Below are 42,877 nucleotides of genomic sequence, written 5' to 3'. Positions count from 1 at the left end.
GTAGAACAGGTTTATGCATGCAATCACATCTCTATCTCCTGTGAATCCGCATCTAGTGCACTTTAACACTCTACCACCGCTGTCCTTTAACCTGCTCCCGCATCTCGGACATGTTGATGATGTCTTTGCTGGGTTGACGTATCTAGTTTCCAGTCCTCTTTCTAAAGCCTCATAGCTTATAGTGAACTGTATCTTTCTGTAGAACCACAGGGATAGCTTCTTGTTGAAATTGCTACCTCTATTCACGTTACTCCTGAGTTTATTCAAGTTCTCTAAGACTATGATAGAGCTATATCTACTGGCTAGTTCAGCTATGGAGTCTCCAACTCTGTGAGCGTAGTCCCAGGCTATGTTCCTTATTCTCTCACCGTGCTTCCTGATAGCTTCTCTTACTCCCCCGATGAATCTCCAGGATTTAGCGTATCTTCCTTGAATTCTTTCAATCCATATCCTATGTGTTAATATCTTCCTGAGGGGTGTTTCAAGACGTTTGAGTCTGATTATTCTTCCACTAGGTGTGAATACAGCTAGTGTAATGTTGTCGAAGTTCACGTCTACTGTCATAACGGTTCTGGTTCTCCTCGGTTCAACCGTTCTCCTGAAGTATACCGCTACGTAGACCTTGTCTCCAACTACCTTCACAGCTATTTCATAGTTGCTCCAAGCTCTGAACTTCTCTATCCTGTCAATAGATGTTAGTAGTCTTAGCTTAACCTCTCTACCGCTATGTATCTTTAGAACAAGCATTCTGTTCTCTAGGTCTAGCTTGTAGTCGTATTTATCTATTCTAGCCGATAGTTTTCTTAGAACTGGTTTCTTCCCACCGTTCTGTTTTGTAGCTTTAACTACCGCTTTAGCGTAGACGTAGATCTGCTTTACGTGGTGCGCTCTAAAACCAAGTTCCCTAAGTTTTGAGTAGAACATTCCGTGTAGAGTTTTGATTGAAGGTACTTCATCTAAACTCCACAACCTGTTTACTACTAGTTGAAGAGCATCACGATAGAGCTTCAGAAACTCAACTAATGCACCGTGGTCATCACTACCCTCGGGGAGAGCCCTCATCTTAAGTGTTTCAACAAGCTCTCCCTCCCTCATCGAGTAGTTCACCCTATATAGAACTATAGAGTAGAGCTTATATTATTTTCTCTCCATATCTTTATAGGTGGATATACATGGCTAGAGTCGAGATAGTTAGATGTAGTGTTATAAAGTATAGGAGAGGAGACTATGTTCTCTATCCATTGGGAAGAGATAAGGAAAAGATCAAGCATCTACACGGAAAAGAAGTCTATGTGCTGATCATAGCAGAAGAATAACATCACCCAATACAAACCTATATAAAACCCGAAACAGTTGCGGTAGGCATATCTCAGAACAGCAGCCATATCACCTTTCCTAAGAATAAGTTTTCTCTTAAGCATAGCAGATACAGGAGTTTCTCTACCTGATAATATATCGAGCCAATCTCTATATCTAGCTGATAATATGAATGGAGCATCTATACTGCTCGCATCATCATAGAATTTAACACCTCTACACTCCCCATTATACAGATCAGCGATGAAACCAGGATTCCCAGAAGGATATTGACTCCTCAGATCTGGGGGGAGCTCGGTGACTATGAAGAGTATAGGCCACACCCATCCTCTGCCAAGATCTCTATACTCAGAAGATTCGTTTAAAACTCTGCAGTATTCTTCAGCCCACTCACGGCTTGGGAAAACTATAGAGGAATTCAAGCACCACACCTCTCTCACTCTAGAATACCTTATATTATTTATATTCTTTGTTCTTTTCTTTCCATTAATAGCTATCAATAACTTTAGAAGCATAGTAAAATTCTAAAGTGAATGCGAGTATTGTAAGAGATCTCTATCCTTATAAAGCATATTCTCTCGTAGCTCTAGAGAGCGAGGGCTTGTAAGCTTGTAAATGCTATAGAGCTGTGAATCTTATTTATACATGATGAAAGGTTTAAGTCTCTCTTCGTAAGCTTTAATCTCTGTCTCGATCTCTTCTAGGTATTCCTCAAGAGATTTTCTTCCGAATATAACTTCTCTAGCTCTTATATCTCCTATGAGAAAATCTATCCCATATAGATCCCCTATCTTCCTAAGTATGATCTGAGATTCATAGAGTTCGTATAGTGTTCTCAGAATGATTAGTCCTACATTGAATGCTTTATATCTCTTCCTATTCCTACGTATTATATGCATGAAAACACCTCCACAGATCTTCTCAGCATGTTTACCTGTCTGAGGTTTGAAGAAGAGTGGTCTAAATCTCACTATATCAGGATCTATTCTCTTATTAAGCTCTTCAGCGAGTTTTCTCGGATCTATAAAAGGTGCTCCGAAGATCTTGAATGGAGTGTAGCTACCTCTCCCCTCACTAATATTGGTAGGCTCTAGATATACTGTGGAAGCGTATGCGAATACTGTATCCGGCGTTGGTATGGCTGGTGATGGAGGGATCCAATGTGATTCTATATCTAGTATATCATCTGATCTTCTCCACCCTCTTACAGGGATCACCTTGATATCTATATCTCTACTCTTCTCATACGCGTATAATCTCGAGAGCTCTCCTATAGTAGCTCCATATCTAACAGGTATCGAGTATCTAGAGATGTAGGAGCGGAGGCTATCTCTGGCTATAGGTCCTTCTAATACAATTCCTCCCAGAGGATTCGGACGATCTAGAATCAAGATCTCAGATCCTCCTACATCCGAGAATATGTCTATGAGATCTATTACCGCCGATATATATGTATAGAATCTAAGCCCTAGATCTTGAATATCTACTATTACAACATCTACATTCTCAAGAGATCTTCTGACCTCATCATAATCAGATCCGTAGAATCTTAGAACAGGAACACCTAGATAATCATCATAATAACTCTTAAAAACCTCTCCAGCTCCCTCAAAAGTCCAGAACCCATGCTCAGGAGCTAGAACTCCTTCTAATTTCAATCCTCTTGCTAGGAGTTCTTCTACGGTGTAGGTCAGATTAGAAGTCACACCACTGGCATTGGTTAGGATCGCGATTCTCTTATTAGAATAGGATCTCCACAAACCTTCTCCTAGAAATAAGTCTACTCCAAGAATCAATCTAGAAACCCTCTAGATCTATCTTCTTAACCCATTTAGGCTTTCTCCTAGCGATAACTCCAAAAACTCTCTTCATAGATTCATCAGATATAGGAGGGTAGTATAATCCAGCAGACTGAATCCTTCCACTAATTCTCTCTATAATAGAATTCTCACCAAGTCTTCTGGCAATAAGATCTAGAAGCTCTAGAACAGGTCTTATCTCCTCTAATAACTTCTTATTATTAAGTTTCTTTCTAAGAGAATCTACAGCATCTAATATAGCTCTCGCATGCTCCGGACCTGGCTCAAGATCTGCATCTAGATCTAGTATGCTTGAAAGATTAAGCTTTATAAAGAGTTTGAATGGTTCGAGAACCTCTTCATTAACAATGTACTCAGCCGCCTTATAGAGATCCTTATCTTGAGGAGTGTATCCCTTAGCAAGTCTGCTCAGAGTATAGATAGGTATTTTAGAAGCTTCAGCCTGGTTCATCGGGTTAGCCATGAATACGGAAACTCTTCTCAGGATCTCTGGATTTCTCCCCTTGAAAAATCCCATGTGAAGTCTCACAACACCTCTTACCGTGAAGAAATCATTAACAGGATAGTTATCCCATATAGCAGGGTATCTTCCAGTAATCTCTCTAAACTTCTCCACATCCTCTAAAGATATCTCTGGAGATGCAACATATCTTCCAGTCCACACAAGATCTATATCTCTCTCGAGAAGCTCTCCCAACTCTCTCAGATACTTCTCTTCATAACCCCAGTAGAAGGTTGGTACGAAGATCAGTTTCTCTGGAGAGAGCTCTCTATAGATCTTGTTAGTAAGATTTGCTTGAGCTTCTGCAAGAGTTTTGAAACCTCTTCCTCTAAGTTCTGGTGGTATGTCGTCTAGGAACAGACCTATGATTCTCACACCTAGATTCATTATGAGATCTAGTTTTCTAATCAAGATCCTCAGATCTTCTTGAGAAGAGTACTCTATATCAAGTCCCGGAGATATGGCGAAGCCGAAGCTCACTCCATGTCTCTGACAGAGATCAACAAGTCTTCCAAACTGATCGAGAATATGCATAGGGTAGGGACTTCTCCACATAATTCTATGATAAGGATCATCTTTAGGAGCGTACATATAAAGATTCAAGCCTATTCTACCCATGAAAGAGATCATAGAAATCCTATCGAGGAAATCCCACTGAGAACCATAGAAACCTTCAACAATTCCTACGAACATTCTAGAGAACCCGCATCATATGTAGATTTCAAGATAATTAAATCCACCCGCAACCTCCTCAAAACATAATACTAGAGTAGGATCATGGAGCAGGTTAAATGAATCTTAAGCATGCGAGATCTCAACAGATCTTCTAAGCATGAATATGAGAGATCATTTGAATATGAAAGTCTATTCAAGTCTGGGAAGCAATATATATGGATGGTTAGTACATATATGAGGTGCGTAGATTTTGAGTAGCAGGTCTCGCGTTAGAGTTGCGTGGAATGAGGATTCTTGGAGAGATTTTCACAGTGATGTGAAGAGTTATATGGCTGTCTATTTCATCGCTTCTACCAGAGTCTCCACAATACCTGGTATCAGTCTTGCTGGAGCCAGCCCTGAGCAGACTCTCTACACACCCGCTCTAGATGTTGAGTATCTCATGCTCGGAGCTCCTAAGACCATGCCTGTGATACCTACCACTCCGGAGGGTATTCCAACTCCTGCACTTCTAACTAGAGTAGCTCTATCGATCTCTGGAATCCCCTATATAGTTGTTGATAGCGGTAGCTTTGTAGAGCCTATGATACCTCACATAGATCTTAGAGGTAGAAGTGTGGGTGGTAGGATAGATATTGAGAATGCTCTACCTCTTGAAAAAGTTTTAGAACTTTTCGAGGAATCAAGAGTTCTAGGAAGATCTCTTGGATCCAGGGAAGCTCTCATAATCCTAGGAGAGTCAATGCCCGGAGGAACTACAACAGCTATGGCTATCATAGAGTCTCTAGGTTTTAGAGGTGTTGGTAGAGTGAGTAGTGCTTCACCTTCGAATCCTCATGATCTTAAGAAAGAGATCTTTGAGAAAGCTGTGAGAAGATCTTCTGAGAAAATACCTGTTTCAGATGTTTTCAAAGCCGTATCCATCTTCGGAGATCCTCTTCACATATCTATGGCAGGCTTCACACTAGGAGCTCTAGAGAGAGATTCTAGAATACTTCTCTCAGGAGGTACTCAGATGGCGGCGGTACTAGCTATTCTAAGAAGACTAGAAGCTGATCTCAGAGGTAGAGTAGCTGTGGGAACTACCAGATGGATTATTAAAGATGAAAGCTCTGATATCATCGGTCTTGTAAGAGATATATATCCAGAAGTTCCTATAGCCTACGCCTCCATAGATTTCTCAGACTCTCCATACCCTGGATTGAGAGCTTATGAGAGAGGTTTTGTGAAAGAAGGAGTTGGAGCTGGAGGAAGTCTGATCGCGTGTATGCTTCTGAAGAAGATAAGATATGAAACTCTGTTAAAAGCCTTGTACAGTGAGTATGAGAGGATTGTGAGACTTGAGAGATAAGGTGGAGATCTTAGGTAGAGATACTATTGTAATAAGACTTAGAAAGCCTATGAGAGTATTCTCAACACTACCTCTACCATCTATTGATAAGCTTAGCTATGGAGAGACTGTGGAGCATGTTATCTTTAGAGAGATTGATGAAAGATCTGTATGCTGCGACCTTCGAGAGTATTATATCAGAGTTCTAAGAGATCTAGGGGTTGAGAGAGCTCTCATACTTCTCACATCAGCTTCTCTTGAGAAGAGTTTTAAAACTTCTAGGGTTGAGGAGGCTAAAACAGATCTTTATATGAGTATTGGTTTGAAACCTTCTACATGTTTGAATTCTAAGACTTACGAGCCTCTTAGGATTGGAACTATTAATATAGTGGCTGTTGTAGATCTGCCTCTTACAGATAATGCTTCTATAGATCTTCTTAAAACCATTGCTGAGGCTAAGACACTAGCTTCATCAGATATAATTCTGAGATGCAGCTCAAGATCTCCTGGAACTGTCACGGATTCTATATCAATCTTAAAGCCGGCAGATGATCCTGGGGGAATACTCTTTGCAGGAATGTCGACGACTATTGGAAATGCTATTGCTAGAGAGGTTTACAGGCTAATACTAGAGCATGCTATGAGGAGAAGCTATGATGAGATTCTCAGAGATCTAATAGGATTAGATCTAGAAGATTTAAAAGAGATCTTCAAGAAGATATATTCTCTAAACCCCGTAGAAGGTCTGGATATATCGAAAGCCTGCGACAAAGCTGTAAGAAGCCTGATCAGGGTTTTGAGAGATCCTAATGTATGGGCTTTTATAATTGCAGCAAGAGAACTAGATCTTCATGGCATCTCGGGAGCTATACCAGGTCTCTCGGAAGAGGATTTCAAGAGAGATAGTAAGAAGATTGTAGCTGATGAGATCCTGGGGATAGCCTTAGCACAATATCTGGCAGGTACTAACGGTATGTTCACGATGTACTGGATCGAGAGACTTAAAGAATCAGGAGTCTTAGAACATGGAGAACTAGAGATGTTTGAAGATGACATAGTCTCAGCACTACTAGCATACATGCTTCTAGAAGTTTTGAGAGAGGTTGAAGAGAGATCATGAGTGATAAGGTGATCCCGTGCGCGGTTATGGCAGGTGGTGTGGGAAGTAGATTTGGAGATCCTCTTAAATTTATGAGAGAGGTCTGTGGAAGACCTGTGATTCTAAGACTTTTAAACCAGCTTGAGATCTTATGCAGTCATGTTATAATTCTTCTCTCCGAACGTTCTAGAGAAGCTCTTAAGAAGACCTGTTCGGAGGATTATGTGAGCTGTATAGAGCTTCTAGGCAGAGATTATGTTGAGGATCTAATTCTGGCTCTGAGATCTCTTCCCAAACCTCTTCTCATAGTATCAGCAGATGTTGTTGTGAGAAGTATTGATGTTCTCAGAAGATTTCTCGACAGTGTTTTCGAGAGAGGTAATGAAGCTGAGATCTTCACAGCTGTTAGAGTTGAAAAGAATCTTCTAGAACCTGTAGGGCTCTCGATATTCTATGATGAGAGAGGCTTGTGGATTAATATACCTCTGAATCATGATGAGATCATTGATATAGATACTCTAGAGGATCTAAGGAGGGCTGAGAATGTCTGCAGATAGATGTAGACATCACGGTGGGAGAGCTCCTGAGGGTTTCATAGATTTCTCAACACCTTTAAATCCTCTGGGAGCTCCGGATCCTCTGAAGAAGCTTTTATCAGAATCTATTAGTAGAGAGATCTACAGCAGATATCCTGATTATGAGTATAGAATTCTTAGAGAATCTATTGCAGAATTCTATAGATTAGATTACGAGGGTATAATACCTCTTAACGGAGCTGCTGAAGCTTTCTACATAGCAGTTCTATCTCTAAGACCTGAATATCTAATTGTTTTCGAGCCTACCTTCGGAGATTACAGATGTCTCGCTAGAGCTCTTAATATTCCCATGATATCAGTGCCATACATAGAATCAGGGGATAGATATGTGATCTCATATGAAGCTCTTGAGAATTTGAAGAAGATTAGAAATACGAGATCTCTTGTTCTAATCTCTGATCCTAATAACCCTACAGGAGCTATTCTAGATAATAAGGTTCTTGAGGAGGTTCTAGAGAATCTCAGAGATTCTGTGATACTACTCGATGAAGCATTCCAGGATCTATGTAGCGAGTGTGAGGAGGGTAGAGGATTTAAGCTAGCTGAGAGATATGAGAATCTTGTTATCGTGAGAAGTCTTACAAAGATATTCTCAGTTCCAGGTTTGAGAATAGGCTTTCTCTACACATCGAATAGATCTCTTGCAGAGCTTTTTGATGATATCAGATCTCCTTGGAATGTTAATTCTATTGCTGAGAATGTTTTCGCAAGGTTTTTAAGAGAGTATTCTAGAGATATTAGATCCTTTGTAGAACTGTCTAGAGATACTATCGTGAGAGAGGTAGAGTATGTGAGTGAGAGTTTAAGAAGATTAGGAGTTAAGATCTATAGATCTTCTACACCATATATATTGGTGAAGCATGGTAGAACTACTAAAGAGATCTCTGATCTTCTTATGAGAAGAAGAATAGTGATAAGAGATGCCTCAGTCTACCCATATCTAACACCTTATCATGCCAGGATCTCTGTGAGACTTAGAGATGAGAATAATATTCTCATATCAGCCTATGAAGAGGTGCTTCGAGAATGAGTATTCTAAGAGGTTTTCTATCTCTGATATCTCTGCTAACTAGAATTCCTATCAAGAATTCTTACTCAGATCTCGAAGAAGCAGCCAGGGTATTCTTCATGGTTCCATTTATAGGAGTTCTAGAAGGTTTCATAGCTTCATCTGCTTTGATCCTGATGGTATCAGCCGGTCTAAATCCTCTTCTAATCTCTATAATGCTGATCGCTTTACACGTCCTAGTAACCGGTGGGATTCATCTGGATGGGTTTGCAGACTACTCAGATGTCATAGGATCTCTGAGAAGAGGTGAGGAAGCTCTTAAAATAATTAAGGATCCTAGGAGAGGGACTTTCTCTGTATTATCTCTAATTATCGGTCTGATGATAAACTACTCAAGTCTTCAGATCATGGTCAGCTCTATAGAGATTGTTCAAACCGCTATATATATCATGCTATCATATGTTGCAGCCTCGGAAGCTATGTTCATAGCATGCTACTTCGGGAGAGAAGAACCTTACAATGGTATGGCAAGATACTTCACCTTCTATTCTAAGATCTTTAGAAATGCTATTCTGAATATCATCATATATGTATTTCTATCGATCTCGCTAATCTTTTTACAAGGCTTGAGAACATCTCTTATCATGATACTCATCCTACCTCTCATAGCAGGCTTCATAATAGCTATGGATGCTGAGAGAAGACTTGGATTTATTAATGGAGATGTTCTAGGCTTCTCCTATGAATTTGTGAGAATATCATCACTCCTAATACTATCTCTAACCCCCCGCCCGCTCTAGAGTTCAAGACTTTTAGATTGATGTGTCGAGATAAGGTTCGTGAGGAGGTTTATGAGGTTATTGTTCTAGTTCTACGAGTTCTTATATAGGTCTATATACTTCTATCACAGAGCACATACAGCTTCAGCATCTACGCTTAGGGTTGTTCTAGTCATTCTTCACTTGGAGGTTCTTCTCATCATCTCCTCATATAATTTCTCATATACTTGTATAGTATATATGCTAGTGCTGGTAGTGTTCTGGTTTGTACCCATACTCTGCCTGGACCTTCAACGTCTACTACTACTCCTTCACCTCCAAGGAAGAACGTCTTCCAGCCTCCGAGCTTCCTTACTCCCCACTTTATAGTGCCATCTAGTGCTACGAAGTGTCCATTATCTACTGTGATCTTCTCTCCTCTATCAAGTTTAAGCTCTTCTATTGCTCCGTAAGCATTAATAAACACCAGTCCGCTACCTGAGGCTTTAAGCCATACTAGCTCGCCTTCAGCAATAACACCTTTAAACCCTCTCCAAGCAATACCGATCTTTATATCTCCAACATGTGCCAGGTAGCTAGTATCTTGTATTATAAGCTCTCCATTATCAAGCCTGACACCAACTATATCTCCAGGAACCTCAGGAGCAATCCATATCTCAGCACTACTCCTAGCTCTGAAAGTATTCAGGAACAAACTTTCGCCTCCAAATAACCTCCTAGCTATAGCACTCGCAGCTCCCATAGTAGACGTCTGAACATCAATATCACCCTTATGTAGCATGTAAGCTCCAGGCTCTACAGTTATAGATATCCCAGGGCTGAGCTTAACCTTTAAAATCGAGTATGCAGGACCTCTCTCAATGACATAATCGATCATTATATGCAACACCAAAAATAATTTTAATAATAAAAACATTTAAATTTTTTACATATGATATATAGGAGCTTTAGTATACTAAAAGTTAAGTTAAAAGGAGTTAAAAACATCTCAGCAGTCCAAGCATGTTATGTCTGACTATACTTCAGTGTTTCAGCATCTATATAGCTCGAGCACCTTAGGGTTTAGCTCTGATGCGGTCGCCTTATATCTTCCTCTCGCATATGTCTCAGGCTTGCATAGTTCTCGAGAGTTTAAGAGCAGCCTTAAACATCTTACGCCTCGAGCATTTTACTTTAAGGAGAGTCTCAGCATTTATATGGATCTAGTTATTCGAAGGGCATTTCTTGCTGTGTGTGCGTAAGGTTTCATAAATAATTTAAAAATAATTTAACTTCTCCCTCTTTTATCTTTCTAAATATTTAAGGTGTATAATAATAGTTATAGGGTAGCAAATATGAGTATAGATAGAAGGAGTTTCATTAAAATTCTTGGTGCAGGCGTTGCCGGCTTGGTTGTGGGATCAGTCCTCGGATGGGTTACCAGACCTTCTGAAGTACAGGAGATCACCAGAACAGTAACAGTTACAGCTCCCGGAGCTGTCGAGAGAAAATTACCAAAGGATACTATTAAGATTGGAGTTATAGGAATAAGGTCTGGTCTCTGGTCTACTTATGGAGAGTTTATAGAACAAGGTGCTAGGCTGGCTGCTGAGGAGATCAACGCTAGAGGTGGTATTCTAGGTAGCAGAGTCGAGCTCGTATTCAGAGACGAGATGGCTGATGTAGTGAAGCAAGCTAGAGAACTTGTCTCTGTTGAGAATGTTGATTTCATTGTGGGCATAGACTCTAGCGGTAATGCTTTAAAAGTTGGTGAAATAGTCGACGAGCTGGGTAAGATAGTAGTTGTCACACATGCTGCTACCCACAGGCTTACAGAAGAGCTGGTATTTAAGAAGGGTAAGAAGCTCATATTCAGGTCCAGCGTTCCAGTATATCAAGATGGGATCCTGGCAGCCTACATAGCCAAGGACTTGCCCGTGAGAAGATGGGCTGGGATTAACGGAGACTATGAGTTTGGGAGGGTTTCATGGGAGCTATTTACTAAGACTCTTAAGACTCTCAGACCTGACGTTGAGTTTGTAAGTGAGCAATGGCCAAAGTTCGGAACTGAAGACTTCACCCCATTCATCAGCGCTTTGCTAGCCTCAGATGCCGAAGCCTTACATACGAGCATATGGGCTGTTGAGCTTGTGACCCTCCAGAGACAGCTGGTTGCTATGGGAGGTTATAGAAAGTTTAAGGCTGTAATTTCAACCCTCGGGTATTCCATGGATGTAGCATATTCTTTAGGGGCAGGCTATCCTACTGCAGAGTTGGGTACATGGGTTAGCGCTAGGTATATATGGCTTTACCCGCCTACCGAGATTAATAGGGAATTCGTAAACAGGTTTAAAGCTAGATGGGGCAGACTTCCAGCATACTCAGCCGAGACTACTTACTCGGCGGTTTACATGATAAAGGCTGCGTTGGAGAATTCTGCATCTCTAGATCCAGATGTTGTATTGAAAGCTTTAGAAGGCTTGGTAATATTAACTCCAGCCGGGGTTAGATGGGTAAGGCCCGAGGATCATCAGGCAGTCTATGAGGTGCCTTATGGAAGGATAGTTCATAAAGGTGTTGAAGTACCCCTCTTAGAGGATTTGAGAGCCGTGCCAGCTATGCTTTACTATAGATTTCCACCCTTCGAGTAAGTTTGGAGGTGTTTTCTTTAGTGGATTTAACACCTTTTTTGGTTCAGGCTTTTGTAGGTCTCTATAAAGGCTCCCTCTACTGGATACTGGCTCTAGGTCTGGTCCTGATCTTCGGTGTCGTTAGGGTTATAAATTTTGCTCATGCAGCTTTCTATGTTACAGGATCTTATCTGATGTATACGTTTTACGCTTACACAGGTAATTTCATAGCATCTCTTTTAACCACCATGATACTAATGGGAGCTTTAGGTGCCATCGTTGAGATCGCAATTATTAGGAGAGTGTATAAGCTTGAAACCGTGTACCAGCTTCTAGCTACATTCGGTGTAGCCCTCATAGCTAATGAGGCTCAGAAACTCGTATGGGGTAAGGGTGTGATCTATGTTTCTATACCTGAAATCCTTAGTAGGGGTGTGAGTGTTGGCGGGATCATCATAAACTATTATATGGCTCTGATAATAGTGATAGGGTTCCTACTATTTATAGCCATAACAATATTCATGAATCATACTCTAACAGGTTTAAGAATTAGAGCTGTATGGCGGGATCCTGTGATGAGCGAGGCTTTAGGAATCAACACAAGACTTCTCTATACTCTAGTATTCTTCATCGGGACAGCACTCGCAGGTCTTGGTGGAGCTCTTACAGTACCCCTCATAAGTGTTGGTCCAGGGCTCGCTGATTATCTAATAGTTACCGCTTTCATAATAGTGGTAATAGCCGGACTTGGTAGCATTACTGGCGCTTACATTGTGGCTATGGTGGTAGGGGTTTTCTCGAGCATATTAATCTTAATAGTACCGGAGCTAGACATAGTGATATTATACATTATAGCAACCCTCATATTATTATTCAGGCCTCAAGGTCTCTTCGGTGAGAGGTGATACTGTATGCTCATACCTCTCCGTTTAAGGGCTTTAATAGACGGCAACATCATTGTACTACTCCTGCTCATAGGTCTCCTAAGTATTATTCCATTCACCGGCCACAGCTTCTATATGTATATGGCTATCTTAATAATGATTTTCGGAATGTTTGCCATGGGTTATAACATTCTCTTCGGCTACGCAGGGCTTCTATCCTTCGGTCACGGGCTTTTCTTTGGAGTTGGCGCTTACTCTGTGGCTTTATTTACGCTGAATGTCTATAGGGATCCCTTAGTTGGCGTGTTTTTCTCGATTCCCATAGCTTTACTAGCATCAATAATTGTAGGTATTTTAACTCTGAAGCACGGGAGAGTATACTTTGCTATTCTAACACTAGCTTTGAGCATGATATTCTGGTCTGCCCTTGTCAAGCTACGCTGGCTAACTGGCGGGAGTGACGGTCTTGTAGGCATCCCCAAGCGTGGAGTTCTCGTAGATTTGTCAACGCCCACGGTCTTCTATTATTTTACATTAGCATTCTTTGTTGTTGTAATGCTAGGTCTCTATATGCTAAACAGGTCTAGATATGGGCTTCTTCTCAGGGCTCTAGGAGCTAACGAGGACAGGCTACCCTTCCTCGGATATTCTACTTTCACGCTCAGGATGATGGCCTTAGCGGTTTCAGGAGTCGTCTCTGCCTTGGCAGGTGCTCTCTATGCTGTGTTTTATGGTGTTGTCACTCCTGATGTGGCTTACTGGATTTTTGGGACCGAGCCTCTAGTAATGTCGCTAATAGGAGGTTCAAGCTATTTCCTAGGCCCTCTGGTTGGAGCTATAATATTTGTTTCTCTCACCACTGTCGTAGCTAGATTAGCAGACTATTGGATGCTCCTACTCGGAGTAGCTCTTTTAGCGATGATATTATTCTTTAGAGGAGGGCTTCTGGGATTCCTCGAAAGCTTGACTGGAAGGTTTAGATTGGGGGTTTACAGGAGATGGAGATTTTAAGAGTTGAGGATGTAACAAAGAGATTTGGAAGTTTTGTAGCCGTAGATAAAGTCTCCTTCACTGTCAGCAGGGGAGAGACTGTAGCCATAATAGGACCTAATGGTGCTGGTAAGACTACATTAGTCAATATTATAACTAAGAAGTTAGAGCCTGATGAAGGTAGAGTGTTTTTCGATGGCATTGATATAACCCGCCTCCCGCCTCACAAGATCTCGAGACTCGGCCTTGTTAGGACTTTTCAGATCGTCAATCTCTTCCCAGTTTTGAAAGTGAGAGAGAATCTAGCTTTAGCTGCTTTGAAAGCAGGTACTACAGATGAGGTGAAAAGCGTAGCTGAGATTTTAAGGATTGAGAGATATCTGGATAAACGTCTGGTCGAAGTACCTCTGGGGGTGCAGAGACTCGTGGAGCTAGGCATTTCCCTACTCTTAAAGCCTAGAATGCTCATACTAGATGAGCCTGTAGCAGGTCTAGGTGTTGAAGATAGACTTAATATGGTTAAGGTGCTTTCAGAGCTTAAGAAGTCGCTAAGCCTGATAGTTATAGAACATGATATGGACGTAGTGTTCACTCTAGTCAATAGGATAATAGTTATGGATAGAGGTAGAATAATAGCTGATGGAAAACCCGAAAATATAAGGGAGAATAAGCTAGTGAAAGAAATATACCTGGGTGGCGAGTAATGCTCACAGTAGAAAATTTAAATGGATACTACGGAGCTATTCAAGTGCTCTTCTCTATAAACTTTAGAGTAGAACGTGGAGATATGATAGCCATCGTAGGGAGTAATGGAGCGGGCAAGACTTCACTTCTAAAATCTATTATGAATATAGAGCTAAGGAAAGAGGGGAGAATAGTCTTTGAAGACATAGACATAACAAGGCTTCCAACATATAAGATAGCGAGACTCGGAATACTATATATATCAGATACTGGAGGATTATACCATGGTCTGACAACATTAGAGAATATGCAATTAGCTGCTGGAAGAAAGATCATAGAAATAGATAGAATCAAAAAAATATACCCGAGAATAGAAGGGCTTCTTAACAGACCTACCGACAAGCTTAGCGGAGGCGAGAGAAAAATAGTTGGCATACTCAGATCCCTACTAGTAGAAACTAAACTCATACTCTTAGACGAGCCTACTGAAGGAGTATCACCATTAATGACTGAGGAAATATATAGAATGCTTAAAAGACTAAACGAGGAAGGCAAAACCATGATAATAGTGGAACCAGGCTCTCGACTTAAAATAGCGTTAAAATATGTAAGCAAAATAGGAATAATGAGAACAGGCAAGTTAGAATACTTTGACACAACTGAAAAAGCCTTAAAAGAACTAGAACTACTTAAAAAACTAATATTCATATAAGTATATAAGTGACTCTCAAGCAGAGAGCTAGTATTAGCTTATTGGCCTCCTCATCCTTATGCTTTTCTCTTTCTCTAATTATTACCCCGAATATGAATTAAGGTCACAACTGTAGCTGGCAGTATTAGAATGATCTCCGTGAACTCCTTCTTGAGATCTCTAGTGTCTCTAGAGAATATTATAAGATTCTGCTCATCACTAGTAATGGTTTGAAATTTAAAGAAGGCTATGAATGTATTCAAGGATCTCTAAGAGAAACTACTAAGAGCACTTAAGCCTTCTACAGCTTCTTAGCAGTAATCTCAGTACTCTAACCAGCTTAGAACATGTCTCGTGGATGAGCTAGATCTTATCTAATCTTAGAACTACTTCAGCTAGTAGTATTAATCCTCTAACTAAGTCTTCTTCTCTAGTGTACTCGTCTTTACTATGGCTTATGCCTTCAACGGATGGGACGAATATCATTGCTGTCTTAGCGATCCTACTCATATTCTGCGCATCGTGACCTGCCCAGCTCCACATTCTCTTATATTTGAATCCAAGATCTCTGCAAGACTCCTCTATGACTGAGGTGACATCGGGGTCGAAGAGTATCCTTGGTATTGTCCAGAGCTCTCTATGGTCTACGCTTAGATTCTCTTCTTCTCCTATGTTCTCTGCCACCTTTATAGCGTACTTTGTTGCTTCATCTATAACTTGTGGATCATAGCTCCTAATATCTACTGTCATCTTAGATAGCGCTGGTACTACATTGAATTTCCCTGGTTTTACGCTTATATCTCCTACTGTTATTCTAAGCTTATCCTGGTTTTTGAGAGCATACTCTCTAAGTCGTAGTACTGCTTTAGACAAGCCTACTACCGGATCTCTCCTTAGGCTAATATGGCTTGAAGCATGATCCTGCCTCCCTCTAAATATAAACTCTAGCACTCTTAATCCTACTATACCCTGGGGGATGCCTATATCGTATCCCTCTCTATAGAGTTCTGGACCCTGCTCTATGTGTAGCTCTATATAGAATCTTGGGGGGTTCGTAGATAGGTTATTCTCAGCACTACCTTTAAATCCTGACCTCTCTAGAGCTTCTCCAAAGGATACCCCATTGGAGTCTAATCTAGAGTAGATGAAGTCTCTCATATAAACTCCTACAGTTAGAGCCGAGCCTAGTAGTGGAGGATTCCATCTAGAACCCTCCTCATTATTGAAATCTACGAGGACAAGCCTATGCTTAAGTCTCAAGCCACTCCTAACAATAGCTCTTAGAATCTCTAATCCTGCGATAACGCCAAATACCCCATCAAACCTACCACCGCCAGGCACACTGTCTAGGTGCGAGCCTATAGCTATGGCTCTACCACCTGATCCGATCTCAGCTATAATATTCCCTGCCTCGTCGAATAATACCCTAGCACCTATAGCTTCAAGCTCCTTTAACAACTCTCTACGAGCCATAATATGCTCACTAGTGAGTGCAAGTCTAATAGAACCATATCCCTCAACCCATCCAATACTACTTATCCTATTAAATGTTCTAAGGAAACTATCTATATCTAGGTTTAAACCTCTACTCTTTAGCTTCTCCAGAGCTCTCTCGTAGAGCATCTAACACCACCGCCACCAGCTTCTAGCTGGGGGATATCTACCCTAATAACATCAATACCATACATTCTCTCTAGATATCTATTAATAAGCTCATTAAATGAATCTGATACTATCCTACCCCTACCTAGATTTAAAGCATTAATCATAGTAATACTACTTTGGCCTTCACGGGGAGGCTCATCTAGCCTGACACCTAATTCCTTCATTAATCTGGGCATCTCTATAATCCTAAAAGCGCCTTCTCTCCTTCTATACTCTAGTAGAGAATAAAATCCTATCCTAGAAGGATCTACGAGAGCTAAACGCTCTCCACCTACATCACCGATATACGAGAAGACTACGTCTAAATGAACAGCGCCAGAAGCCCAATCTTTAATATATCCAGCTAGGGGGACGCCGATAAGTCTAACGTCTTCTGGTAGTATACTAGATAAGATTTTAAATGTAGCATGATTAGAACCTCTAACACCAACACCTGTCAAGACCGCTGTACCGTACTCGGTTCTTATAACGAAGAAGTTACCTCCCTCCATATAAGCTCTAATAAGCCTACTACCCTCAGCCACCCATCTGATCCTAAAGAGTGGTCTTAGATTAAGCTTACTATATATCTCGCTTAAAACCGCCTCCTCTCCACGCCTAAAATCTAGAGCCATATTACCCAGTATAGGGTTCTTAAACCATGTGACACTCTGATCTCTAACATATACAATCTTTGCTAATCTCTGAGGAATCTTAACCGAGATTATATCATATGGTTTTAGAACATCTCCATAATCATGTTCCATGTCTGTAGCAATATAAACTTTTATTCCACGGTCTCTAAGAGCATTACCTATCCTAAGGATGTCATCTAGAATTAGTTTAGGATCTGGAGACTCACGCCCATAGCGGTCGGTTCTCTTCCAGACCCATTTATCCCACTCTCCCCTAACAGTATCTAGTAATCTAATAGAGGGTGCTAGCATTAGAATCTCTCTCTTAACATCATCCTCGCCTCTGAGATCTTCTGCTTTGATTCTATAGAGTTCAGCTAAGCTTCTAGCAGTATTATAAGCTTCTTCTCTCAGCATTTCTAGAATTGCACCCCTACTACTAGATGTAAGTGATTCCAGCTTGCTAAGAGGTAGCATGCTAATAACTAAATCCAGAGACATGAACAAGTCTATACCATTCTCTCCTAGTACACTTCTAATAATGTTCTCTTCAATATATTCAAGCCTGGGCTGGGGGAGTTTATAGCCATCAATTATAACATCATTAAAGCTAAGAGTAGAGATAGGAGGGTCTAGAATTAGATTGAGAGCCTTCAACAGCGTATCATCACTAGTATAATCTATCCCTTCAAGAGACTCGATAAATCTAGATAAATCTAGACTCATAGACTCTAACCCCATATGAACCGTTAATTAAAGTGTATAATTTGGGTATTAAAGTTTTTAAAAGTTTAAATATCACTTCTCTCTACTATTCTAAGGGGTGGTCTGTACGGGTGTCACAGCCTTAGACATGGTCGTTGTAGTCGGGTACATGGTTTCTATGCTTATAATTGGCTTATTATCTGAGAGAAGAGCTATAAAATCCTTAGACAATTACCTGCTAGCTGATAGGCGATTAACATATCTACTCTACGTCCCAGCTATGGCAGCAGTTGTTCTTGGAGGAGCTAGTACTATAGGATCTGCTAGGCTAGGATATCAGTATGGTATATCTGGGTCTTGGATGGTTATAATGATAAGCTTAGGTGTCATAGCCTGTGGTCTTATAGTAGCTAGGAAGATCATACCACTAAGAATATATACCATGGCTGAGTTTCTGGAGAAGAGGTATGATAGGATAACTAGGTATATAGGGGCTATTGTCATCGCTATATACACGTTAATGATATTCGTCACTCAAATGATAGCTATCGGTACCGTCACATCAGTGCTCCTAGGCATATCCTTTGAGGTTGGAACTCTAGTTGGAGGATTAGTAGTAGTAGCTTACGTAGCTCTCGGTGGCATGTGGTCGGTTACATTAACTGATTTAGTTCAATGGCTTCTCATGACCCTAGGCGTAATCATAATTCTACCTATATTCGGGTATCTAACGGTATCCGAGAAGGGTCTTTCCTTAGGTATGCTTCCTGAAGGCTATCTATCCCTCACGCATGTAGGCTACGATATGATCCTAACATGGTTTCTGCTATTCTTCTTCGGCTTAATGCTAGGCCAGGATATATGGCAGAGAGTTCTAACAGCTAGAGATACTAGAATCGGGGTTAATGGGACGGTTATAGCTGGAATCTATGGAGTAATATATGCTCTAGCAGCTACATTTATTGGAATATTAGCATACCTATACTATGCCGGTGGCTTAGAGAGTCCTAGACTAGCCATGCCTAAGTTAGCTGTAGATATCCTACCAGCCGGCCTAGCAGGGCTCATCATTGCCGCAATGTTCGCCGCATTCATGAGTACGGCTGATGGAGCATTAATAGCTACATCAACACTCATAACATACGATATCCTAGGAGCTCTCAGGAGATTAGAGGAGAAAGTAATGACGTACATTATAGTAGCATTAAATGTCGTCCTAGGAATTCTAGGAATACTACTAGCGATCTACGTACAAGAAATATTAATAGCTCTAGACATAGCATACCTAATATTATCATCATCTCTATTCATACCCACAATACTAGGCCTCTACTGGTCTAAGCCATCACCAAGAGCAGCTATAATAGCCATAATTGGGAGCTTAATGGTGGCAGTTGGATACGCCTTCTATATAGGGTGGCCAGATGGATTCGCTGATGTAAGACCTATAGGTCTAGGACTGGCAGTAAATGCAGTGCTATTCATGACAGGCTCTTACTTGTGGTCTAAAGGTAAATCCTAACCTAAATCATAGTGGAGTCTAAAACTTTTACATACTTTATCTGGTTAAGATGAAGCTTGCGTCTGAAGGTGAGAATGTAATTGTTATTCTAACGGTTCTTGAGGTTTTAGGTTTTATGATTAGATTATTAGGTCATTTGAGTGCGGTAGTTCTTCTGATGGTATTTATTGTGGTTTCTAAGCTAGGTCTTTCGATATCTGTGATGTTGTAGAGCTACTATGATAGACTTTTAGGTTGACGTGCTGAGATAAGGTTCTTGAGGAGATTATCCTTTGATGTTGTGGCTCTCATTCTACGAGTTCTTAGCAGTGCTTCTCCTAGCTCATCTAATGGATCTCTTATACCCCTATCACAGAGGTTTCATGCTCAGGATACATCCTGTGCACACAGCATACGTGATGGCTCTTAAGATCGGTAGACCTTATTCTTCGAGAGCTAGAGGTGTTGTGACATGGTTTTTAGTAGTATCATCTCACATGATCTTCTACGCATTTCTACTTCAGATCTCTCAGATGAATACTATATTATTCATCTTAGTATCAGCATATGTTCTGAAGACTTCTTTCTCGATCAAGCTTCTTCTAGATATAGTAGGGAGAGTGGGATCATGTCTTGAGACAGATGATATCGAGTGCGCAAGATACTGGGCTCAGCAGATTGTTAGAAGAGATACTAGAGAGCTTGGGAGAGCTCACATAGCTTCAGCATCTATAGAATCTCTTGCTGAAAGTCTTGTGGATGGATATATATCACCTTTATTCTACTTCTTATTCTTAGGACCTCTAGGAGCTCTCTTCCAGAGATTAGTAAACACATTAGATAGTGCTCTGGGTTATAAGAATATCGAGTTTAGAGATGTAGGATGGTTTTCCGCGAAAGCAGATACCATGGTAAACTATCTTCCAGCTAGGATCACCGCGATACTCATAGTTCTCCTAACCCCTATAGCGGGAGGAGAGATCGGTAGAGCTTTTAGAATCCTAGTTAGAGATAGGAGGAAGACTGAGAGTATTAATGCGGGATATCCTATATCAGCTATAGCAGGAGCTCTAGGAGTAGCTCTTGAGAAGATAGGGTATTACAAGATTAATGAAGATGCTAGATATCCTGATAAAAATGATATAGATAGAGCTCTGAAGATAGCTAGGATAGCAGTATTAACATGGCTAGTAGTAGTTGTGATAGCGAGATCGCTGTATCTATAGACTTCACAAACCCCGACTCTAGCTATTGATTCTGTAAGTTTGCTACCAACACGCTAATGACTACGATCATTGAGAGGATCAAAAACTCGCTGAGAGAACCAGACCTCGCCGAAGCGTTCGTAGCAGATGAGCTACATGGAGTAGAGCTCTAGCTCTATCGAAATAAGATAGTTGAAGAAGTAGGGTAAGATAGAGAGTGTTTCTCAAGTTCAAATTCATCTCTAGCTACGAAATGCTTTAGCAATTCTTCAGCTCTACTCAGTGCTAATGTTGCTAGAATACTAAGCTAGCTATGGCTACCTCTTCACGGCTGGCTAAGCCTAAAAACATGATTAATTTACTTCGTGTAATAAGTAAAGAAATTTTCGAATTTAGATGATATATTTGAAAAGTATATGAGGTTGGGATAAGAATTGTTTAAAGACCTTATGCTGTGATCTTCAATATATGCTACTTATGCAATTATTAAGAGGTACTAGTGTTCTCTAGGTTAGCAGATAGCTACTGACTATAATAGTAGGAGTTTAGGTCTTTAGAATAAGCTAACGCGATTCAGGTTTTGTGCTGCTGTATTAGCTTGATTACTATGCTGTAGACTTTTGATGCGTAGTCAAGTGCTTCTTCTGCATCAGATCTATCATAGAGCTCGTCGGGCGGGATACCGCTTTCCTCATCTCCGTACATAGAAGGTTCTCTTTCTCTACGTAGCTTCCTCGATATACGTGCTAATGCAGGTATCTCGGCTTGAAACCATTCGGGGAATCTCTGAGCTTCTCTTCTGAGAACAGGCCCTACATCACGCCATTTCGGCACCTCAACACCAACTAATCTCAGCGCTGCTTTAAGAAGTAGTTCAACCGACTCTTGGCACTGCCTAATTACGTAAGGATAGTTACCTCTATCAAGTGCTTCTTTCGCGTGGCGAATTCTCTCTTCAGCTTGTCTTAGGTAGGATTGTGCCATAGATATGTTGTTCACAGCTCTATTACCTCACCAAATTTATAGTCTCTCTTAAGTCTCCAATACCATTTTCTACCACATCTTACTCTCTCTGCTCCAAGTTCTCTGAGCTTCTCTCTGAGGTTGTTCAAGATATTTGTGAAGAAGTTCTCTCTATCATATAGTATCACAGCGTCTTCAACCATGTCTAGATAGATTGGTGATACTCTCCTCGCCTCGCTAACACTTTTTATAATAGGTGAAAAATCAACGTTATACCCTTGAGATCTAAGCCTCTCGACCTCTTCTTCAACACCTTCTTCTACTAGCATAAACAACTCCTGCCTCTTCATCCTGCTCTTAGGAGGGTTCTCCAAGACTATAAGAATGTCTATATCACTCTCCCTACCGGCCTCGCACCTAGCAACAGAACCATACACGACGAACGAGACGAGCTCGCTACCAAATCTCTCTATAGCTACATCGAGAAGTCTGCGAAGTAGAAAAGCGTAGGGTTCGCAAAGCTTCTCAGACACTGCTAATAACCACCATGTTTTAAGGCTTTTTCCGAATAATATCTTATCAGAGCTGAACCTTCTCACCCTATGACTCTTATAGAGAGAGGATGAGTTTCGGGAGATCAGCTCTTTACTCCTTCTGGTATTTCTGTGAGCTCAGTTAACTTTACAAGCTCGTTCTACGTACTTGAGTAGAGAATTCTTTGACTGCAGATTATAAGAGGTCTCTAGACTCTAAGCAGTAGGTCGTCAGTCTTCAAAATATTATTTCTACTAGCGGTGAATATGTGACCCAGATACCTCGATATGCAGGGTCTATGTTCTCTTCTAGAATACTATCTCCTAAATTGTTTTCTTGAGCTCTAGCCTTGTTTTTCAACAGATCTTCTAGAGATAGATTAGTGATATGCTGTTTTATTCATAGAGTTGTATGATATCATTGGTGTTATGCATCATGATAGTAATGTCTGGAGAAGAGATCGATGGAATTGTAGATCCTTTAGAACTCTTATTCGAGATAAGAGATCTCTATATTAGAAAACCTTTGATATTTGAGAGAGTATCCTACGAGTATGAAGATAAGTGGATTGCTCTCATGCCTGGTATAGATCCTGAGATAGGTTTTGTGCTGAAGCTCATAGGAATCTATCCTAAGGCTACTCCTAGGGTGAGAGGTTTTATCATAGTATCAGGTCTTGAGAATGGAGAGATCATATTAATAGCAGATGCATCAAGTGCCACAGGGTGGAGAACTGCTACAACATCAGCATTAGCAGCAAAACTACTCTTGGAATGCGATCTCATGAAGAGATGTAGTATAGATGTGCTCGGGATCATTGGAGCAGGAGTTCAAGGTGAGTATCATCTGAGGGTTTTCAAGAATCTCTTCGATATTAAAAAGATTCTTATTTATGACATAGAATCTTCTAAAAGTCATCTACTTGCTAAGAAGTATGAAGGATCTGAAACTTCTCTAGATGATCTTCTAATGAGATCTGATGTTATTATTACGGCAACAAACTCCACCCAGCCGGTGGTCAGAGGAGATATTCTCAGAAATGGTGCTATAGTAATATCTGTAGGAGCTCCTAAACCTGTTAAAGAGTTAGATGATATAACACGTAGAAGAGCTGGGTGTGCTCTTGTTGATACAGTAACAGGTGCAGCTAGAGAAAGTGAAGATGTTTCTGGAATTGATCTTATTGAGATAGGAGAGTATATGAGAGGTCGGAAATGCTTATTTAAAGAGATAAAACTTTATAAATCTGTTGGAACATCACTTCTCGATATAGCAGTAGCACGTCATATAATAAAAAGATCTAGGAATCATAGAGAGATCTCGTAAACAGGATCTTTATTCGATCAAAAGAATCTTCCAGATACATAGATCTGCTGTCTCTCTAGACGAGTGATCGAGGTGGTTCAAGTATTTCTAGCCTTCTGATATCTAGCTAGAGATAGCATGGCTTATGCTCTCAGAAATTTAGATCCCTCCTGATACGGGTGGGATTAGATCTATTATATCTTCATTTTTTAATAATGTATTCTCTCCTTCTAGAAACATTATATGCTGTCCATTTAGTATTATACTTACTCCTCTGACTCTAAGCTTGTCATCTTCTACGCTAATATATCTCCTCAGCTCAGGATATTCTTCTAGAAGTCTTTCTATTAAACGAATCAATCTCAGATCATCTCTTTCATCTAATTCTATCTCGATCCTCTCTCTATCTCCCGCAAGACTTCTAAGAACTCCATATAGTCTCACGATAATCTTCATAGAATTCTCTATACCTCTATACCCAGTCTTCTGAGAGTTTCGGGAGTTGGAATACCTAGATCACTCCATCCTCTTAGCTGATAGTATCTGTCCAGCATTTTCTCAAAGCTCTCTCTATTAATATACCATCCTGTATCCTCTCTCCTCTCGTAGAATCTGGGAGGCAGTTTATCATCTCTTCTACTAAAACCTTCTCTGGCATTGAACATTCTAGCTATATTATATATTCTCTCTCCAAGTTCTAGAAATCTCTCCATATCATACTCAAACCCGAGACTGTTTAGCATCTTGATGTAGATCTCTATCATAGGTTCTGGAGGTTTGATAGAGTTGCTCACAATATTATCACAAGCTACTAATGTCCAGAGTGCTGCATTTCTATTCTGAAGATTTATCGTAAGCTTAACGAGATCCTCTATACTAGGTCTTGTAGAAACCTCTACAGCTACAGTCCATGCTCTAAGATGATCTCCTCCTCTATCTGCTGTAGCATAAGCAAGACTCATGCCGACAACACCTCTCGGATCGTAGGCTGGTATATCAAGTCCTTTTATATGGAGAGCTATTTCTTCAGCATTGAAGTATTTCGAAGCATGAGCTATCCCCTCGGCTAGTATATCTCCCAAACCAGATCTATAGGCTATATCTCTGTAGAGCTTCATGAAAGCCTCAGCATCACCCCATCTGATCTTGAGATCTATCAATCCTCTCTCAGAAAGTTCTGCAACGAAAGCCGCTATAGAACCTGCTGAAATACTATCTAATCCTAGCTCGTTAAGTTCATTATTGATCTCTATAAGCATTCTTTTATCCGTTATACCTAGGTTGGAGCCATTCATAGCAACAGTCTCGTACTCTATCCTCTCAGTCTCTCTAGAATCCATCCTCATCCTAGCTCCACAAGCTACAGGGCATGTAGGGCATGAGAGTTTTCCTATCTTGATCTTAGCCCATTCATCATCTACCAACTGCTCCCATCCCTCATGAATTCCTTGTCTGAAGTTCTTCACAGGAAGTATTCTAGCTTCAGCTGAGACTCTGAAGACAGGTAGATTACCTCCAACACCTATTCCAGGGATCACATTTTCAAGAACGAATTTCAGATACTCTCTAGAAAGCCTGGTTCTCAGATCAGGACTCACGTTTCTCGCTAGATCTTCTTCTCTCATAAAACCTCTTACAATGATAGCCTTAAGTTTTTTCGAACCCATGACAGCTCCAAGCCCTCCTCTTCCAGCAACTCCAGGTCTTGATCTAGGTTTTCTCCTCATATCAATGAAAACACCTGAGATTCTAACAAGATTCTCTCCAGCAGGTCCTATGGTTAGAACAGAGTATTCTGGGAAGTATTCTCCAACTTCATAAGTTGTTCTAAGTCTTAGATTCTCGCACTCGAATAATCTCCTACCCTCCCGATCTATCTTAAGACATACAAGCTTGTCACTAGCACCTTCAACAACAATCCCTAGATAGCCTGCTCTTCTAAGTTCAACAGCGAAAGAACCTCCAGCATTAGAATCGCTAAAAGTATTAGTTAGAGGAGATTTAGATGCTACAATCGTTCTAGTGAAGGTAGGATATATGAATGCCAGAGGACCTCCGAATATGAATAGTTTGTTCTCGGGAGAAAGAGGATCCACACCCTGCTTAAGCTCTCTATACATTAGATAAGCTGCAAGCCCTTTTCCACCTACATATCTCTCAATAATCTCATCTTTAAGCTCTTCTTCTTCAACAGATCCTCTGTCAAGGTCTACTCTTAATACCTTCTGACCCGGGAAAATCATGCTCCTCACCTCAGCTTATCCCCATAGAACCACTCAATATGTTCTCTAGGAGGAGGAGGTGTTAGAAGAGATACTACCACAGTGGTAGCCAGAGCTAGGACACTTGGCAGAGTACCCTCCCACACTCCGAAAGGATTGTGAGGAGGTTCTGGCCATATAACATATGTGAATAAGATCAAGGAGGATAACCCTACTAGATATCCTGTTAGAATTCCATACTTATTAGCTCTACGCCAGAACAGTATTAGAAGTGCTGGAAATGCTACAACAGCATATGCAGGCCATGCGAGTTCGTATCCTATTATAACCATCGGAGCTTCAGGATATAGCGCGACTATGATTCCTAGAATTCCTATGATTGTCACGATAACCCTTGTTATGATCTCTCGTGTTCTCTCGCTAACCTTAATTCTAAGTGTTCTCTCGAGAATATCTCTATCTATTATAGAAGATGTTAGTAGAAGCAATGCATCAATAGTAGATCTCGCGATCGCTACAAGTCCTAGAATGATCAATATGATAAGAGGTGAGGTTCCGAACCAGCTTAGAAACATCATCGCAGGATATTCTTCTACAACTGTCACCTCAGGAAGATTAGTACCATACTGAGCTAGGATTGAAAGTCCGAGGAATAGAGGTGAGAGAAATGCTCCTAAGAAGAACCCTGTTATAGCACCCATCCCTCCCAGTATAACGCCTTTATAATCTTTTGCTGCGAAGAATCTCACTATCAGATGCGGTATGAAAAGCCATGAGATTCCGTAGAAGAAGAGCATTGTAAGGAAGTACTGAATAGGGAGTGTTCTTTCAAATCTCTCGGGAGCACTGCTAAAAGCTTTCCAGGCTAGATCTCCGAAACCTCCCCAATGAATGTTCACAGCGTATATCATTGCTATGAATGCTACTATGAAGGTCGCTCCAGCTATTAGATCATTGTATGCTACAGCTCTCATACCTCCAAGTATTATATATATGACCATGAACACGGTGTAGAGAACTAGTAGAAGATGATATGAAAGCTCTCCATAACTCATAGCAGTTATAACACCTGCAGCAGGTATATAGATCATTCCCACATATATTATCGTAGCATAGGTTATGAGAATCCCTAGAACTAGTCTGAGAATCCTCTCAAAACCTCCGGCTCTAAACACTATGAAATCTACCGGTGTTATAGTCTTGTGGATCTTACCAATTCTAAATAGTCGGAGACCTACCATATAGAATAAGGCTACGTAGCTTAGGTAGAATATCATCTCGATAAGCCACCACTCAAGTCCCTCGGAAGATATCACCGCAGGCATTCCTACGAACTCCCAAGCCTCCATATACGCTGACATATATCCCACGCCTACTAGAAGTGCTGAGAGAGTTCCACCTGCTATATAGAATTCGTACAAACCTCTTCCGGTTCTCAGCTTAGCTATGTATCCTGCTATGATTCCTATAATGAAGTAGCCTACGAATGCTGCTAGAACGATCAAAGCCCAGGCTGAGATCATGATCACACCTCAACCACTCTAGATCCTGATGATCTTAAGCTCTTAATTCTTCTCGTGATAACCATGTAGTAGGTACCTCCAATTATGAAGTTCAGCACTATCCACGTAATGCTTATGATAATAGCTCCGCTAATAGGCTTGGGAAGTCCTAAGAACCCCGGTTCTGGGCTTGCTACAAGCATGTACTCGACAACATACCATACTAAAAGTGCCTCGAAAACTCCTACGACGAGGATTATTATTAGATACTCCCACCACATAAGTCTAGGGGGTATGGCGAGAACATCATCTCCTATTTCTTTTATCTCTTCTCTATAAGTTCTCTCCGAGCTCATATTAGATCCTCGTATCTTGATAGATTTAGACGAGATATATATATGTTTCATATTTTTTTGTATTCTATACAATAGATCTATAATTCTCTTTATAAGTTATTTAGCTTATTTAAAGTTTGGTGATCTTTCTGAGTTCTGAGAAGACTTTAACAGAGCTCTATAGAGAAGCTTATATAAGGAGAACACCTAGATCTAGAGAGATATGGGAGGAGCTTAGAAAGCTCACGCCACATGGCGTTCATAGCAATTGGAGGATATTCGATCCCCATCCTCTTATAATGGCTCGTGGAAAAGGCTCTAGAATATGGGATGTTGATGGCAACGAGTACATTGACTATAACATGGCTTTCGGAGCTCTTGTGGTAGGGCATTCAAACTCTATTCTCATGAGCAGGGTTAGAGAGAAGCTTGAGGAGGGAACTATATACGGTCATGAGAGTGAGTGGAGTCTTAAGCTGAGTAAGGTTCTCACGCAGAGATACGGATATGAGATGGTTAGATTCTCGTCTACAGGACTTGAAGCCACTTCTCTAGCTGTGAGGCTGGCGAGAGCTTTCACGGGCAGAAGTAAGATTCTGAAGTTTGAAGGTCATTATCATGGAACTCATGAGGCTTTATCAATAGGTGTGAAGCCTTCTCCATATGCTGCAGGTCATCCTAGAAAACCTAGGTCTGTTCCAGCAGGTTTTCCTCTTCCAGCGATTCCTAAGTCTATTGCAGATACTGTTGTAATAGCTCCATGGAATGATCTCGGTGCTGTAGAGGATATAATGAGAGAACATGGAAATGATATAGCTGCTATAATTCTAGAGCCCGTAGCAATGAACATGGGTGTGGTACCTGCTGACAAGGATTTCATCGTGGGGTTGAGAAGAATTGCCGACGAGTATAACTCGGTGCTCATATTTGATGAGGTGAAGACTTCAGGCATGTGGTTTAGAGGTGCTTCAGAGTACTATGGTGTGAGAGCTGATATAATTGCAGTAGCTAAAGCATTGGGAGGAGGCTTCCCATTCTCAGCGGTTTTAGCTGATAGAAAGTTCATGGATCTCATAGGACCTCGAGGAGTTCCTCACGGTGGTACTTTTAATGCTAATATACTCTCGGTATACGCAGCCTATGTGACTGTGACAGAGCTTCTCACAGAGAGTAATCTTGCTTACACTCATAAGCTTAGTAGCGAGCTTGCGAAGGGGTACAGAGATCTTATAGAGGATCTAAGGATAGAAGCTCATGTAGTTCAGATAGCTAATAAAGGAACCATCTACTTCTCGGATAAACCTATAAAGAATTGGAGAGACTTCGTAGAGAAAGTAAGATGGGGAGTATGGTATAACTGGGTTCTCGGCATGGTTGTAAACGGTATAATACCCCAGCCTATGGCATATGACGAGCAGTGGACCATATCTATAGCACATACCAGAGAGGATATAGAGAAGACTATAGAAATCGCGGGAAAGGTGTTTAGAGAGGTTAGAGAAGGCAGAGCACTTAGATTCGAGGTAGAAGAAGCTATATAGAATCACAACCCGAAAACCTCATCCTTTAGAGCGGGAGGAGGTTAGAATCCTAGTATCTCTCTATATCTCTCGGCTACCTTGATCATTTTTAAGAATTCAATCTCACTCCTTCTAGCGTGAGATTTTATATGGTTTATCAGTCTCTCAAGAAGAATCATAGTATGACCTCTACCTATAACCTCGGGATGGAATGTGTATACTATAACACCATCACTCATATTTCGCATCATATACTCGAATGCGAGAACCCAATTCTCAAGCACGTCGCTAACAGATCGCAAGCCTTGTATCACGAGATTCTGATACCTCACGAATTCGAAGTGAGGGTAGTCGTCGAGACTCCAGTGAACAGGTATTTCTATAAGTTTTGAGAGAGGTCCTCTAAGAACTCTCCCCTCGCTATCAACCTCTAGATAGAGGGGAGGTCTGTAGGGTGTGTAGTCATCTCCCATAAGACTTGAATCATATATGAAGCCTAGCTCCTCTAGAATAGAGAGAGTATGCTTTGTCAAAGCCCATGAAGGAGATCTATAGCCTTTCGGAGTTATATTTAAAACCTTCTTAAGAGCTTCAATCCCCTTCAAAACCACTCTCCTCTCCTCCTCAGCGCTTTCTAGAGTCTCTGGCGGTTCATGCATGTATCCGTGATGTGCTATTTCATGCCCATGATCTTTTATCATGCCCACATCCTCTGGAAAATGCTCAGCAGTGTGTCCTGGAACGAAGAATGTAGCTTCTACACCCTGATCTTTTAATAGCTTGAGAATTCTTCTAACTCCTACTGATGCGAATTCTCCTCTTGATAGGTTGGTGTAGTTAATAGCTTTTCTATAGATCCATGGAGAGTATGCGTCGAAATCAAAGGTTAGACACACGATGTACAATATCTTCCCACCTCCACCAACTATTATGATCCTCTTCTTCTAAGTATTTAATCATTTGCTTCTAACTCTATAAATGAAGAATTCTCGCATACCTCAATAAACTTTCGAGATAATCTCCTTGAACCAGGAGTATCATTATAATCCTCATGAGAAGGTGTTTAGATAGATACTAGTCTGAAAACATATTATCAGAATTACCAGGATTGTTCAAAGCTGATCATATGAGGATCTGCAGAAGATCTTTGTTCCAGAACCGCTTTCTGCAGGTGTTTTCTCTCGAGAAGCTATTAATTCTAATCCTCTCTCTTCTAGAATTCTTCTCAGGATCTCCTTACCCTTCATAGAACTGCTTCTCAGACACTCTACCGGTATCTCCAGAGCTAGATCTATGATCCTCTTATCAAGATATGGAGATATAACTCTTGCTCCTAGACATTCTGCTATTTCCAGCTCCGGATATCTTCCTTTGAACGCGTATCTCTCTATAATACTCTCGAGATCATCACTCCTCTGATGAAGCATGAAAGTATAACCTGCAAAAAGCTCGTCTCCACCTGATCCTGTATAGATACACTTACACTTCCTCCTAGCATGTTCTATAACGCTGTAGAATACAATGTCATTTCTAATCTCTATACATCCTCCATCGCCATGTGAATCTATTCTATCTCTACCAATACACTCTACAACCTTCTCAGCGATCTCATTAGCCTTCAAAGGATCTATAGGAACGAATTCCAGCTCTATCCCGAGAACTCTGGCTAGATATGATGCATAATATATATCTCTTGGAATACCTCCTAGATACATGCTTATGAACCCTCTGAGATCCAATCCAGAAAATCTTGCTATAAGAGCTATAAGACTTGTATCAATACCACCACTCAAAGCTATGCAATCACATCTACTCTCTAGAATAACATCTCTGAGAATCCTATAGATCCTGTCCTGGAAGAATTCACAACAGATCCTAAGTCTCATCAGATCAGCCTCAGAACAGAGTATCCATTAAACCTCTCAACACCTGCGATCTTGTATTCAAGTCTGCTTCTATGCATAGGTCCGTTAACCACTATAGTATGATACTCTCCTCTCTCACCTAAGGGGTCGAAATCTCTCGTTCTAGCACTCTCAATGAAAAGATCTATGTTATCTCTATCTAGAACTCTTCCAATCCACTCCACCACTCTCTCATCAGATCCTATGATCAGAGGTTCTATACCGTCCTCGATTTCTTTTCTGAGAAGCTCAGCAGGTTCTAAACCCCAGAGAGGTTCTACGAGTCTCGCACCTACCTCTCTCGATATATTCTCCATATACTTAAGATGATCCTCTATATAAACATCGCCAGCAATGATAGTAGTAGCATTCAACAGTCTGAGAATCTCAATAGTGTCAGCAGGTTCTCTCCCTCTCCTAGCTCTAGCTACTACAACGGGGATCCCTGCTAGAAGCATGCTCTCAACACTCTTACCAAGATTAATAAGATGAGGGCTTGGTCGAGGGAATTCGTAGAAGAGTATGAGAGCTATATCGATCGAGCCGTATTTATATACTGCATAATAAGAATCTTTACCACCAGATACAAGAGCTATTCTCATGAAAACCACATGTATGGGTAGTCCATATACTACTTATAAGCTTTCCTCATATCTAGCAGAGCTTCTTATACATGAGATAGGCATCCTCCCCATTAGAATAATATGATCTGAGGATATCTCTCTCTTCATATCCCAAGCTTCTATATAGATTCAAAGCTGCTTCATTGCTGATTCTAACCTCAAGTCTCGAGATACAAGCACCTTTTCTTCTGAAATACTCTTCTATAGTCTTCATAAGCATTCTTCCAAGACCTCTTCTTCTATAGCCTCCGGATACGCATATTGATATCACATGACCTACACCTCCTCCCTCTACTATTCCTATCACATAGCCTACGATCCTTCCACTTCTATCTCTGGCGATTATAAAGCCTTCTCTGAATAGCTTTAGATAGAATAGAAGAATCTGAGGATTATAAGCATCTTCTGAGAAGCATTCGAGTTCTAATCTGTAGATAGCTCCTAGATCTTCTTCAGAAGGATTTAGAAATTCAAATTCAGACATAGAAGATCCTTATGAGAGATAGAATACCAGAGATACTATGAATATAGCTGCAAAACCAGCCACAGTGACCAGCTGAACAGCGTTTGAGATCTTGTTAGAGAGATATAGCGCGAGAAACTTACCACCATCAGTTATATATAGAGGTGCAGCATTTATCACTGCAAGACTTAGATTGAGTATAGTCATCCAAACCATGAATCTGAGGATGCTCTCGAGCGCCCATAGTCTTATATAGCCATTCTCGGTAGGTATTATAAGAGCTCCTACGAAGAATCCTGCGAGTGGTATTGAAACTCCGTCAAATACAACACCTATCCTACTTAGATTAGAAGGTTTGAAAACCAGCGTGCTAAAGATACTACCGTTAGGATATACTCCCGTGATGTTGAGGATAATATCTCTATCACTAGCTATAACAGATCTATATGGGAGAAATCGATCTAGAGAGTAGACAGGAGATCCATTAACATACGTGATGAGAAGACCAGGTTGTATTCCAGCATTATAAGCAGGCGAGCCAGGCTCTACATAGGCTATGACAGCACCTTGTATAACTCCTGCGAATGGAGAGATCCATGTGATAAGCATGATAGAAGCAAATGCTATTGCAAATAGAATGATGTTGAATAGAACTCCCGCGGAAAGTATTCTAGAAGCTATCCTTCTATCTCTCATCATACTATTCTCATCAACTTCTACAAATGCTAGAGGCATTATAAGAAAGATCCCGGCACCATAGCTCTTAAGAGAAACACCATAGATCTTTGAAGCAATAGCATGTCCAAGCTCGTGAAAAGCTATTGAAAGACCTAAAGCTATGAGAAGATAGATCAAATCCACACCACCTATGGTAAGCCCTGGTATTATAGGAGCTATAGGAGGAGGTCCTACAACCTCGCCTCCTGGTCTGAGTAGACTTCCTAGAAAAGATGCTATATAGCTTACTCCTATTAGGTATACTGCAATGTAGAATAGGATCATTAGAAAGAACATTATAGGAACTCCTATTCTCATAAGTATATCCGTCTTCCTACTCCCTCTAACCCTGTCAAGTATGTCTAGAGCGCTTTTTCTCCTCACGAGGATCATGAATATAGAAGCGTCTAAACCTATTCTCTCAAGAATCTTCTTCCCTCTACTGTTCAGAGATATCATGTATATTATCAGTTCGAAGAGTAGTATGTATAGAATTATATTGAGAAAGCTACTCTGATCCATTGAGAGGCACCTCTATAAAGCTAAATAACCTCTCTACAGAATCTCTGGTGAAGGTATTCTCTCTAATCATTCTAGCCATATCTCCCTCTAAAAAGCTGTAGATCTCCCTACTCTCTCTAGATACTCTCTCTAGAGTAGATCTAGTGTTTATGCATAGTCTCTCTGAGAAGAAACCTCTATCACAAGCTTCTTTAAACTCTTCCTCATCTATAATTCTTCCACCATCTCTTGTTATCACAGCATCTATGTAGAGATCGCTGTACACTATCTTAATTCTACCTCTAAGACTTCTAAGATCCAGATCATAGGTTATATGAGGTAGTGTATTAGCATTGATATAAACCCCCTTAAGATCTAGAGAGCTTGAATAGTATGCATGAACTATTAGAGGAGATAAACCGCTTACCAGAGTTATAATCCTGTCTCCAGGTTCTTTAGGGATCTCAAGACCGTCATAGACACCCTCACCCTTGCTAATTCTTCCAAGAATAACTCTGATAAACTCTCTCCCACTTCTCTCAATATAATCAGAGTACAAAGCTCTGGCAGGACCTATCACTATCTCTCGAGAGAAGAAAGGTCTTCTATGGTATAAGAATACTTCTAAACCCTCGAGCATTTTATCTCTTAGAAATCTTGTGAAACCTCTGAAGATCTCTCTACCAGCTCCTTCTCCAGATATGGAATCAAGAAGATCTATTAGATCCCCTAGAAAAGTATAGGATCTCATCACATGATGATAAGGAGTTGTAGGGTGAAGCTTAGACCTGTATGAATCGAGTGTTATCATATCTTCAGATGATACATGTATAAAAGCAATACTCTCACTCACGTAAGCGAATTCTTCCTCTCCAGATCTCTCTAGAATCTTTTTAATCTCACTAATCTTATTCTTCAGAAGATCATATTCCTGCATCAGATCTGATGTAGTAGAATTCTTAGCAGAACTTCTCCATCTAACTCCAAAACCTTCTCTAGATATGATCTCTGAGAATCCTTTTAAAACCTCTAGAACATCAGGATCTCTTATATGCTCTGAGAACTGAACAACTCCACTATCACTTAAAATCATGTATCTACCTGCTACAGATACTCCTCTTCTAACTAGAGGAGTCTTAAGATCATCTCCATATCCTATTATAGTGAGGTCGAGAACCTGACCAGGGTAGCATGTGGGATCTCTTAGAACGCCTTTCACGCCTAAGGGTGTTGAGACATGGCATTCATTCTGTGATATCTTGCTATCAACTCTACCTCTATACACAGCATTTAAAGGCTTTAGATCTGTGAAGAAAGAGTTTTTTAGAATACTCCTCAGATCCTCATAGATTCTTCTAGTAGTCTCAGGAACACCTACTATTACGAGAATATCTCTGAATGTATCATCATTCTTGATAGTGGTATCAGGAGGTTTATCAGATATAATATTCAAACCTTCTACTCTTCTATAGATCTTCTCACTAACATCGCTAAGACAATATCCTTTCTCAAGAAGTATGCTAGCTAGAGCTGTAGAGTAGACTCCTCTAACCCTCACACTTCCAGAGCACTTGCTCTCACTCATCACAAGCTCCTCAATCTCTTATCGTTTCGAGGATTGTGACAACATTCCATAGAGTGGTTCTAGCATGAACAGGCATGTTGGGATCTTGACTCACTTCATCTAGAACGCTAACAGCGTTAGAAGCTCTAACACCTAGGCTCAGGCTTTGATCCTGGAGTATTTTTAGAGCTTGTGTAGCTGCTCTTCTAATATTCCTAGGTATTGAAGGATCATTTATAACAGCTGTTAGAAGTGTTAGAGCCTGCCTTATCTTAGCCTCATTACTCTGACTCTTAACATCGCTACTCAAGACCCTCACCACTAATCCTTTAGAGTAGCTCTAAAATATATTTAAGCGAGTATAATCCGAGTACCTAACCCTTCAGAGCGGGAGGATGATCAGAGCTAGCAGTCTTATAGTCTTTCAAAATACTATCATAATCATAGGGTGCTTAGAATATGGAGAGAGAGAGCAGTAGAGAAGAAGCTGTGAGAAAAATGGCTGAACTCCTTAGATCAGGAGCTACAATGCTTGCAGAAACATGTCCTATATGTGGCTCACCTCTCTTCAGACTTAAAAGCGGTGAGATCATATGTCCTACTCATGGAAGAGTTTATATTGTCTCAAAGGATGAGGAGATCAGTAGAATCTCTACTGAGAGTGTTCTGAACAAGCTAGAAAGTCTTGCTTCTAAGCATATTGATTCTCTCATGAGAGAACTTTCCGAAGATAACGAACTTGAAGTTCTAGAGAGTATAAGCAGGTGGCTTGATATACTTCTAAAAATCCGTGCCATTAGAAGAGAGAGTAGTGAGAAGAAGATATAGAGATGATCTAAAGATGATGATCCTAGATCTCTTGGAGGGATCACCTTATCATACTTATGCACTTATGAAGAAACTCGAAGAAGTAAGTATCCATTAAAGAGAGAATCGAGGTCAACCTTTTTATGAGGAGAGTTGAGCATCTAAATTAATGGAGAATAGACATCATTGTAAAGATTATGTAAATACACTGGCTTTGATTCTTTAATTCTTTTAATCTCACTGTAAACTTTATATAGGTTTACTACCATGTCTACCTGTGGGTGTGCTCTAGATGGAGTATGTCACGGTATCTGCTAAGATCCCTAGGAAGCTGAAAGAGCTTTTAAGTAGATATGGTATAAAGCCTGGTCCTATTATAAGGAGAGCACTAGAGGAAGAAGTTAAGAAACGTATGCTTGAAGAACTTGAGAAGGAGTTTAAAGAGCTTTCCAAGGAGCTATCCCATGTATCAAATGAAGAAGTTGTCGAGCTAATAAGAGAGGATAGAGAAGGTAGGTAGTATTGTATCTCTACGATGCAAGTGCAATATTTAATCTTGTAAAAAGAGGTGAGCTAAGGGTTTTTCTAGGCGGACACACCCTGGATCTTGCTATCTACGAAGTTGCTAATGCTGTTTGGAAAGAATGCTATCTTCTAAAGAAGATAAAGATTGAAACAGCCTATAGATTAATCGAGTTGCTCTCCAAAGTCTTCGATATAATAGATCTTCACACGATAAAGGGTTTTGAGAAGGAGGTTATGGATATAGCTGTAAAAGAAGGTGTGACAATATATGATGCATCCTACATATATATTGCGATGAGAGACAAGCTAACGCTAGCAACAGATGATAGAAAACTCATGGATATCGCAAGAAAGTATGTTAGTGTGGCAACGACTAGTGAGATCATTGAACGGCATTATAAGAAGTAGTTCTGAAACCTGAGGAAGCCCGGGTTTCAATAGTACTACCTATGTAGAGGTTTTCTTATGAGAAGAGAGGTGCAAGATCATATGAGTACTCTAAGCATGTATTATAGTAAGTTTGTGCAAGGTTTCATCTTCTTCTAAAATCCATGCTATTAGATGAGGAGTGGTGAGAAGAAGTAGTATCCTCCTTCCAGAATTGGTGTTTATAATATCTTATGAGATGCATCATGATTAATTTTATAAGATATGTAACATGATATAGAATGTGATATATTGAGTGTGAGAAGAAGATATAGAGATGATCTAAAGATGATGATCCTAGATCTCTTGGAGGAATCACCTTATCATACTTATGCACTTATGAAGAAACTCGAAGAAGTAATAGGTTTCAAACCTCCTCTAAGTATGCTCTATTCTATCATGAGATCTCTGTATAGAGAAGGCTTAGTATATATAGAGGTTCAGAGTAGAGGTGAGAAAAAGATCAAGATATATAGACTTACAGAGCAAGGGCATAGGTTTTTGAAGGATAATAGTGAGAAGGTTTTGAAAGCTAGAAGCATCATCGAGAAGCATAGAAGATTTAGAGAGATTGGAGCTGAGAGAGTTTTTCAACTTTTTAAGGAGCTTTATATGAGGATTGATTCGATGTCGCCTTCACAGATCGATTCTCTTAGAAATGTTTTCACACGTTTTGAAAGAGATCTGAGAGGTATTTTAGAGGGGGTGGAAGGTTGAGAAGTATTATAGAGGTTGTGAACCTTGTTAAAAGATTTAAAGATGTTGTAGCAGTTGATGGAGTGAGTTTTAGTGTTCGTGAGGGTGAGATATACGGGCTTCTAGGTCCTAATGGAGCTGGTAAGACTACTACTATAAGTATCATAATAACACTTCTGAAACCCACGTCAGGTACAGTATATGTTGATGGGATTGATGTTACTAAGAAACCTAATGATGTTAGGAAGAAACTTGGAGTAGTGTTTCAGGATCCATCTCTAGATGTCTTTCTCACTGCATACGAGAACCTATATATTCATGGAAAGATCTACGGGTTAGGAGGCTTGGATCTTGAGAATAGAATCAGAGAAGCTCTTAAATTCGTAGAACTTGAGGAGTTCTCTAATAAGGTTGTTAGATACTTCTCAGGTGGTATGAGGAGAAGGCTTGAGATTGCTAGAGCTCTGATCCATGATCCAGAGATACTAGTATTAGATGAACCCACCATAGGACTAGACCCTCAGACCAGGAATAAGGTGTGGGATTATGTGAGAACTGCTAGGAAGGAGAAGGGTGTGACCATACTTATGACAACACATTACATGGATGAAGCTGAGCAGTTGTGTGATAGGATCTCTATAATGGATCACGGGAAGATCCTTGTAGAAGGAACAGCAGATCAGCTTAAATCATATGTTGGTGCCGACGTGATCCTGATAACCTTAGGAGATTCCTCCGAGCCTGCGTGTATTCAGGATATCGAGGATCTCGCGATTAAGTGTAAGATTATAGATAGTAGGAGAATAGAGATCGTGACAAGAGATGCTGTTAGAACGCTTCCAAGGATCTTCGAAGAATATGAGAGACGTGGGGTAAAGATCTCTGAGATAAGCTATAGAAGACCTACGCTTAATGAAGTCTTCCTCCACTTCACAGGGAGAGAGCTTAGAGATAGTCTTGAGAATGATTCTAAGCCTATAAGACGTTGGAGGTGATCTTCTTGGAGATGTATAGAAGTCTCACCGTGTTCTACTCAATGGTTTATAGACAGCTTAAGAGATTTATTAGAGCTAGGTCTAGAGTTATAGCAGTAGTAATCCAGCCTATTCTATGGGTTGTTCTATTCGGCATGGGTATGGGTGGTGTCTTCAACTTTTCCAATCCTCTCATAGATCAGTTCATCAGAGCTCAGTTCGGTGGTGTTGATTATGTCACCTATCTAGTCACAGGTGTTATAGCTATGAGCGTTTTCATGGGGTCTTTTATCAGTGGTGTGACAGTGATATTCGACAAACAATTTGGATTTCTTAAGGAGACGCTAGTAGCACCAGCGCCTAGAGCTGCAGTGCTTCTAGGTAGAGCTGTTGGAGATTCCATAGCTATAATACTCAGCTCTCTAATGATAGTTTTAATGGGCTTCCTCCTCTCAAACGAGCTGAGAATCCAGGGAATCCTCCCCGCACTAGGGTATGGATTCGTTCTATCAATAGGGTTGGCATCGCTTGGGATGGCTATAGCTAGTAGAATGAGTAGCATGGAAGGTTTTCAGATACTAATTAACCTTCTTATAATGCCTCTTCAATTTGTAAGTGGAGTATTCTTCCCCATAAACAGAATGCCTGAATGGATGCAGTGGATAGCCAAGGTAAATCCTCTAACATATGCAGTAGATGGTGTCAGATACTATCTCATAGGAGTCTCATACTTCAACCCCTTAATAGACATAGGAGTTCTGCTAGCTCTATCAGTGGTATTCATGGTAGTCGCAGCATATACCTTCGAAAGAGCAACTATTGAAGACTAGAGAAAGTCTGATAAAAAGTTTTTCGCTCTCCCTCTCCATCAGAAGAGCACGCCTCTGAACGCCCAGAGGATGGTGCAATCCCAAGACCGATGCAGGGGAGAGAGATGAGGCTGTGAAAACAACCAGTATAAACCTATACAAGAGCTGAACCCCTAGGCATGTGAGATCAGGATTTAAAAACCTTTACCATCTTATCATTGTTTTCTTTATAAGATTTTAGAATATATTCAAATGAGTGGTCTACATGGTCAAGGTCTTGCTCGTGGTAATGTCGGGAGATGAGAAAGCTGATCTTGCCATAAGATTCGCCTATAGATCTGTCTTAGATGAGAGGTTTGAGGATCTTAAGATAGTATTCTTCGGACCTGCTCAGAAGAGGATTATATCTTATGAAGGAGAGTTGAGAGATATGCTCAGAGAACTTAGGAGAAGAGGTGCAGTAGATTCAGCATGTATAGGTGTTGCATCTAGTCTTGGTATTGAGAAGCAGATAAAAGATCTGGAGATAGATCTAGCACCTGCTGGAAGTAGGATTGCCTATTACCTGGAGAAAGGTTATCAGGTTCTCACATTCTAGGAGAAAGTCTTAGGATTCCATCTTCTGAGCGTCTGTGATGAGAGTGTTACAGAGATACTGCTCATAGCCATTGCAAATCCTGCCAGCTCCGGTCTTAGGAAGATTCCGAATCCATAGAAAGCTCCTGAGGCTACTGGTATGAGTATGATATTATATATGAATGCCCAGAATAGATTCTGATATATCTTTCTTCGAATCGCTCTAGCAAGCTCTATGGAGCGGATCACATCTCTTAGATCGTTTCTCACAAGTATTATATCCCCAGCTTCTCTAGCTATATCGCTTCCTCCACCCATTGCAATTCCTAGAGTTGCTCTAGATATAGATGCCGCATCATTAACCCCATCACCTATCATCGCAACAGAATCTCCTGAAGACCTGATCTTTTCAATGATCTCTGCCTTCTCCTCAGGAGATACCTCGGCAAAGATCTCTTTAATACCTAGAGACCTTGCCACAGCTCTCGCAGTAATCTCTCTATCTCCTGTGAGCATTATAACTCTATAACCTTTTGAAATAAGATATCTCACTACGTCACGGCTCTCAGGTCTGGGCATGTCTCCAACTCCTATTAAACCTATGATTCTTCCTTCAATAGCTACGTAAACTACTGTAAGCCCTTGATCCATTAGCTCTCTAGATAAACTCTCGATCTTCTCATCAAGAGATATTTCAAAACCATTCATAAGCTTTATACTGCCCACAGCAATAGTCTTCCCATCTACACTAGCTATAACACCCTGACCCGGGATGCTATCGAAGAAATCAGGATCTCTAACATCTATACCGAGTTCTCTAGCTTTCTCAAGTATAGCTAGTGCTATAGGATGCTCACTTCTCTTCTCAGCAATGGCTGCGAGAGCTATGATCTCTGACTCGCTAATCTCGCTGGCAAGAGATCTAACTATAACAACTCGAGGCTTTCCAATAGTAAGAGTTCCAGTCTTATCAAACACGATAACTCTCACACTCCCAGCCCTGTCTATTGCCTCAGCATTTCTTATCAGAATCCCTAGCTCCGCACCTCTTCCAAAGCCTATGAGAAGAGCTATTGGTGTTGCAAGTCCTAGAGCGCATGGGCATGCTACTACTAGTACCGATGCTGTGAACATGACTACCATGTCTAGAGGTGCTCTAGCTATGAGGCTCCAGTAGAATGCTGTGGCTAGAGCTGTTGCTATAACGATCCATGTGAAAATCCCTGCAATCCTATCTACAATCCTCTGGATCCTGGGTTTGGAGTTCTGCGCGATCCTTACAAGTCTTATGATCTGTCCTAGAACGGTATCTCTTCCAACTCTTGTAGCATAGACGACAATAGATCCTCTGATAACAGTTGTTCCGGTATAAACAACATCACCCTCAGATCTTGCAACAGGCTCGGACTCGCCTGTTATCATAGATTCATCGATCAGAGCTCTCCCACTCTTTACAATACCATCTACAGGAATCCTCTCTCCAGGTCTTATCAGTACTAGATCTCCTACTCTAACCCTGTCTACAGGGATAACCTCTTCAGAACCGTTCCTCAGAACTCTAGCCATAGGAGATTGTAGTTGTGCTAGTCTTCTCACAGCTTCTCCAGATCTTATCTTGAGTCTTGTCTCAATATATCTCCCCAGAATTATAAAGGACATGACCACTGCAGATGCTTCGTAGAAAGCCTCTCCACTTACTATATTGAATGTGGTCAGGAGCGAGAATAAGAATGCTGAGTATGTTCCGAGGATCACTAGAGAATCCATTCCAGGAGTGAGGTTTAATAGAGATCTCACTCCCGGCATTAGGAACCTCATAGATCCTATCACCAGAACTACCAGTGAGATGGGGATGCCGATAAGAAGATCTCTTAGAAAATGATTATCCCAGAGAAAAGGTTCGAGACCTAGAGGTCTGAAGACTCCTATCATGTAGTATAATGCTAGAAATAGTGAGAGTGGTAGCGTCACCATAGTATAAATCCTCAGTTTCTTCAGATCTTCCAGAGCTATTCTAGCTCCTACATCCTCAGCCAATGCTTCTTCTCTTATCTCAACCAGTTCATAGCCTAGGGATCTCATGTATTCTACTATTCTATCTCTCGAGATGGTCAGAGGATTATAGATTATAGAAATCTCTCTACTAATATGACTAGCTCTAACCTCTATAACTCCTTCCATGCTCTCAAGTTTCTCTGCAAGGATCCTCTCATCATCATAACTTCTAAGCCCCTTGATAACAGCATTTAACTCCTCTCTATATACATCATACCCAGCTCTTCTAATAGCTCTGATAATATCGGAAGGCTTCACACGAGAAGGATCATATCTAACTCTAGCTTCTTCAGATGCGAGACTTATATCAGCTTCAACACCTATTCTAGATAAACTTCTCTGAATAGCTATAGAACAGCTAGCACAATGCATTCCTATGATCCTGTAGATCTCTTCCCTCAATTAATCCTCATCTACTTATAAATATTATTATGATACTTAGATATCTGATAGCAGATGAGATTTTTGAGAGTATTTAAGATGTGTAGAGATACTGTATTATCCTAGATCTACATTTACTGCAAAACCTACTAGATTTCATATCAACCTCCTTGAGCGAGTTGCTAAACCTCATAACACACTTCTCATCGCTACAATGTCCAAGCCCTAGAACATGTCCTATCTCATGTGTGACTTCCTTCTCTAATCTCGATAGAAAGAGAGGATCTGTGAAAGCTTCTCTATAGAGTCTTCTCATATAAACTGTTGCAATTCTATATATAGGATCTGCGAGACCGAAGATAAAGTTGTATCCTGGAACAAATCCGTCTCCATCTATTAATCCTACTATGATCTCATCATACTTTCTTCTGAAATTCTTCAACCATTCTATAATCAGATCTGCTCTATACTGGTCTCTCGATATAGAGTAGAATCTCGGAGGAGGTCTTTCTCTGAGAACCTCGGTTTCAATACTATAGATCTTGAAGATCCTCTTTAGATAGCCTTCTACATGGTTTAGAACATCAGAACTCACATCTAGAACTCCTAATATTCTGAAGAGAAGCATTTATAACAACCATTATAGTATGCATTCACAGTAAATATTTATAGAATCAGGTTTCTCATGCTAGATCTACTAATTCAGAGATCAGAGTTTTTTGAGTAGAGTTATCTCCAGGATCTATGGTTAAGGTATCAGATCATGATCTGAGATTTTATTTCTACGAGAATCTGCCTTA

General features: G+C 40.6%; 44 protein-coding genes. 22 read left to right on the top strand and 22 right to left on the bottom strand.

Going from position 1 to position 42,877, the window contains the following annotated elements; translation table 11 throughout:
- The 4 genes from QXS89_06275 to QXS89_06260 form a co-directional block, all read right to left on the bottom strand.
- Positions 1 to 1,095 (bottom strand): RNA-guided endonuclease TnpB family protein (locus QXS89_06275; protein MEM3831783.1); only part of this gene is annotated, 1,095 nt, incomplete at its 3' end.
- A gap of 176 nt (positions 1,096 to 1,271) precedes the next feature.
- Positions 1,272 to 1,739, bottom strand: a complete 468-nt coding sequence (locus QXS89_06270; protein MEM3831782.1) for an SCP2 sterol-binding domain-containing protein — start codon at positions 1,737 to 1,739, stop codon at positions 1,272 to 1,274.
- Positions 1,740 to 1,952: 213 nt separating this feature from the next.
- Positions 1,953 to 3,113, bottom strand: a complete 1,161-nt coding sequence (locus tag QXS89_06265) for a DUF1343 domain-containing protein (protein MEM3831781.1) — start codon at positions 3,111 to 3,113, stop codon at positions 1,953 to 1,955.
- Between the two features lies 1 nt (position 3,114).
- On the bottom strand, positions 3,115 to 4,332 hold the full coding sequence (locus QXS89_06260) for a protein O-GlcNAcase (protein MEM3831780.1): 1,218 nt from the start codon (positions 4,330 to 4,332) through the stop codon (positions 3,115 to 3,117).
- Positions 4,333 to 4,564: 232 nt separating this feature from the next.
- On the opposite strand from QXS89_06260, the gene QXS89_06255 reads away from it, so the two are divergent.
- From QXS89_06255 to cobS, 5 genes are read left to right on the top strand one after another with little or no spacing between them, the layout of a single operon-like run.
- On the top strand, positions 4,565 to 5,665 hold the full coding sequence (locus QXS89_06255) for a TIGR00303 family protein (GenBank protein MEM3831779.1): 1,101 nt from the start codon (positions 4,565 to 4,567) through the stop codon (positions 5,663 to 5,665).
- Positions 5,655 to 6,764, top strand: a complete 1,110-nt coding sequence (locus tag QXS89_06250; GenBank protein MEM3831778.1) for an adenosylcobinamide amidohydrolase — start codon at positions 5,655 to 5,657, stop codon at positions 6,762 to 6,764. The genes QXS89_06255 and QXS89_06250 overlap by 11 nt, the downstream gene beginning before the upstream one ends.
- Positions 6,761 to 7,300, top strand: coding sequence for an NTP transferase domain-containing protein (locus QXS89_06245; GenBank protein ID MEM3831777.1), 540 nt, complete (start codon positions 6,761 to 6,763; stop codon positions 7,298 to 7,300). The genes QXS89_06250 and QXS89_06245 overlap by 4 nt, the downstream gene beginning before the upstream one ends.
- On the top strand, positions 7,287 to 8,369 hold the full coding sequence (locus QXS89_06240; protein MEM3831776.1) for a histidinol-phosphate transaminase: 1,083 nt from the start codon (positions 7,287 to 7,289) through the stop codon (positions 8,367 to 8,369). The genes QXS89_06245 and QXS89_06240 overlap by 14 nt, the downstream gene beginning before the upstream one ends.
- Positions 8,366 to 9,148: an adenosylcobinamide-GDP ribazoletransferase gene (cobS, locus tag QXS89_06235; GenBank protein MEM3831775.1), complete on the top strand. Its 783-nt coding sequence runs from the start codon at positions 8,366 to 8,368 to the stop codon at positions 9,146 to 9,148. The genes QXS89_06240 and cobS overlap by 4 nt, the downstream gene beginning before the upstream one ends.
- Before the next feature lie 178 nt (positions 9,149 to 9,326).
- Here cobS and QXS89_06230 read toward each other — a convergent pair whose 3' ends face one another.
- Entirely contained in the window at positions 9,327 to 10,004 is a 678-nt protein-coding gene (locus QXS89_06230) for a TIGR00266 family protein (GenBank protein ID MEM3831774.1), read from the bottom strand.
- 457 nt (positions 10,005 to 10,461) lie between these two features.
- Here QXS89_06230 and QXS89_06225 point away from each other — a divergent pair, with 457 nt between their 5' ends.
- Genes QXS89_06225 through QXS89_06205 form a run of 5 tightly spaced genes read left to right on the top strand, consistent with a single transcriptional unit; the run spans position 10,462 to position 15,006 of the window.
- Positions 10,462 to 11,757, top strand: a complete 1,296-nt coding sequence (locus tag QXS89_06225; protein MEM3831773.1) for an ABC transporter substrate-binding protein — start codon at positions 10,462 to 10,464, stop codon at positions 11,755 to 11,757.
- Between the two features lie 20 nt (positions 11,758 to 11,777).
- A complete protein-coding gene (locus QXS89_06220; protein MEM3831772.1) occupies positions 11,778 to 12,641 on the top strand; it encodes a branched-chain amino acid ABC transporter permease in 864 nt (287 codons plus the stop codon).
- Between the two features lie 6 nt (positions 12,642 to 12,647).
- Positions 12,648 to 13,631: a branched-chain amino acid ABC transporter permease gene (locus QXS89_06215; GenBank protein ID MEM3831771.1), complete on the top strand. Its 984-nt coding sequence runs from the start codon at positions 12,648 to 12,650 to the stop codon at positions 13,629 to 13,631.
- Entirely contained in the window at positions 13,619 to 14,314 is a 696-nt protein-coding gene (locus tag QXS89_06210; protein ID MEM3831770.1) for an ABC transporter ATP-binding protein, read from the top strand. The genes QXS89_06215 and QXS89_06210 overlap by 13 nt, the downstream gene beginning before the upstream one ends.
- Entirely contained in the window at positions 14,314 to 15,006 is a 693-nt protein-coding gene (locus tag QXS89_06205; protein MEM3831769.1) for an ATP-binding cassette domain-containing protein, read from the top strand. Before QXS89_06210 ends, QXS89_06205 begins: the two co-directional genes overlap by 1 nt.
- A gap of 342 nt (positions 15,007 to 15,348) precedes the next feature.
- On the opposite strand, the gene QXS89_06200 is transcribed toward QXS89_06205, so the two are convergent.
- A complete protein-coding gene (locus tag QXS89_06200; protein MEM3831768.1) occupies positions 15,349 to 16,608 on the bottom strand; it encodes a M20 family metallo-hydrolase in 1,260 nt (419 codons plus the stop codon).
- Entirely contained in the window at positions 16,578 to 17,990 is a 1,413-nt protein-coding gene (locus QXS89_06195; GenBank protein ID MEM3831767.1) for a hypothetical protein, read from the bottom strand. Before QXS89_06195 ends, QXS89_06200 begins: the two co-directional genes overlap by 31 nt.
- 127 nt (positions 17,991 to 18,117) lie before the next feature.
- Between QXS89_06195 and QXS89_06190 the strand changes: the two genes are divergently transcribed.
- The 3 genes from QXS89_06190 to QXS89_06180 all read left to right on the top strand — a co-directional run bounded on the left by QXS89_06190 (position 18,118) and on the right by QXS89_06180 (position 20,696).
- Positions 18,118 to 19,491 (top strand): hypothetical protein, encoded by a 1,374-nt coding sequence (locus QXS89_06190; protein ID MEM3831766.1) that lies wholly within the window; start codon positions 18,118 to 18,120, stop codon positions 19,489 to 19,491.
- Between the two features lie 49 nt (positions 19,492 to 19,540).
- Entirely contained in the window at positions 19,541 to 19,702 is a 162-nt protein-coding gene (locus QXS89_06185; protein ID MEM3831765.1) for a hypothetical protein, read from the top strand.
- Positions 19,703 to 19,766: 64 nt separating this feature from the next.
- Positions 19,767 to 20,696 carry a cobalamin biosynthesis protein gene (locus tag QXS89_06180; protein ID MEM3831764.1) on the top strand — a complete coding sequence of 310 codons (930 nt, stop codon included), beginning with the start codon at positions 19,767 to 19,769 and terminating at the stop codon, positions 20,694 to 20,696.
- A 552-nt stretch (positions 20,697 to 21,248) separates the two neighbouring features.
- Here QXS89_06180 and QXS89_06175 read toward each other — a convergent pair.
- Positions 21,249 to 21,659, bottom strand: a complete 411-nt coding sequence (locus tag QXS89_06175; GenBank protein ID MEM3831763.1) for a HEPN domain-containing protein — start codon at positions 21,657 to 21,659, stop codon at positions 21,249 to 21,251.
- Positions 21,660 to 21,670: 11 nt separating this feature from the next.
- On the bottom strand, positions 21,671 to 22,171 hold the full coding sequence (locus QXS89_06170) for a nucleotidyltransferase domain-containing protein (protein ID MEM3831762.1): 501 nt from the start codon (positions 22,169 to 22,171) through the stop codon (positions 21,671 to 21,673).
- A gap of 436 nt (positions 22,172 to 22,607) precedes the next feature.
- Here QXS89_06170 and QXS89_06165 point away from each other — a divergent pair, with 436 nt between their 5' ends.
- A complete protein-coding gene (locus QXS89_06165) occupies positions 22,608 to 23,498 on the top strand; it encodes a hypothetical protein (GenBank protein ID MEM3831761.1) in 891 nt (296 codons plus the stop codon).
- A 138-nt stretch (positions 23,499 to 23,636) separates the two neighbouring features.
- Here QXS89_06165 and QXS89_06160 read toward each other — a convergent pair whose 3' ends face one another.
- The 4 genes from QXS89_06160 to QXS89_06145 are packed head-to-tail and all read right to left on the bottom strand — an operon-like array spanning position 23,637 to position 27,557.
- Positions 23,637 to 23,933 carry a MoaD/ThiS family protein gene (locus QXS89_06160; protein ID MEM3831760.1) on the bottom strand — a complete coding sequence of 99 codons (297 nt, stop codon included), beginning with the start codon at positions 23,931 to 23,933 and terminating at the stop codon, positions 23,637 to 23,639.
- Positions 23,934 to 23,941: 8 nt separating this feature from the next.
- Positions 23,942 to 25,720, bottom strand: a complete 1,779-nt coding sequence (locus QXS89_06155; GenBank protein MEM3831759.1) for an aldehyde ferredoxin oxidoreductase family protein — start codon at positions 25,718 to 25,720, stop codon at positions 23,942 to 23,944.
- Positions 25,721 to 25,725: 5 nt separating this feature from the next.
- Positions 25,726 to 27,222: a hypothetical protein gene (locus QXS89_06150; GenBank protein MEM3831758.1), complete on the bottom strand. Its 1,497-nt coding sequence runs from the start codon at positions 27,220 to 27,222 to the stop codon at positions 25,726 to 25,728.
- Between the two features lie 2 nt (positions 27,223 to 27,224).
- Positions 27,225 to 27,557, bottom strand: coding sequence for a hypothetical protein (locus QXS89_06145; protein ID MEM3831757.1), 333 nt, complete (start codon positions 27,555 to 27,557; stop codon positions 27,225 to 27,227).
- Between the two features lie 119 nt (positions 27,558 to 27,676).
- On the opposite strand from QXS89_06145, the gene QXS89_06140 reads away from it, so the two are divergent.
- Positions 27,677 to 29,077, top strand: a complete 1,401-nt coding sequence (locus QXS89_06140) for an aspartate aminotransferase family protein (GenBank protein ID MEM3831756.1) — start codon at positions 27,677 to 27,679, stop codon at positions 29,075 to 29,077.
- Between the two features lie 41 nt (positions 29,078 to 29,118).
- Here the strand turns inward: QXS89_06140 and QXS89_06135 are convergent, their stop codons facing one another.
- From QXS89_06135 to QXS89_06105, 7 genes are all read right to left on the bottom strand, one after another.
- Complete coding sequence (locus QXS89_06135; protein ID MEM3831755.1) at positions 29,119 to 29,952, bottom strand: polysaccharide deacetylase; 834 nt, start codon at positions 29,950 to 29,952, stop codon at positions 29,119 to 29,121.
- 216 nt (positions 29,953 to 30,168) lie between these two features.
- Positions 30,169 to 30,942, bottom strand: a complete 774-nt coding sequence (locus QXS89_06130; GenBank protein MEM3831754.1) for an asparagine synthase-related protein — start codon at positions 30,940 to 30,942, stop codon at positions 30,169 to 30,171.
- A complete protein-coding gene (locus QXS89_06125; protein MEM3831753.1) occupies positions 30,942 to 31,562 on the bottom strand; it encodes a hypothetical protein in 621 nt (206 codons plus the stop codon). Before QXS89_06125 ends, QXS89_06130 begins: the two co-directional genes overlap by 1 nt.
- A 52-nt stretch (positions 31,563 to 31,614) precedes the next feature.
- Positions 31,615 to 32,067, bottom strand: a complete 453-nt coding sequence (gene rimI / locus QXS89_06120; protein ID MEM3831752.1) for a ribosomal protein S18-alanine N-acetyltransferase — start codon at positions 32,065 to 32,067, stop codon at positions 31,615 to 31,617.
- Positions 32,068 to 32,076: 9 nt separating this feature from the next.
- Positions 32,077 to 33,285 carry a site-2 protease family protein gene (locus QXS89_06115; GenBank protein MEM3831751.1) on the bottom strand — a complete coding sequence of 403 codons (1,209 nt, stop codon included), beginning with the start codon at positions 33,283 to 33,285 and terminating at the stop codon, positions 32,077 to 32,079.
- The gene (locus tag QXS89_06110; GenBank protein ID MEM3831750.1) at positions 33,272 to 34,849 is read right to left on the bottom strand and encodes a hypothetical protein; all 1,578 of its coding nucleotides are present in this window, start codon (positions 34,847 to 34,849) and stop codon (positions 33,272 to 33,274) included. The genes QXS89_06115 and QXS89_06110 overlap by 14 nt, the downstream gene beginning before the upstream one ends.
- Positions 34,850 to 34,859: 10 nt before the next feature.
- Complete coding sequence (locus tag QXS89_06105; protein ID MEM3831749.1) at positions 34,860 to 35,138, bottom strand: UPF0147 family protein; 279 nt, start codon at positions 35,136 to 35,138, stop codon at positions 34,860 to 34,862.
- Between the two features lie 149 nt (positions 35,139 to 35,287).
- Between QXS89_06105 and QXS89_06100 the strand changes: the two genes are divergently transcribed.
- From QXS89_06100 to QXS89_06070, 7 genes are all read left to right on the top strand, one after another.
- A complete protein-coding gene (locus QXS89_06100; GenBank protein MEM3831748.1) occupies positions 35,288 to 35,656 on the top strand; it encodes an Sjogren's syndrome/scleroderma autoantigen 1 family protein in 369 nt (122 codons plus the stop codon).
- 271 nt (positions 35,657 to 35,927) lie between these two features.
- Positions 35,928 to 36,155, top strand: a complete 228-nt coding sequence (locus tag QXS89_06095; protein MEM3831747.1) for a hypothetical protein — start codon at positions 35,928 to 35,930, stop codon at positions 36,153 to 36,155.
- Positions 36,156 to 36,157: 2 nt separating this feature from the next.
- Positions 36,158 to 36,568 (top strand): type II toxin-antitoxin system VapC family toxin, encoded by a 411-nt coding sequence (locus QXS89_06090; GenBank protein MEM3831746.1) that lies wholly within the window; start codon positions 36,158 to 36,160, stop codon positions 36,566 to 36,568.
- Positions 36,569 to 36,844: 276 nt separating this feature from the next.
- Positions 36,845 to 37,303 (top strand): PadR family transcriptional regulator, encoded by a 459-nt coding sequence (locus QXS89_06085; GenBank protein ID MEM3831745.1) that lies wholly within the window; start codon positions 36,845 to 36,847, stop codon positions 37,301 to 37,303.
- The gene (locus tag QXS89_06080) at positions 37,300 to 38,277 is read left to right on the top strand and encodes an ATP-binding cassette domain-containing protein (protein ID MEM3831744.1); all 978 of its coding nucleotides are present in this window, start codon (positions 37,300 to 37,302) and stop codon (positions 38,275 to 38,277) included. The genes QXS89_06085 and QXS89_06080 overlap by 4 nt, the downstream gene beginning before the upstream one ends.
- Before the next feature lie 11 nt (positions 38,278 to 38,288).
- Positions 38,289 to 39,086 carry an ABC transporter permease gene (locus tag QXS89_06075; protein MEM3831743.1) on the top strand — a complete coding sequence of 266 codons (798 nt, stop codon included), beginning with the start codon at positions 38,289 to 38,291 and terminating at the stop codon, positions 39,084 to 39,086.
- Positions 39,087 to 39,330: 244 nt separating this feature from the next.
- The gene (locus tag QXS89_06070) at positions 39,331 to 39,663 is read left to right on the top strand and encodes a hypothetical protein (GenBank protein MEM3831742.1); all 333 of its coding nucleotides are present in this window, start codon (positions 39,331 to 39,333) and stop codon (positions 39,661 to 39,663) included.
- Here the strand turns inward: QXS89_06070 and QXS89_06065 are convergent.
- Both QXS89_06065 and QXS89_06060 read right to left on the bottom strand, forming a co-directional pair.
- Entirely contained in the window at positions 39,660 to 42,098 is a 2,439-nt protein-coding gene (locus QXS89_06065) for a heavy metal translocating P-type ATPase (protein MEM3831741.1), read from the bottom strand. The genes QXS89_06070 and QXS89_06065 overlap by 4 nt on opposite strands.
- Positions 42,099 to 42,171: 73 nt before the next feature.
- A complete protein-coding gene (locus QXS89_06060; GenBank protein MEM3831740.1) occupies positions 42,172 to 42,705 on the bottom strand; it encodes an archaemetzincin family Zn-dependent metalloprotease in 534 nt (177 codons plus the stop codon).
- Positions 42,706 to 42,877: the final 172 nt, after the last annotated feature.

It is taken from the genome of Sulfolobales archaeon (assembly GCA_038881635.1).
GTDB lineage: Archaea > Thermoproteota > Thermoprotei_A > Sulfolobales > AG1 > WYEN01.
Note: the sequence above shows the minus strand (reverse complement) of the source record. Positions and strands in the feature narration are given on the sequence as shown.

Excerpts from the sequence above, each read along its gene's own strand:
- QXS89_06205 (MEM3831769.1), top strand. The coding sequence starts at position 14,314 with ATGCTCACAGTAGAAAATTTAAATGGATACTACGGAGCTATTCAAGTG.
- QXS89_06185 (MEM3831765.1), top strand. The coding sequence starts at position 19,541 with ATGAAGCTTGCGTCTGAAGGTGAGAATGTAATTGTTATTCTAACGGTT.
- QXS89_06160 (MEM3831760.1), bottom strand. The coding sequence starts at position 23,933 with ATGAAGATTATCGTGAGACTATATGGAGTTCTTAGAAGTCTTGCGGGA.
- QXS89_06175 (MEM3831763.1), bottom strand. The coding sequence starts at position 21,659 with ATGGCACAATCCTACCTAAGACAAGCTGAAGAGAGAATTCGCCACGCG.
- QXS89_06165 (MEM3831761.1), top strand. The coding sequence starts at position 22,608 with ATGATAGTAATGTCTGGAGAAGAGATCGATGGAATTGTAGATCCTTTA.
- cobS (MEM3831775.1), top strand. The coding sequence starts at position 8,366 with ATGAGTATTCTAAGAGGTTTTCTATCTCTGATATCTCTGCTAACTAGA.
- QXS89_06245 (MEM3831777.1), top strand. The coding sequence starts at position 6,761 with ATGAGTGATAAGGTGATCCCGTGCGCGGTTATGGCAGGTGGTGTGGGA.
- QXS89_06260 (MEM3831780.1), bottom strand. The coding sequence starts at position 4,332 with ATGTTCGTAGGAATTGTTGAAGGTTTCTATGGTTCTCAGTGGGATTTC.
- QXS89_06145 (MEM3831757.1), bottom strand. The coding sequence starts at position 27,557 with ATGAGCTCGGAGAGAACTTATAGAGAAGAGATAAAAGAAATAGGAGAT.
- QXS89_06180 (MEM3831764.1), top strand. The coding sequence starts at position 19,767 with ATGTTGTGGCTCTCATTCTACGAGTTCTTAGCAGTGCTTCTCCTAGCT.
- QXS89_06195 (MEM3831767.1), bottom strand. The coding sequence starts at position 17,990 with ATGAGTCTAGATTTATCTAGATTTATCGAGTCTCTTGAAGGGATAGAT.
- QXS89_06200 (MEM3831768.1), bottom strand. The coding sequence starts at position 16,608 with ATGCTCTACGAGAGAGCTCTGGAGAAGCTAAAGAGTAGAGGTTTAAAC.
- QXS89_06190 (MEM3831766.1), top strand. The coding sequence starts at position 18,118 with ATGGTCGTTGTAGTCGGGTACATGGTTTCTATGCTTATAATTGGCTTA.
- QXS89_06150 (MEM3831758.1), bottom strand. The coding sequence starts at position 27,222 with ATGATCTCAGCCTGGGCTTTGATCGTTCTAGCAGCATTCGTAGGCTAC.
- QXS89_06230 (MEM3831774.1), bottom strand. The coding sequence starts at position 10,004 with ATGATCGATTATGTCATTGAGAGAGGTCCTGCATACTCGATTTTAAAG.
- QXS89_06075 (MEM3831743.1), top strand. The coding sequence starts at position 38,289 with ATGTATAGAAGTCTCACCGTGTTCTACTCAATGGTTTATAGACAGCTT.
- QXS89_06155 (MEM3831759.1), bottom strand. The coding sequence starts at position 25,720 with ATGATTTTCCCGGGTCAGAAGGTATTAAGAGTAGACCTTGACAGAGGA.
- QXS89_06100 (MEM3831748.1), top strand. The coding sequence starts at position 35,288 with ATGGAGAGAGAGAGCAGTAGAGAAGAAGCTGTGAGAAAAATGGCTGAA.
- QXS89_06215 (MEM3831771.1), top strand. The coding sequence starts at position 12,648 with ATGCTCATACCTCTCCGTTTAAGGGCTTTAATAGACGGCAACATCATT.
- rimI (MEM3831752.1), bottom strand. The coding sequence starts at position 32,067 with ATGTCTGAATTTGAATTTCTAAATCCTTCTGAAGAAGATCTAGGAGCT.
- QXS89_06110 (MEM3831750.1), bottom strand. The coding sequence starts at position 34,849 with ATGAGTGAGAGCAAGTGCTCTGGAAGTGTGAGGGTTAGAGGAGTCTAC.
- QXS89_06210 (MEM3831770.1), top strand. The coding sequence starts at position 13,619 with ATGGAGATTTTAAGAGTTGAGGATGTAACAAAGAGATTTGGAAGTTTT.
- QXS89_06060 (MEM3831740.1), bottom strand. The coding sequence starts at position 42,705 with ATGCTTCTCTTCAGAATATTAGGAGTTCTAGATGTGAGTTCTGATGTT.
- QXS89_06115 (MEM3831751.1), bottom strand. The coding sequence starts at position 33,285 with ATGGATCAGAGTAGCTTTCTCAATATAATTCTATACATACTACTCTTC.
- QXS89_06240 (MEM3831776.1), top strand. The coding sequence starts at position 7,287 with ATGTCTGCAGATAGATGTAGACATCACGGTGGGAGAGCTCCTGAGGGT.
- QXS89_06070 (MEM3831742.1), top strand. The coding sequence starts at position 39,331 with ATGGTCAAGGTCTTGCTCGTGGTAATGTCGGGAGATGAGAAAGCTGAT.
- QXS89_06095 (MEM3831747.1), top strand. The coding sequence starts at position 35,928 with ATGGAGTATGTCACGGTATCTGCTAAGATCCCTAGGAAGCTGAAAGAG.
- QXS89_06125 (MEM3831753.1), bottom strand. The coding sequence starts at position 31,562 with ATGAGAATAGCTCTTGTATCTGGTGGTAAAGATTCTTATTATGCAGTA.
- QXS89_06225 (MEM3831773.1), top strand. The coding sequence starts at position 10,462 with ATGAGTATAGATAGAAGGAGTTTCATTAAAATTCTTGGTGCAGGCGTT.
- QXS89_06130 (MEM3831754.1), bottom strand. The coding sequence starts at position 30,942 with ATGAGACTTAGGATCTGTTGTGAATTCTTCCAGGACAGGATCTATAGG.